Raw genomic sequence first — 54630 nt, forward strand, 5'->3', positions numbered from 1 at the left:
ACCCAGCCGCCCTTTGCCATGACGCAAGCACAGCCAAAGCGGGACCCCGGGTCAAGCCCGGGGTGACGGTGGGCTTTGAATAGCAATCGTCCGTTGCGGCATGGCTACAGTCTTGTCGCAGACCACCCGCCCCACCCCGTCACCCCGGCCCCCGAGCCGGGGTCCCGCTATCTGGCGCGTGCATTGAACAACAGGACCCCAGCCAACCCCCGGCCGACAAGATGACGGCGGGCCATGCGCATCGCGACGATCGGGCCAAGCGCGTCCATTCCTGAACAGATATTCACAAACCCCAGCATTTCCGCGCCTTTCGCGCGGCTCGTCGCGTTTCGGGCTCGATTCACAGGCGGCCATGCAACCCGCACTGCGCTCGCCCTTTGTCCCCGTGTCGCCATCGCCCGTTGAAGGTCCCCGGTGCATCCGCACCCGCTCGCGGGCGATGCCACAACAAGGAGATAATCCATGCTCAAGTCCATTCTGCTGGCGGGCGCGGCCAGCGCGCTCGCCCTATCCACCGCTCCCGCCCTCGCCCAGTCGCCGCAGCCGGTTCCGGCTGACACGCCGACGACCACCATGCCGCCCAGCCAGACCCCTGGCACCGGCCAGCCCGATGGCACGCCGCGCACCGGCACCACCGTCCCTGGCGCACCGACCACGCCGGGCACCAACCCTGATGGCACCACCATGCCCGGCAATCCTCCGTCGCCGGCCGATCCGGCGATGCCCGGCGACAGCACCCTGCCTGCACCGACCACCGGCACCACCGGGGAAGGCGAATCGCCGAGTGACGATGCCACCCCCACCCAGCCCGCCGGCCAGCAGCCGACCGATGCCCAGCCCGGCGTGACCGCCTCGGCGCAGGCTGCCGCTCCGGCGGGGACCATCGCTGCCGCGGTCGGCGCCAATGCCGATCTCTCGACGCTCGGCACCGCGCTCAGCGCCACCGAACTGACCGCGACGCTCGGCCAGCCCGGCCCCTTCACCGTCTTCGCACCGACCAATCAGGCCTTTTCGCTCATCCCGGAGCCGGTGCGCAGCCAGCTGATGCAGCCAGCCTATCGTGAGGCGCTGGCGACGATCCTCAAGTTCCACGTCGTTCCCGGCACCATCACCGCCGCGCAGCTGCGTGAGCAGATCACGGCAGGCGGCGGCACCGCCACCCTCCAGACCGTCGCCGGCCAGACGCTGCGCGCCAGCCTGGAAGGCGAACAGATCGTGCTGATGGGTGAAAACAACAGCAAGGCCTATATCTCGAGCGCCGACAACGCCCAGTCGAACGGCACCGTGCACGTCATCAACGGCATATTGGTGCCGCGCCTCGGCTGACCCCGATCCCGCCTGACGGGTCGCAAGGGAAAGGCGTCCGGAGCAATCCGGGCGCCTTTCTTTGTTGCTCGGGCGCTCGACAGATGCGCTCTATATTGCCACACAAGCAGCAGAATCGGGCCGGGCGTTACTGCGCCCCGTCGCGGCAAGGGGGTTTTTGCATGGATTTCATCTCCATCCTGTCGATTTTCGTGCTGGCCTGTTTCGTCGGCTATTATGTCGTCTGGTCGGTCACGCCCGCGCTGCACACGCCGCTGATGGCGGTGACCAACGCGATTTCCTCGGTGATCATCGTCGGCGCGCTGATCGCCGCTGCCGCACCGGTGATCGGGGCAGGGGGCGAAGTCGCGAAATGGCTCGGCCTTGCCGCCGTGGTGATGGCCAGCGTCAACATCTTCGGCGGCTTCGCGGTCACCGCGCGCATGCTGGCGATGTACAAGAAGAAGGAGCGTTGAGCATGGGCGGCTTGCTTGATCCCAACGCTCGTCACCCCGGCCCCCGAGCCGGGGTCCCGCTTGGTTCTCACGCTGCGCGAAGTGCGACAGCGGGACCCCGGATCAAGTCCGGGGTGACGGCGGCTATTCTGGCCTTGCTACTCGCGACCCCGGCCCACGCCTCCTCTGGTGCAGACACCACGCCAGCCTGGGCAATGCTTGCCTATCTCGTCGCCGGCGTCTTCTTCATCCTCGCGCTGCGCGGGCTGAGTTCGCCTTCGACCTCGCAGGGCGGCAACCGGTTCGGCATCATCGGCATGGCCATCGCCGTGGTGACGACGCTCGCCACCCATGTGCCGACAATCAGCGCAGACGCGTCTACCGCAGCAGTTCAGCCGGACGTCGCGACCATCGGCCTGATCCTCGCCGCCATCGGCATCGGCGCGATCATCGGCATCGTCACCGCCCGCCGCATCGCCATGACGGACATGCCGCAGCTCGTTGCCGCCTTCCACAGCCTCGTCGGCCTCGCCGCCGTGGCCGTCGCTGCAGCCGCTTTTTTGAACCCAGGCGCCTTCGGAATTTTGATCGAGGCAGGGCCGCACATCATCATTGGAAACTTGCCGGGTGCCGAATTTGTTATCGATCCTGCCAGCCGGGTCGAAATGGCGTTGGGCTCAGCCATCGGCGCGATCACCTTCTCCGGCTCGGTCATCGCCTTCCTCAAGCTCGCCGGCAAGATGTCGGGCGCGCCGATCATCCTGCCGCTGCGGCATGTCATCAATCTCGGCACGCTCGCCGCGATCCTCGGCCTCACCGCCTATTTCACCGTCGATCAGAGCCCCTGGGTGTTCTGGACGATCACCGTGCTCGCCTTCGTCATCGGTTTCCTGCTGATCATTCCCATCGGCGGCGCGGACATGCCGGTGGTCGTCTCGATGCTCAACAGCTATTCGGGCTGGGCGGCCGCGGCGATGGGCTTCACGCTGGGCAACAGCGCGATGATCATCACCGGCGCGCTGGTCGGCTCGTCGGGCGCGATCCTGTCCTACATCATGTGCAAGGCGATGAACCGCAGCTTCATCAGCGTCATCGCCGGCGGCTTCGGTGCCGAAGCCGGGGCGGCGGGCGGCGAGGCCAAGGAACAGCGCCCGTGGAAGCGCGGTTCGGCGGAAGACGCCGCCTACATGATGAAGCAGGCGGACAGCGTCATCATCGTCCCCGGCTACGGCATGGCGGTGGCGCAGGCCCAGCACGCGCTGCGCGAGATGGCGGACCTGCTGAAGAAGGAAGGCGTCAGCGTCAAATATGCCATCCACCCGGTCGCGGGGCGCATGCCCGGCCACATGAACGTGCTGCTCGCCGAAGCGAACGTCCCCTATGACGAGGTGTTCGAGCTGGAGGACATCAACAGCGAATTCGCCCAGGCCGATGTCGCCTTCATCATCGGCGCCAACGACGTGGTCAACCCGGCGGCCAAGACCGACAAGAGCTCGCCCATCTACGGCATGCCGGTGTTCGATGTCGACAAGGCCAAGACCGTCTTCTTCATCAAGCGCAGCATGGGCGGCGTCGGTTATGCCGGCGTCGACAACGACGTCTTCTACATGGACCAGACGATGATGCTGCTCGCCGACGCCAAGAAGATGTGCGAGGACATCGTCAAATCGATGGCGCATTGATGCCAATAGGGAATTTTGCATGCGCAAACTGGGCCTGATCGGCGGCATCAGCTGGGCGGCGACCGAAAGCTATTATCGCATGATCAATGCGGAGGTGCAGCGGCGCGGCGGCCCCGCCTGCTCGGCGTCGCTGGTCATCGAAAGCCTCAACTATTGCGACCTGCGCCGTCTCAACGGCGACAATGAATGGGCCAATGCCGCCGGCCTGTTGATAGAGGCGGGCCGGAGGCTGGAAGGCGCGGGCGCCACCGCGCTGCTGATCTGCGCCAACTCGATGTACAAGGTCGGCCCGCAGGTGCAGGCGGGGGTCGGCATCCCGCTGATCGACATCGTCGATCCGGTCGGCCGCGCCATGCAGGCCGCCGGCGTCACCACCGCCGCGCTGCTCGGCACGCGCAATGTCATGAGCGAACGCTGGTACCGCCAGCGCCTCGTCGGCCACGGCGTCTCGCTGATCCCGGCCGAGGAAGAAACCATCGCGATGGTCGACCGCATCATCTACGACGAGCTGATGCAAGGCGTGGTCGACAAGGCCAGCGAACGCGAACTGCGTACCCTCATCACCAAATGGGACCAGCGCGGCGTCGACGCCGTCGCGCTCGCCAGCACCGAACTTTCGATGCTGGTCGATACCGAGGCAAATGTCCTGCCCATCTACGATTCGACAAGATTGCACGCCATGGAAGGCGTGGGCTGGATATTGGGCGACACGCCATAGCTGACAGCCGTCGCCCCGGACTTGATCCGGGGCCGCTTTCGGCGTCGCGCCGCGTTGCCAGCGGCCCCGGGTCGAGCCCGGGGCGACGATTTCCTATGTGGCCCGCGTCCAAACCACCGTGCGGCAGAATACCGCCACGCAGCCGCGCACGTTCAGCCGGCCATTCTCCACCCGCACTGTCGCGTTGAAATGGCGGCCTTCCTCCGGGCTGTAGCCGCGGCCGGTCCAGCGCTGTCCCTCGCGTGAGAGGTTGGACAGCACCTGCACCCCCATCAGCGGGCGGCTGCGCAGCGATCGGTCGGGATTGTTGGTGTCGCGCGCGCCCCCGGCCGGTTCGGCGACCAGAAAGCGGGTGATGCGCCCGCACAATGTCGCGCCGCCGCTGCTGCAGGGTGCGATGGTGATCACTGCGCGCCCGTCATCGGTGCGCCAGCGCCCGCCGATGTCTCCGCCCGATTGCTGCGCCGACGCGGGCAGGGCGAGGGCGACGAGGGCAGTGGCGAGCAGGGCGGGGGCGGTAATCGGCGATTTCATGGGTGCGATTCCTCGAAAAACTGCCCTCGCATAACCCCTAGTCCTGAGCTTGTCGAAGGGCGCTTGCGCTTGGCGACAGACGTGCGTCGACAGGCTGGGGACTGCGCATTGCTTGCGGGCGATGGTTCTGCCCGGCGATACGGAATCTCTTGGCAATCCTGCCACCCCTGGGCACTATGCGCCGGGGAGAAGAAAGCATGAAAAGCATTTGGCTGTTCGCTGCCAGCACGCTGCTGGCGACTGGCGCCCACGCCCGCACCATAGAAATCGCGGCCGGGCCCGACGCGCAGACCCGCATCCAGGAAGCGCTGATCCTCGCCGAGCCGGGCGATGTCGTGCAACTTGGGGCAGGGGTGTTCACCCTTACCGACGGGCTCAGCCTCGATGTCGATCGCGTCACCGTGCGCGGCGCGGGGATGGAGCAGACCATCCTCGATTTCGCCGGGCAGCAGGGCGCGGGCGAAGGGCTGATGGTCACCAGCGACGATGTCGTGCTGCGCGACTTCGGCGTGCGCGACAGCAAGGGCGACGGCATCAAGTCCAAGAATGCCGACCGCATCGTCTATCTCAACATCAAGGTCGAATGGACCGGGGAGCCGCGTGCCACCAACGGCGCCTATGGCATCTATCCGGTCGAGAGCGAGCATGTGCTGATCGATGGCGCGATGGTGCGCGGCGCGTCGGATGCCGGCATCTATGTCGGCCAGTCGCGCAACATCGTCGTGCGCGATTCGATCGCGGTCCAGAATGTCGCGGGCATCGAGATAGAGAATAGCTACAACGCCGACGTGCATGATAATATCGCCACCGCCAACACCGGCGGCATATTGGTGTTCGATCTGCCCGGGCTGCCGCAGCAGGGCGGGCACAGCGTGCGCGTGTTCGACAATATCGTCGTCAACAACATGACCCCCAATTTCGCCCCCGCCGGCAATATCGTCGCCAGCGTGCCATCCGGCAGCGGGGTGATCGTCATGGCCAACCGCGATGTCGAGATTTTCGACAATGTCTTCGAAGGCAATGGCACTTCGAACATCATGATCACCGGCTATCGCTATGGCGAGATCGCGCCCGGCTATCAGCCGCTGCCGATGCGCATCCGCGCCATGGACAATCTGCACGGCCGCACCGGCTTTGCGCCGGGCCTGCCCGGCGGGGCAGAGATGGCGGCGGCGTTCGGCGGATCGCTGCCGCCGGTGCTGTGGGACGGCGCCGGCGAGCAGATCAGCATCGGCGATCCGGTTGCAGCGCTCTCGCTCAACCTGCCTGACCTCACGCAACCCCGCGAAGCCGCGCGCCCCGCCCCGGTCGATCTCTCCGCCCCCGCCACCTGGCCGCGCGTCCCCGCCGTGGTCCTGCCCGCCAGCATGGAGGCTGCGGCAGCAGAGGAATGAAGGGGTGGGTGCACCAGGTCCTCCCCGGAACGGGGAGGGGGACCATCCGAAGGATGGTGGAGGGGTTGCGAGCGCAGCGAGCCCCTTCCGTGTCCGATACCGCAGACGCTCGCTGCGCTCGCCACCCCTCCACCGCTTCGCGGTCCCCCTCCCCGTTCCGGGGAGGACCTGTTGCCCGCATCCTCGCCGCCCTCTCGCTCCTCCTCGCGCTCCCCGCCGTCACCACCGGCACCCGCGTGGCTGATTCCGCCATCGCCGAAGGGTTGCCGCCCACCCTCTCCGCCTACGGCTTCTTTGACGGCTCCCCCGACCGTCCCAGCCCGTTGCTCATCCCCTACACGCTCGGCACCCCGCTTTTCTCGGACTATGCCGACAAGCGCCGCTTCATCTATCTCCCCCCCGGCACGCGGATGACGGCCAATGGCGACGGTCTGGTCAGCTTTCCGGTCGGTGCCGCGATCATCAAGAGTTTCGGCTACCCCCAGGCCGATGGCAGCTACCGCACCATCGAAACCCGCCTGCTGCTGCACCGCGCCGAAGGCTGGGTGGCGCTGCCCTATATCTGGCGCGCCGATGGCAGCGACGCCGACCTGCGCCTTGCCGGCGGGCGGCAGCAGGTCAGCTTCACCACCCCATCGGGCCAGCAGCGGACGATCAGCTATGCGGTGCCCAATCGCAACCAGTGCAAGACCTGCCACGAGCTGTCGCAAGTCGTCACCCCCATCGGCCCCAAGCTGCGCAATCTGGAATTGAGCGCCAGCCATCGCCCGCTGGTCGAGGGGGCCGATTGGGCCGCGCCGCGCCTGCCGCGCTGGGACGATGCCGCCCAGCCGCTGGCCTCTCGCGCCCGCGCCTATCTCGACGTCAATTGCGCGCATTGCCACAATCCGCGTGGCTCGGCCTCCAACAGCGGCCTGTTCCTCGAATATGAGCGGGCCGAGGGCATGGTCACCGGCATCCGCAAGCGCCCGGTCGCCGCCGGGCGCGGCAGCGGCGGGCTGGACTATGCCATCGACCCCGGCCACCCCGACCGCTCCTACCTCCTCTACCGCCTGCGCAGCCTCGATCCCGGCATCGCCATGCCCGAACTGGGCAGGGCGAGCGTGCATGACGAGGGCGTGCGCCTGCTGGAGCAGTGGATAGCGGGGATGCCGTCGCAACCAAACCCGTAGCCCTGAGCCTGTCGAAGGGCGATTTGCCGCAAAGCGCCCTTCGGCAGGCTCAGGGCTACGGTTTTTTCGCACGAGCCCACGCGTGACGCCCGTCACTTGCGCCCACCAGCAAACCGTCCCACCTTGCCGCGCATGACCGACCCCATCCTCCACGATTATTTCCGCTCCTCCGCGAGCTACCGCGTGCGCATCGCGCTCAACCTCAAGGGCGTCGATTACCGCGCGGTGCCGACTAGCCTGCTCGCCGGGGAACAGCGCAGCGATGCCTATCTGGCACTCAACCCGCAGGGCTTCGTCCCCGCGCTGGAGGTCGACGGCCTCGTTTTCACCCAGAGTTTCGCGATCATCGACTGGCTCGACCGCACCTATTCCGATGTGCCGCTGATCCCTGACGAGCCCGTCGCCCGCGCCGGTGCGCTGGCCATGACCATGGCGATTGCCTGCGACATCCATCCGCTCAACAATCTGCGCATCCTCAAATATCTCTCGCACGACCTCGGCCTGCGCGACGACATCCGCGACCGCTGGTATCGCCACTGGGTGACCGAAGGCTTCATCGCGCTCGAGGCGATGGCTGCCGGCGCCGGCCCCTTCCTCGGCGGCGACGCGCCCAATATCGCCGACGTCTTCCTCGTGCCGCAGATGGCCAACGCCCGCCGCTACGAAGTCCCGCTCGCCGAGTTTCCGACGCTGGTCGCCTGCGATGCCAACTGCACCGCGCTGGAGGCCTTCGCAGCGGCCGCCCCCGACCGGGTCAAGCCGGTGGAGTGAGAAGGCACCTCTCCCGCAAGGGGAGAGGTGCTGCTAAGGGTCGGTCGATGACCACCAAATTCGATCTCGCCGGCTTCCTGCCCTACCAGCTATCGGTCGCCTCCAACGCGGTGTCGGATCGGATCGCGCGGCAATATCAGGCCCGCTTCGGGCTCAAGATTCCCGAATGGCGGCTGATGGCGGTGCTGGGGCAGGGCAAGCCGCAGACCCAGCGCGATCTCGTCGGCGCGACGCTGATGGACAAGGTCACGGTCAGCCGCGCCACTGCCGCGCTGGTCGATCGCCGGCTGGTGTGCCGCGCCCCCAGTGAAAGCGACGGCCGCTCGCACCTGCTGGCGCTGACCGACGCCGGCCGCTCGCTCTATGCGGAGATCGCCCCCGTCGCGCTGGCAATGGAGCGGGAGATATTGAAGGGGCTGAGCAAGGACGAGCGCCGCCTGCTGACCGACCTGTTGGCACGCTTGCGCGCAGCGGCCGAAGCGGGTATGTAGTTGCAAGTGTAACTAAATATGCCTGTGCCTGCCCTCCCTCTCTGTCATTCCCGCGAAAGCGGGAATCTAGGAGCGGCAAAGCACCGAGTTAGCAGCCCCTGGATTCCCGCTTTCGCGGGAATGACAGAGAGGTGAACATGAGGAGCGATTCATGGCCAACCTGTTCGACAATCCGCTGGGCCTCGACGGCTTCGATTTCGTCGAATTCACCGCCCCGCAAAAGGGCGTGCTGGAACCGGTGTTCACCGCCATGGGCTTCAGCCTGGTCGCGCGCCATCGCTCGAAGGATGTGCAACTGTGGCGGCAGGGGGAAATCAACCTCATCGCCAATTACGAGCCGCGCAGCCCCGCCGCCTATTTCGCCGCCGAACATGGCCCCTCGGCCTGCGGCATGGGCTTCCGCGTGAAGGACGCCGCCAAGGCTTATGCGGAAGCGATCGAGCGCGGGGCGGAGCCGGTCGAAAGCCGCACCGGCGTGATGGAATTGCGCATCCCCGCGATCAAGGGCATCGGCGGCGCCTTCATTTATCTGGTCGATCGCTACGCGACGCTCGACAACCCCGACGCGCTGTCGATCTACGACATCGATTTCGTCTACGAACCCGGCGTGCCCCGCAATCCGGTCGGTGCCGGCTTCAAGACGATCGATCACCTGACCCACAATGTCTATGCCGGCCGCATGGCGCATTGGGCAGCCTTCTACGAGCGCATCTTCAACTTCCGCGAGATCCGCTATTTCGACATCAAGGGCGAATATACCGGCCTGACATCGAAGGCGATGACCGCGCCCGACGGCAAGATCCGCATTCCGCTCAATGAGGAAGGCAAAGCCGGCGGCGGGCAGATCGAGGAATATCTGCGCGATTATAACGGCGAGGGCATCCAGCATATCGCCCTGATCTGCGACGATCTCGTTGCCTGTCTCGACCGGCTCAAGGCCAATGGCGTGCCGCTGATGAAGGCCCCGCCCGCGACCTATTACGAGATGCTGGAGGAACGCCTGCCGGGCCATGGCGAGCCGACCGCTGAACTGCAGGCGCGCGGCATCCTGCTCGATGGCTCGACCGAGGACGGCGACCCGCGCCTGCTGCTGCAGATTTTCGCCCAGCCGCAGATCGGCCCGGTGTTCTTCGAATTCATCCAGCGCAAGAAGGATGAAGGCTTCGGCGAAGGCAATTTCACCGCGCTGTTCAAGAGCATGGAGCGCGACCAGATGCAGCGGGCGGCGCTGGAGACGGCGGAATCGGCCGAGTAGAACCGCAGCCCTGAGCTTGTCGAAGGGCGCCTTGCAATATCGACAGACGCCCTTCGACAGGCTCAGGGCTACGGATTGGGACTATAGAACATGGCTGATGCATTGATGGTTGATGCCGCGCTGGCGCAGGTAAAGCCCCCCTTCACCGTCACCCGCATCCACCACGTCGCCTACCGCTGCCGCGACGCGAAGGAGACGGTGGACTGGTACGCGCGCACGCTCGGCTTCCGCTACACCAACGCCTTTGCCGAGGATCATGTGCCCTCCACCGGCGCCTATGATCCTTACATGCACGTCTTCCTCGATTGCGGCGGCGGCAATGTCATCGCCTTCTTCGAGCTGCCCAACCAGCCGGAGATGGGCAGGGACCCCAACACCCCCGCCTGGGTGCAGCATCTCGCCTTCGAAGTGCCCGACATGGCGGCGCTGACCGCGGCCAAGGCGCATCTCGAGGCGCTCGGCATCGACGTGCTCGGCCCCACTTATCACGGCATCTTCCGCTCGATCTATTTCTTCGATCCCAACGGCCATCGCCTCGAACTCGCCTGCAACATCGGCACACCGGAGCAATATGCCGAGCTCGAACGGGTCGCCGGGCCGATGCTGGACGAATGGAGCCAGACCAAGCAGGCCCCCACCCACGCGCAATGGCTGCACGTCGACCCAGGCTCGCTGGTCGAATAGCCTTCCAGTTCGCTGATCCCGCAGCCCTGAGCCTGTCGAAGGGCGTCTTGCGACGCTGCGAAACGCCCTTCGACAAGCTCAGGGCTGCGGTTTAGGGTGGCACCGTAAACGCATATCGGGAGAAAACATAATGAAGCTCGCCAGCCTCAAATCGGGCCGCGACGGCCGCCTCGTCGTCGTGTCGGACGATCTCGCCTGGTATGCCGATGCCGGGCATATCGCCCCCACGCTGCAGGCCGCGCTCGATGACTGGGCGATGGCCGAACCGCGGCTGCGCGCGCTGGCGACCGATCTCAACCATGAAGCGATCCCGATGATGCGCTTCCACGAACGGCTCGCCGCCGCGCCGTTGCCGCGCGCCTACCAGTGGGCGGACGGCTCGGCCTATGTGAACCATGTCGCGCTGGTGCGGCAGGCGCGCGGGGCGGAGATGCCCGACAGCTTCTGGCACGATCCGCTGATGTACCAGGGCGGCAGCGACGGCTTCCTCGGCCCCCGCGATCCCATCCCGCTCGCCGACGAAAGCTGGGGTTGCGACATGGAGGCGGAGGTCGTGGTCGTCACCGGCGACGTGCCGATGGGCGCCAGCGCCGAGCAGGCACGCGGGGCCATCCTGCTGGTCGGCCTGACCAACGACGTGTCCCTGCGCAACCTCATCCCGGGGGAACTCGCCAAGGGCTTCGGCTTCTTCCAGTCGAAGCCGGCCAGCGCCATGTCCCCGGTCTTCGTCACCCCCGATGCACTCGGCGCACGCTGGGATGGCGGCAAGCTGCACGGTACGCTCAACGTCGATCTCAACGGAAAAGCCCTCGGCCGCGCCGATGCCGGCGTCGACATGACCTTCGATTTCGGCCAGCTCATCGCGCACGCCGCCAGAACCCGCAGCCTGTGCGCGGGCACCATCATCGGCTCGGGCACCGTCTCCAACCGCGATGCCGACGGCGGTCCGGGCCGCCCGGTCGCCGATGGCGGCCTCGGCTACAGCTGCCTTGCCGAAGTGCGCACCATCGAAACGATCCGCACCGGCGCACCGGTCACACCGTTCCTGAAAGCCGGCGACAGCGTCCGCATCTGGATGGACGATGACCGCCATCACCCGATTTTCGGCGTTATCGAGCAGGTGGTGGAATAAGGTCCTCCCCGGCACGGGGAGGGGGACCATCCGAAGGATGGTCAAGGGGCACGCGGGTGTTACGTGACTTCACATAACACCCGCGTGCCCCTCCACCATTTCGTGGTCGCGCTCCCCCAAGGGGGAGGAAGCTTTACTTCACCAGCGCTTCCTTGATGTCGCAGGCCGCCGGGCCGAGGATGACGATGAACAGCACCGGCAGGATGAACAGAATCAGCGGAACGGTCATGATCGCGGGGAGGCGCGCGGCCTTCTCCTCGGCGCGCATCATGCGCTCGTTGCGGAATTCGGCGGAGAGCACGCGCAGCGCGGAGGCGAGCGGCGTACCATATTTCTCGGTCTGGATCAGCGTCGTCACCACGCCCTTCACCGCGTCGAGATCGACACGGTAGGCGAAATTCTCCAGCGCCTGGCGGCGCTCGGTCAGGAAGCTCAGCTCGATCGAGGTCAGCGCGAATTCCTCGCCCAGTTCGGGATAGGCCTTGCCCAGCTCGCGGCTGACGCGGGCAAAGGCGGCGTCGACGGTCAGGCCTGCCTCGGCGCAGATCACCAGCAGGTCGAGCGCGTCGGGAATGCCCTTGCGGATCGCGTTGGTGCGCTTCGAGCGCTTGTTGTTGATGAACAGGTCGGGCGCCTTGTAGGCGACCAGCAGCGGCACGGCAAAGCCGCCGAACTTCTTCAGCGCCGACCAGTCGGGGAACAGGTCGACGCCATAGATGGCAAGCGCCGCCAGCCCGCCGACCAGGATCGGCAGCACCATGCGCGCGAAGATGATGGTGACGGCAATGTCCTTGGAGCGGATACCCGCCTGCGCCAGGCGCTGCTGGATGTCCTTGAGCTGCTCGTCCTGCAGCACCTTCATCGACTGCAGCATGCCGCGCATGCGGTTGGCGGTGACGTTCTTCTTGACCAGCTTGGCGCGCCGCTTGGCGGTCGATGCGGTGATGCCGGCCTTGAGCTGCTCGCGCCGCTCGTTGAGCGATTTGACGCGCTTGAGCATCGGGTCGCGCACCGTCGCGACATTGTAGACCGCGACCATCACCGCTGTCGCGCAGACTGCGGCGAGCAGCGTCGCCGCCCAGACGACGTCGATGCCGAGCAGGTAATAGGTGGGGGTTTCGGCTGCGGGAAGGCTCATGGTCGGACGCGTCCCATCAGATTTCGAAGTTGATCATTTGGGCCATGATGAACACGCCGATGCCCATCCAGCCCAGGCCGCCCAGTCCCGTCACGATCAATGTCTCGTCGGTGAAGAAGCCCGAGATGTAATCCGGGTTCATGAAATAGATCAGCGTGAACACCACGAACGGCAGCGCGCCGATGATGTAGGCCGATGCCTTGGCTTCGGACGACATTGCCGCGATCTTCAGCTTCATCTGCGCGCGCTTGCGCAGCACTTCAGACAGGTTGGCCAGCGTTTCCGCCAGGTTGCCGCCGGTCTCGCGCTGGATGGCGATGGTGATGCAGAAGAACTGGAATTCCGGCGTGTTGAGCGTGTCGGCGCTGTCCTGCAGCGCCGATTCCATGCTCTTGCCGATGCGCACGCGCTCGATCACCTGCTTGAACTCGACCCCCACCGGGCCGGGGATTTCGGTGCTCACCGCCTGCAGCGTCTCGGCGACCGGCAGACCGGAGCGCAGACCGCGCACCAACAGGTCGATGGCGTCGGGAAAGCGCGCGTTGAACAGCTTGACCCGCTTCTTGATCAGCGATCCCACGACCATGTGGGGAATGCCGAAACCCAGCGCGATCCCGCCCAGCAGGCCGAGCAGCACCGGCGCGCCCTGCAGCAGGGCAAGCCCGGCGACCACCACGGCGATGCCGCCGTTGGCCAGCATGTAGTTGCTCAGCGTCCACTTCTTTCCGGTCCGGCGCAGGCGCAGGGCGAGCTGCTCGGGGTTCGGCAGCAGCTTGGTGATGCCGAACTCCTGGCTCGGCAGCCGTGCGGCGATGGTCTTGCGCATCTGCGCCGCCAGCACCGCCTCGTTGGACGGCATCAGCCGGTCGTGCAGTGCGGTCAGCCGCTTTTTCGCCACCTTTTCCGGATTGGGCCCGGCAAAGGCAAAGAACAGCAGCAGCAGCACCGTGAGTATCGCTATCGCAATCAAGATGATGCTGATGTCCATGCAGCGCTATCGTCCGTTACTAAGGGGTCGGGGCACGACGTCCGGCGCGCCCGTCACCCGGATCAGGCCTTTTCTTTCTTCTTCGGCAGCAGCGATCCGATGTCGCTCAGCTTGCCGAGCAGCGAACCGCCGGACTTGGCCGCCGGCTTGCTCGCAGGGCTGGCGCCCTCCTCGTCATCCTCTTCGGCGACGTTGATCACCATTTGCGCCAGCTTGCCGAGCGCCGCACCGGGCTTGGTGCCCCGCGCCGTTTCGCCGAACGACTTGCCGAGCTTGGCTGATTTGATCGCCAGCTTGGTGTCGAGCGGCACGACGAAGTCGACCGCGCGCTCGATCGACGTCTCGAAATCCTTGCGGGAAATCTCGGCGCCGGTCGGGGGGACCTTGTTGGCCACCAGTATGACCCGCGCACCGGGGCACAGGCTCTTCAGAGAGGCCAGCAGGCGGATGGTGTCGCGCGCCGCTGCCAGCGTCAGCTCGGTCACCAGAACGACTGAGTCGACCTCGTTGACCATGTGCGGATAGGCGATCAGCATGTGCCGCGGCAGGTCGATGACGGTCGCCTCGAACGCCACGGCAATCTCTTCGCGCAGCAGGAAGAAGGTGCCGCCATCGCTGAGCAGCGCCTGGTTGAGCGGCGCCTCGGACGACAGGATCGCGAGCCGGTCGTTGGCGCGGACCATCGCGCGTTCGATGAACAGCCCGTCGATACGCGCCGGATTGTCGATGGCGTCGATAAGCCCGCGACCCGGCTCGAGATCGAGCGCAAGCGCGCCGGTGCCGAAATGCACGTCGAGGTCGAGCAGCGCCGCATCGCGCTTTTCCTGCTGGCCCAGCAGCCAGGCCAGCGAGGTGGCGACGGTCGATGCGCCGGCGCCGCCACGCGTGCCGACCACGGCCGTCACCGTCTTGCGGGTCTTGACCACCTGCTCGGCATGGCGCGGCGCATTCAGCATGGCCTGCGCCTGCATCAGGCTGTCGCGGATCTGCTCGGGGAACACCGGCTTCAGCAGATAGTCATGGATCCCGCTCGACATCAGGTCGCGGAACAGGCGGACGTCGTTGACCTGGCCCATGGCGATCACCACCGTGCCCGGCTCGCAGACTTCGGCAAGGCCGTTGATGTCGTTGATCGGATCGCTCGATTCGGACAGGTCGACCAGCAGGATGGTCGGGCTGGCGCTGATCGACAGGGACTGGACCGCGTTGCGCAGGCCGCCCTTGTAGACCTTTTCGATGTTCCAGCCCATGTCGGCCGCGGCCGGGCGGACCATTTCCACGCTGTCGTCGTCGCACAGATAGGCGGCAAAAGGCTCGCGCGTCTGCTGGCTGGGGCGGAAGGGCGCGTTCATCGGCCGCCTCCGTTGCCGCCTTGCGAGCCTGACTCATCGAGGCCTTCGGCGCCGGTCGGCGGCGCGGTGCGATAAGCCTCGATCGCCTTCGATGCGGTCAGCGGGTCGTTGCTGGCGCGGGTCTGGCCGCGCACCAGGTCGGTCGCGTCGGCCACCATGGCGGCAAGATTGGCGTTGGTCGCGCAGCCATAGTTGGATGTCGTGTGCGACGCGGTGCCGATCGCCGAGTTGGAGCTCCAGTTGGGGCAGCCATCGACCCGCGCCGAAGAGCGGGTGATGACGATGCGCACGCGGCCGGGCGCAATCGCGCCGGACGTGATCGGCGCATAATCGGCCAGGATCATGCCGCGCCGCGCCACCAGCGCAGCCACCGCGTCGGTGGCGGCACGGTTGCGATAGCCTTCGGACCCATGGTCGATGGCGATGCGGTCGCCATAGCGCACGCCCAGCGCGTCGAACCAGTCGGATACCCGGCGCAGTTCCATCGGGGCGATGCCGTTCGATGTCGTCTCGGCATCGAACACATAGGATTGGATGCTGACCACCGGCTGGTGCTGCGAATCCAGGCTGCGGTTACCCTCGCCGTTCGTTCCGCCCATGCAGCCGGCAAGCGCCAGTCCGAGGGCCGCCATCGGGATGATTGATAGGTTACGCATGCTCGTTACGCTCCTCGATGCGCGTGATTACAGGCCGGAACTGAAACCGGGGGCAGCGTCGCCGCTGGTGTCGCGATTGCGACCGGACCGGTTGCTCGACACCGGCGACGGAGCGGGCAGGGCCGCGCTCGGTGCGCCGCCGCCCACGCCCGGCGCGGTGGCCGGATCGCCCTGTTCGATGGTCGGCATCGGCCGGCCCTGGCCGCTGGTGCCATCGTTGGTGCGGTTGAACAGGAAGCGCTGCAGGTCGGTCGGGTTCTGATAACCGTCGGTCGGCAGCACGATCTGGTCGGGATTGACCGGGCGCACCAGATAGGGAGTGATGACGATTACCAGCTCGGTATCGCCCCGACGGAAGCTGTCGGATTTGAACAGCGATCCCAGCACCGGCACGTCGCCCAGGCCCGGGGTACGGTCGATGGCGCCGACCGTGCGGTTGCTCATCAGGCCAGCGATCATGAAGCTTTCGCCCGATCCCAGCTCGACGGTGGTCTCGGCGCGGCGGACCGACAGCGCCGGAATGTCGATGCCCTGCAGGCGGATCGCGCCTTCGGACGACAGTTCGGACACTTCCGGGCGCACCCGCATCGAAATGCGGCCATTCGACAGCACCGTCGGCGTGTAGGCCAGGCTGACGCCGAACCGGCGATACTGGATGGTGATCGATCCGGTCAGCGGATCGGGCACGGGAATGGGATATTCGCCGCCGGCCAGGAAGTCGGCGGTCTCGCCGGAAATGGTGGTCAGGTTCGGTTGCGCCAGCGTCGCCACCAGGCCGGTACGCTCGGCCAGGTCGAGCGTGCCGAGCAGATCGAGCCCGAACAGACGACCACCCAGAGCCAGCGTCGCGGCGTCACGCAGCGGGCGGATCAGATATTCCTGAGGCACCCGGGTAGCACTGAAGGAACCATCTGCATTCTGTCGCACGAACGGCTGACCGGTCCGGGGATCATACTGGATCGGATTGTTGCTGATGTCTGGAAAGTCGCCAGTCTCGACAGGAATATCGCTGATGGTTCCTGTATCGCGGCCCCGGTAGGCACCGAAAATTATGCCCGAGCCATTGTCGCGACTCATCAAATTCCCGCCGATCTGGCGGATGATCGACTTGTTCACCTCGGCGATGCGCACCTGCAGGTTGACCTGCAGCGGCGTCGCGGTCTGGAGCCGGGAAAGGACCCGCGTGCCGTCGCCGACGAAGGCGGTGACCAGCCGGTCGGCCTCGGCCGCATCTTCGGGCGCGGCGACCGTGCCGGTCAGCAGCACGAAGCCGTTCATGGTGTTCACGTTGATGTTCGCATCCGGCATCGCCAGCGCCAGCATCTGGTCGATGGTCTCGATGTTGTTGCCGACACGGGCAACGACCGAATAGACCACCCGGCCGGCGGCATCGGTGGCATAGATGCTGGTCTCGCCCGGACCCTTGCCGAAGATGTAGAGCTGGGTCGAGCTGCGCACCTGCACATCGGCCACCGACTGGTTGGCGACGAACACGTCGGTCATCGGCGTAGGCAGGGTCACCAGCCGGCCACGGCCGACCGAGAGCAGCAGGTCCGCCGCCGTCGTGCCGCTGGCGCGGTTGGCCTGCGCCTGCGCCTGCCCGGGCAGGGATGCCGTTCCGGTGACAGCGAGGCCCAGAGCCACTGCACCGAGCATCAGCGTGTGACGCAGGCCGGCCTTGCGGCGGGCAGCGGGATTAAAGGTCATGCTCATCTCAATTGCCCCCTACGGGAACGACGGTCACGGCATCGCCGCGCACAACGCGCACCGATGGGCCGACGGGAACGGGTACATTCTGCACGGTCGGGCCGCTGCCCTGCGCCGGGCCTGCGCCGCCATTGCTGGCCTGCGTCTGGCTGCGCGGCGGCATGCCACGGCGCAGATAGCGGGACACATCGCCGCCGGTGGTCGCGCCGGTGCTGCCGGCCTGCGGACGGCTGCCGGCACCGCCCAGCAGGCGGCGTTCGGCGTTGCGGTCGCCATCGCGGCCGACCGAAACGGCGCCCGATGCAATCGCTTCCTCCAGCTCGCCCGCCGTGTCGGCGATCGACCGCAGCGCCAGGCTGACGGTACCGGTGGTCCGTGCCACCGCGATGCGCTCGGCGATCTGCGGCGTGGCTTCCAGCGTCACGGTTGCGAACACGGTCGGTGTCGCCGCGCCATTCTCGTCGGTCGGCGTCGTGCGCTGGTCGACTGCGAGCACCCGCAGGTTCCGCACCACCGTTTCGGCGGTGTAGAGCTTGAGGTTGCTATTCTCTTCATTCTCGAGGGTCAGCGTCAGCAGCAGGTCGACCCGGTCGCCGGGGAAGACGAAGCCGCCCACGCCCTGGTCGGGCGACAGCGGCACCGTCACCGCGCGCATGCCCGGCCCCAGTGCCGCGGCCAGGAAGCCACGGTCGCCGGGATTGACCAGCGCGCCCTTGGTCACCGGTGCGCCCGAGGTGATCGGGTTGCGCACCACCGAACCGACCAGATTGGCAACGTCGGCCGATCCTTCGATATAATATTGGTCCGGCTTCACCAGCCCTTCGGGCCAGGCCTGGAAGCGCAGCGCATCGGCGGTCAGGATCGTGCCGACCGGCAGGGCGCGGGTGGCGACCATGACCTTGGGGCCGTTCACGACCGGTGCGGCCGCTGCGGCGGCTGCCGGGGTCGTCGACCCGCGCATCATCTGGTTGACACCAAAGGCGGCGCCGATGGCGACCACCAGTGCCACTACGATCAGGATGACTTTCTTCACGTCCATGACGGTTCAGGCTCCTCGCCCGGCAATGGCCGGCCGTTTGACTTTCAGATGATGGGGGGTAGGGCGAAATGGTTAATATACTGTTGGTGAAGCGCCCACAGGCCGGCGGCGGCGATGGCGACGCCGTAGGGCAGTTCAGGGTTTTGTTCGGCCTTGCTCAATCGCTTGCGCGCCACCATGCCCGCGGCGATGACTCCGCCGATGATGGACATGACCAGCAGAAGCGGAAGCAGCAGGCTGGCATCGATCCACAGCGCCAAGGCGCCGAGCAGCTTGACGTCGCCGCCGCCCATGGCACCAACGGCAAACAGTGCCGCGAAGAAGGCGAAGATGGCCAGCGCCGCGCCGATCTGCAGCGCAATGTCCGGCCACGGCGACAGGCCGGCCCCCCACCACGCCAGCGGCGCGGTCAGGGCGATGGCCAGGTTGAGCCAGTTGGGGATGATGCGATGGCGCAGGTCGCTGACCGCAGCGATCAGCAGCATGGTGCCCAGCAGGGCTACCGACAGATAGGTGAAGAAACCCCCGGACATGCAGACAGGGCTAGACGAAATGCCTTGCCAAACCGTAACCATGGCGAATGAGCCCGATTGCGCCGACCGACCGACCCGCCACCACAGCCGCAGCCGCTGGTTTCGACCGGCGCAGCATCCCTGCGGCGGCCACGGTCGATCGCTGGATGCTGCCCGATGGCTGGCCGCTGCGCCGGATCGTCTGGGGCCAGCCTGACGCAGGCGCGGGCGCATCGCGCGGCTCGATCCTGTTCCTCGGCGGACGCGGCGATCATTTCGAGAAATATCTCGAGACCTTCGAAGATTGGCGGCAGCGTGGCTGGCAGGTCGAAAGCCTCGACTGGCGGGGGCAGGGCGGATCGGGGCGCAACGCGCCCAACGCCAATGTCGGCCATGTCGAGGATTTCGCCATCTGGATCGACGATCTCGCGGCCGTCTTTGCCGATTGGCGCGCGCGCACCGCGCCGCCGCATGTCGTCGTCGGCCATTCGATGGGCGGGCATCTGGTGCTGCGTGCCCTTGCCGAGGGCCGCATCGCCCCTGACGCTGCGGTGCTGATCGCCCCGATGCTCGGTTTCACCGCCCCCTATCCCGACTGGCTGGGGCAGAAGGTCGGCAGCGCCATGTGCAGCATCGGCGATCCGATGCGCGCTGCGTGGAAGGTCAGCGAAAAACCCGGCAGCCCGATGAAGCTCAGGCAGTTGCTGCTGACCCATGACGAGCAACGCTATGATGACGAGCAATGGTGGCATGAGGCCGTGCCCGAAACATTGCTCGGCCCGGCAAGCTGGCGCTGGGTCGAGCGCGCCTATGCCTCGTTTCGCAAGATGGCGACGCCCGGCACCCTCGAGGCGGTGAAGACGCCGCTGCTGATCCTCGCCGCCAGCGCCGACAAGCTGGTCGCGACCAGGGCTACTGTCCGCGACGCTGCGCGGTTGCCCGCAGCCACCCTGCATGTCTATGGGCCTGAGGCAGCGCACGAGCTGCTGCGCGAAGCCGATCCGGTGCGCAACGATGCGCTGGCGCGGATCGACGCCTTTCTCGATGGAGCGGTCAGCCGGTCATGAAGCGGTACGATGTCATCATTGCCGGGGCAGGGATAGCCGGCGCCAGCCTCGCTGCCGAAGTGGCTCCGCACGCCTCCGTACTGCTGCTCGAGATGGAATCGCAGGCCGGGTATCATTCCACCGGCCGCTCGGCAGCCTTCTGGAGCGAGACCTATGGCGGCCCGGCAATCCAGCCGCTGACCACCGCCTCGGGAGAGGATCTTGCCGATTTCCTGCAGCCGCTCGGCGCGCTGCAGATCGGCCGCGACAGCGACAGGCCCCGCCTCGATGCCTTCCTTGCCGCCTTCCGGGACAGCGGCATCGCGCTCGACATTGTCGATCCGGCCGAATTCATTCCCGGCCTGCGCCCTGAATGGACGCTCGGCGTGCGTGAGCCGACCTGCGCCTACATCGACGTCGCCGGCCTCCACGCCCGCTGCCTCGCCACCGCGAAGCGTGCTGGCGCGGAACTGGCCCTGCGTTCGGCGCTGCAATCGGCGCGCCGCGACGGGGCGGACTGGGTGGTGGAGACGTCCACCGGCACATTCGGCTGCGGCATAGTGGTCGATGCGGCTGGCGCCTGGGCCGATCCGGTGGCCCGGGCCTGCGGCGTCGCGCCGATGGGCATCACCCCCTATCAGCGCACGCTCGTCCAGTTGCGCACCGATCCCGGCGCGCCGGAGGATGCGCCGCATGTCGCCAGTCTCGACGCCAGCTTCTACTTCAAGCCCGAGCCCGGCGGCCGGGTGTGGCTGTCGCCGCACGACGAAACCCCGGTCGAGCCAGGCGATGTCGCGCCGGAGGAGCTCGACGTCGCCATCGCCATCGACCGGTTCGAGCATGTCGTCGATTGGCGCGTCGCGGCGGTCGAACGCAAATGGGCAGGGCTGCGCAGCTTCGCGCCGGATCGCAAGCCCGTCTACGGCTTTGCTCCCGATGCACCGGGCTTCTTCTGGTGTGCAGGGCAGGGCGGCTTCGGCATCCAGACCGCGCCGGCCGCAGCCAGGCTCGCTGCCGCACTGCTGCTAGGCCGCACGCCGGATGCCGCCGTCGCCCACATCGACCCGGCGATGTACCGGCCGGAACGCTTCGGGCAATAAATTGCGCCGTCACTGCGAGCGTAGCGAAGCAATCCGGGGCGATTGGCGGCCAACCCACTGGCGATTTCGTTCCGCCCTGCTATCCTGTCGCCGCAACCGCCTGAGGAGGGCCAGATGGCGCATTATTTCGAGATCAAGCAGAACAAGGCAGGCGAGTATGTCGCCTACTTCAAGTACAACAGCGAAACCATGTTCTGGACCGAGGGCTATTCCTCGCGGGCCAGCGCGGTGAACGCCATCGAATCGATCAAGAAGAACGGCCCCGGCGCGCCGACCAAGGACGCCGAATAAACGGCGTGCGCGCGCCTGTTGCCTCGGTTGCGGGTGCGCGCACCGTCCGTCTGTTCGCCACGCTGGCGGGGCTGCTGCTCGCCGCCTGCTCGGCGGTCGGCCAGCCCCAACCGGGCGTCCCTGCCACGACGGGCGCGCAGTCTGCGCCCCGGTCGCAGACCGCCACGGTGCTCGTGCCGCGCATCGTCGCGCGCACCCCGCACGATCCCAATGCCTTCACGCAAGGGCTGATCGTCGATGGCGACACGTTCATCGAAAGCACCGGCCAATATGGCCAGTCGGAGGTCAGGCGCGTGCGCCGCAGCGACGGCGCAGTGCTCGATCGGCGCGCCATTCCCTTCGATCATTTCGGTGAAGGTCTCGCCCGCCACGGCGACGAGCTGGTCAGCCTGACCTGGCGCAACCGCATCGCCCATCGCTGGGATGCCGCTACGCTCGCCCCGCGCGGCACCTTCACTTACCCCTGGCAGGGCTGGGGCCTTGCCAGCGATGGCCGCAGCTATTTCCTCTCGGACGGCAGCGACCGGCTGCATGTGCTGGATCCCGCGACCTTCGCGCCGCTCCGCGAAATCCGCGTCACCCGTGACGGTGCCCCGGTGGCGCGGCTCAACGAACTCGAATGGGTCGATGGCCGGCTGTTCGCCAATGTCTGGATGGAGCCCGAGATCATGGTCATCGATCCCGCGACCGGCATCGTCACCCATGTCATCGATTGCCGCGCCATCGTCGCCGAATCCGGCCAGACCGGCAATATCGACGCGGTGCTCAACGGCATCGCCTGGGATGCACGCCACCGCCGTCTCTACGTCACCGGCAAGCTGTGGCCGACGCTGTTCGAAATAGAGGTTCCCGGCTTCACCGACTGAGCGGTCGCCGCTTCACCCGCGCCCCGCGGCGACCGCCGCGTCGCTGGCCAGCCGGTCGGCGCGCTCGTTGTCCGGGTCTCCGGCATGACCCTTCACCCAGCGCCATTCGATCTGGTGCCGCGCCGCCGCCTGGTCGAGCCGCTGCCACAGCTCGGCATTGGCCACCGGCTTCTTGGCCGCGGTGCGCCAGCCGTTGCGCTTCCAGCCATGGATCCATTTGGTGATGCCATCGCGCACATAGACGCTGTCGGTGGACAGGATCACCCGGCACGGGCGCTTCAGCGTCTCCAGTGCCATGATCGCCGCCATCATCTCCATGCGGTTGTTGGTGGTCGGGGTTTCGCCGCCCGACAATTCCTTCTCGACCGCGCCGAACCGCAGCACAGCGCCCCAGCCGCCCGGGCCGGGGTTGCCCTTGCACGCGCCATCGGTGGCGATCTCGACGGTCGGCAGCGCCCCGCTCACGCGCCGAACATGGTCTCTACCGTCGCCTCGCGATAGAAGCGCAGGCGCCGATGGTAGGCGAGCGGGTCCTTGCGCACCACCAGCGCATCCGCCGGCGTCTCCAGCCAGTCGAGCGCGCGCGTCAGCAGGAAGCGCAGCGCTGCTCCGCGCGCCAGCACCGGCATCGCTGCGCGCTCGGCATCGCTGAGCGGTCGGCTGCGCGCATAGCCCTTGCCCAGCGCCTCGCCCAGCGCGGGCAGGTAATGCGATCCATCGGCGCTGAAGCACCAGGCCCCATGCGTCACCGCCAGATCGTACGCGGTTATGTCGCGGCAGGCGAAATAGAAGTCGATGATCCCGCCGACCTCGTCGCCGCGCATCAGCACATTGTCCGGAAACAGATCGGCATGGATCACAGATCGCGGCAGGTCGTCCGGCCAGTTGGCTTCGAGAAAGGCCAGTTCGGCGCCCACGTCTCCGGCGAGCCCGGGCAGGATCGAATCGAGCCGGCTGCCGATGCGGTTGGCGAGCGCGCGCCATCCCCCGATCGACAGCGGGTTGTCCGGGCCGTCGGCAAAGTCGGCGACCGCATTGTGGAGCTGCGCCAGCGCCTCTCCTGCGGCAAAGGCTTGCCGCCCGGTCGGCCGGCTCACCGAAATGCCGGGCAGGAATTCGATCAGGCAGGCCGGGCGGCCCGCCAGGCTCTGCACATGGGTGCCGCTCGCGTCGGCCAGGATGCGCGGCACCGGGCAGCCGCGCTCGGCCAGATGGTCGATCAGCGCGACGAAGAAGGGCAGGTCGGACACGTCGACGCGCTTCTCGTACAGCGTCAGGATGAACCGCCCGCCGCGGGCATCGACCAGATAATTGCTGTTCTCGACCCCCTCGGCGATGCCCTTGGCGCTGATCAGCGGCCCGACACCGTAAAGGTCAAGGAAGGTGGCGATGTCCTCCGCACCCACATGCGTATAAACTGCCATGACCAGCCCCACCCGAACCTTATGGTATATGCCAGGCCACTACGCCGCCTGCGCCTCCAGCCCCCGCGGCAGCTTGAACACCATGTCCTCGGTCGCGGTGACCACCGGCTGCTCGTCGACGCTGTAGCGGGTCGCGATCATGTCGACCACCTCGCGCACCAGCAGTTCGGGCGCCGATGCCCCGGCGGTCAGCCCGACCGTGGTCACCCCGTCGAACCATGCCCAGTCGATCTCATGCGCGCGCTGGATCAGGTGCGAGCGCGCGCCCATGCGCTGCGCCACTTCGGCCAGCCGCAGCGAATTGCTGCTGTTCGGCGCACCGATCACCAGCACCAGCTGGCATTCCTGAGCAATCGCCTTGACCGCGCTCTGCCGGTTGGACGTGGCATAGCAGATGTCCTCGCCCTTCGGCGCGACGATGCTCGGGAAGCGCTGTTGCAGCGCCTGCACGATGTCCGCCGTGTCGTCGACCGACAGCGTCGTCTGGGTCAGGAAGGCCAGGCTGTCCGGGTCGGCCGGGTTCAGCCCCGCGACATCCTCGACCGTCTCGACCAGCGTCATCGCACCATCGGGCAGCTGGCCGAAGGTGCCGATCACCTCGGGATGGCCGCGGTGGCCGACGAAGATGATGTGCCGGCCGCTTTCGTGCGCGCGCTCTGCCTGGCGGTGCACCTTGCTGACCAGCGGGCAGGTCGCATCGAGATAGTCCAGCCCGCGCTCGGCCGCCTTGGCCGGGACGGCCTTGGGCACGCCATGCGCGCTGAACACCACCGGCACGCCATCGGGCACCTCGTCCAGCTCCTCGACGAACACCGCGCCCTGCGCGCGCAGGCTGTCGACGACGAACTTGTTGTGGACGATCTCGTGCCGGACATAGACCGGCGCGCCATATTTCTCGATGGCCAGCTCGACGATGCGGATGGCGCGATCGACCCCGGCGCAAAAGCCACGGGGAGCAGCGACCAGCAGGCGCAGCGGGGGCAGGGGGGCAGCGGGGGTATCCATGCGCGCTACCTATGGGCGATGGGCCGCCGCGGCAAGTGTCTACGGCCGCAGTTGCGCGCATGGCAGGGCGCGGATAAGAGGCTGCCAAGCGCCGCACGGCCCGCTCACCTGCGCGAAAGGATTGCCCCGATCATGTCATCACCCCGCCACCAGACCCCCCGCCTTGCCGTGCTCGGCCTCGTCGGCGCGTCGCTCGCGCTGGGTGCCTGTGCCCGGGATAACGAGATCGACGTGACCGCCGGTGTCGGCATCACCGCCTCGCGCACCCTTTGCCCGGCGGTCGGCGTGCCCACCCATACCGGCGACGTCACCCTGTTCGATCCGGCAACCAGCCGCGATGCTGCCGCCATCGATGTGGTGGCGACGATCACCAATTTGCGCACCACCTGCAATGACGCCGATGCCCGCGTCTATGTCGGCTCGACCTTCGATGTCATCGCCACCCGCCGCGATGCCGGCCCGGCGCGCACCGTCACCCTGCCTTATTATTCGGCCGTGGTGCAGGGCGGCACCGCGGTCGTCGCCAAGGACCAGAACCAGGTGACCATCAGCTTCCCCGCCGGCTCCACCCGCGGTTCGGCCAGCGGCACCGCCGGCGCCTATGTCGACCGCGCCGCCGTGACCCTGCCGGACGATATCCGCGAACGCATCACCCGACGACGCCGCGCGGGCCAGGAAGATGCGGCCATCGATCCGCTGTCCGAACCGGATGTCCGCGCCGCCGTCGCCCGCGCCACCTTCGAACTGCTCGTCGGCTTCCAGCTGACCCAGGAGCAATTGCAGTACAACGTCACGCGCTGAGGCGCGGAACCAGACGAACAATCCGTAGCCCTGAGCCTGTCGAAGGGCGCTTTACTGCTAGGCGCCCTTCGACAGGCTCAGGGCTACGGATGCTCGGCTGAATCTTGTTAGGTGAAATCATGACCATCTACACCCGCATTGCCGCGCATCTCGATGCCGCGCTCGACGCGCTGGAATCCGCCGGAACATTGCCAGCGGGGCTCAACCGCGCCCCGATCACGCTCGAGCCGCCGCGCGACGCCAGCCATGGGGACATGGCCACCAATGCCGCGATGGTGCTCGCCAAGCCTGCCGGCACCAATCCGCGCGCGCTGGCAGAGGCCCTGCTGCCGCACCTCGCCGCGCATGCCGAGGTAACGGCGGCCAGCATCGCCGGCCCCGGCTTCATCAATCTTACCCTCAGCGATGCGGCATGGCGCAGCGAACTTGCCGATATCGTCGCGATCGGCGCCGATTATGGCCGCTCGGCGCTCGGCGGCGGCAGCACCGTCAACGTCGAATATGTTTCGGCCAACCCCACCGGCCCGATGCACATGGGTCACTGCCGTGGCGCGGTCGTCGGCGATGCGCTCGCCGCCTTGCTCGAATTTTCCGGCCACAAGGTGGTGCGCGAATATTATGTCAACGATGCCGGCGGGCAGGTCGACGTGCTCGCCCGCTCGGCGCACCTGCGCTATCGCGAGGCGCTGGGCGAGGATGTCGGGGACATTCCCGAGGGGCTTTATCCGGGCGACTATCTGGTCCCGGTGGGGCGGGCGCTCGCCGCCGAATTCGGCGATCGCTTCGTGGCGGCACCCGAAAGCGACTGGCTCCCCCTGTTCCGCAGCTTCGCGGTTGCCGAGATGCTCAAGCTGATCAAGGCGGACCTTGCCCTGCTCGGCATCCACCATGACCTGTTCAGTTCGGAGGCCGAATTGCAGGCCGCCGGCATGCCCGAAAAGGCCGAAGCCTGGCTGCGCGAGCAGGACCTGGTCTATGACGGCATGCTCGAAGCCCCCAAGGGCGAGACGCCCGAGGATTGGGAGCCGGTGGTGCTGCCGCTGTTCCGCTCGACCCGCTTCGGCGATGACAGTGACCGGCCGATCAAGAAGAGCGACGGCAGCTGGACCTATTTCGGTGCAGACCTCGCCTATCATCATGAAAAGGCCAAGCGTGCCGATGCCCTCATCGACATCTGGGGCGCGGATCATGCCGGCACGGTCAAGCGCATCGTTGCCGCGGTTGCCGCGCTGACCGGCGGCAAGACCCGCTTCGACGTCAAGCTGGTGCAGATGGTGCGGCTGCTGCGCGATGGCGAGCCGGTGAAGATGTCCAAGCGCGCCGGCAATTTCGTCACGCTCGCCGATGTCGTGCGCGAAGTCGGCAAGGATGTCGTGCGCTTCACCATGCTGACCCGCAAGGCCGACGCGCAGATGGATTTCGACTTTGCCAAGGTGGTGGAGGCGTCGAAGGACAATCCGGTCTTCTACGTCCAATATGCCAACGCGCGAATCAATTCGATCGCGCGCAAGCCGGCGGAACTGGGCATGGCCCTGCCCGAAGGCCAGACCGACCTGTCCCGGCTCGATACAGTCGATCTCGCTCTCGCCAAGCTCGCCGCGACCTTCCCGCGGGTGGTGGAGGCCGCCGCCAATGCCCGTGAACCGCACCGCATCGCCTTTTATCTCGGCGATCTCGCGGCCGCGTTCCACGGCTGGTACAATCTTGGCAACGATGATCCGTCGCGCCGCGCCGTGCTCGCCGACGATCCGTTAACCACGGCTGACAGGCTTTTCTTAATCCGCGCAATCGGGCAGATCATCCGCAATGGGCTGGCGATCATGGGGGTCGAGCCGGTCGAGGAGATGCGTTGATGTCCGGAATGGACGGTTCGCCATTGCGTTTCGATGAAGAAGACCGGCTGCCCTGGCTGGAGCCGGTCGAGGATGCTGCGCTCGAGCGCAGCGACGTCTGGCGTCTTGTCGGCCTCGTTGTGGTCGGTCTCGTCCTGATCGGTGCCGTCGTTGGCGGCATGTGGTGGTGGCAGACCGGCGGTCGTCCGCGCGGCGAACTGATCGCGGCGCCGGAAGGCGCTTACAAGGTCACGCCCAAGGCCGAGCCGGGCCGCTTCGAAGGCGAAGGCGCGATAGCCGTCGCCGCAGCCGAGGGCGTCCAGCCGACCGCGCAGATCGACCCCAACCGTCTGCCCGAAACCCCGATCGCGCCACCGGTCGCCGGTGGCCGTCCGCCGGCGGCAACCGCCGGGGCCCAGCCGAAGTCCGCGCCCGGCACCGCCGCGACGCCGGCTGCGGCAACGCCAGCACCTGCGCCGGCGACCGGCGGCAGCGGCATGGTCCAGCTCGGCTCCTTCTCCAGCAACGCCAGCGCCCAGCGCGCCTGGACCAGCCTCAAGAGCCGCTTCGCCTATCTCGAGCCGGTCAACAGCAGTATCGTCACCGCAGAGGTCAATGGCCGCACCGTCCACCGGCTGCAGGCCGCCGCCGGATCGGCCAGTGCCGCGCAGACGCTGTGCAACCGCCTGCGCGTGGCGGGGGAGAACTGCATCCCGGTCCGCTAGGGGTTTGAGGGGCAATGACGGTCAGGATTGAGCCATGACCCCCGCGTTCTTCGGCCTGTCCGGCACCGCGCTCGGTGACGATGAACGCGCCCTGTTCCGCGCGTGCGATCCGGCAGGCTACATCCTGTTCGCCCGCAACATCCGCAATCGCGCCCAGGTGCGCGCGCTTACCGACGACTTGCGCAGCCTCTCGGGGCGGGACGCGCTGCCCATCCTCATCGATCAGGAGGGCGGGCGCGTTGCCCGGCTCAGCCAGCCCGAATGGCCCGCCTTTCCCGCAGCCGCCCGGTTCGACGCGTTGTACAGCCTCGCCCCTGCCTCGGCGATTGCCGCCGCCCGCGCCAATGCCACCGCCATCGCGCTGACCCTGGCGGAGGTCGGCGTGAGCGTGAACTGTCTGCCTTTGCTCGACGTCCGCCAGCCGCACGCCCACGCCATCATCGGCGATCGTGCGCTGGGCAGCGATCCGCTGCGCGTCGCCGCACTGGGTCGCGCCGTGCTGAAGGGGCTGAGCGACGGCGGTGTCTGCGGCGTCGTCAAGCATATGCCGGGGCACGGCCGCGCCGTGGCGGACAGCCATGCCGAACTGCCGGTCGTCGATGCGAGCGCCGAGGCGCTGGAGCTGGACATTGCGCCCTTCGCCGCGCTCAACGACGCCGCGATGGGCATGACCGCGCATGTCGTCTATCCTGCCTGGGATGCCGACCATCCCGCAACGCTTTCGCGCACCGTCGTTACCGAGGTCATTCGCGGCCGGATCGGTTTCGCCGGCGTGCTGATGAGCGACGATATCGAAATGGGCGCGCTCAGCGGCCCGGTCGGGGATCGCAGCGCCGCCGCGCTCGCCGCCGGTTGCGACATCGTGCTGCACTGTTCGGGCGATCTCGCCAGCATGCGCGCCGTTGCCGATCGCATCGGCGGGGCAATGAGCGAAAGCAGCCGGATCCGGCTCGATCGCGCCATGGAGCGCATCGGCCATGCCACGGCGCGTGAGAGCATCGAACAACTCGTCGCCCGCCGCGACGCCTATCTGGCGCTGGCCTGATGGCCGATACCGAGTTCGACCAAGGCCCGTTGCTGGCGCCTGTTTCGGCCGAGGAACGGCTGAGGCTCGACCTCGACGGCTGGGAAGGACCGCTCGACCTGCTCCTGTCGCTCGCGCGCAGCCAGAAGGTCGATCTCAAGGCGATCTCGATCCTGCAACTGGTCGATCAATATATCGCCTATATCGAGGCTGCTCGCGAACTTAGCGTCGAGCTTGCTGCCGATTATCTGGTTATGGCGGCGTGGCTGGCGTTGCTCAAATCGGCGATGCTCCTGCCCAAGGAAGCCCAGCCCGATCCCAGCCCCGAAGAGCTGGCGCTGCGCCTGAATCTGCGGCTGCAGCGGCTCGCGGCGATGCGCGATGCCGGGGCGCGCCTGTTCGCGCGGGACCGGCTGGGGCGGGACGTGTTCCTGCGTGGCGCGCCGGAAGGGCTGCGCACCATCCGCAAGCGCAACTGGGATGCCAGCCTGTTCGAGCTGATGCAGGCCTATGGCGTGGTGCAGGCCCGCACCCGCCCGGTCGTCCACATGGTGGCGAGGCGCGAGGTGATGACGCTCGATGAGGCGCTGGTGCGGCTCGAACGGCTGGTCGGCGTCGCGCTCGACTGGAGCGATCTCGCCGCTTTCCTGCCGCCGGAGGCGCAGGGGCCGTTGCGCAAATCGGCGCTCGCTTCCAGCTTCGTCGCCGCGCTGGAACTGGCGCGGACAGGCAAGGTCGATCTCAGACAGGAAGAGGTGTTCGCGCCGCTGATGATCAGGCGGGCGGGATGAAAGGACACCGAATCAAGCCGATGTCATTCCCGCGAAATCGGGAATCCAGGAGCCGGGCAGCGCTGCGCTCTCGGTCGCTCGTGGATTTCCGCTTTCGCGGGAATGACGTAAGTGGGAGGAGTAAGCCATGACTGCCCACCCCATCCCCGATTTCGAACGTGGCGTCGAAGCCGCCCTGTTCGCCGCCACCGAGCCGCTGGCCGTGGCGGATATCGCTGCCTATGTCGGGGACGGCGATGTGAAATCCGCGCTCGCTGCCATTGCCGCGCGCCACGCCGGCACCGGTATCGAACTGGTCGAGCGCGGTGGCCGCTGGCATTTCCAGACACCGGGCGATCTCGCCCACCTGCTCCGGCGCGAACGCGAGGAGCCGCGCCGCCTCTCGCGTGCCGCGCTGGAGGTGATGGCGATCATCGCCTACCACGAACCGGTCAGCCGCGCCGAGATCGAGGCGATCCGCGGCGTACAGACCGCCAAGGGCACGCTCGACGTGCTGATGGAGGCGGGCTGGATTCGCCCCGCCGGGCGCCGCGATGTCCCCGGCCGTCCGCTCATCTACAAGACGACGCCGGAATTCCTCACGCACTTCGGCCTCTCCAGCCGGCGCGACCTGCCGGGAATCGAGGATTTGCGCGCCGCCGGCCTGCTCGACCCGGTCGATACCGCCGCGCTGGCAGCGATGCATGATGAAGATGCGGCTATCGACGCTCCGGAACTGGCGGAAGCGGAAGAGAGCGACTAGATAGGCGGCAACAAGGCGCGGTTCCCCGTGCCTGCATGGAGATTGCGATGGGTGGTTTCAGCATCTGGCACTGGCTCGTGGTCGGGATCATCATCCTGCTGCTGTTCGGCAAGGGCCGTTTTTCGGACATGATGGGCGATGTCGCCAAGGGCCTGAAGAGCTTCAAGAAGGGTCTGGCCGAGGAAGAGGCCGCGACTCCGCCGCAGGCACCGCCCTCGCGTATCGAAGGCCGCCCCGCCGCACCGACTATCGATGGCGAACCGATGTCGACACCCGATCGGCAGGCTTGACTGATGGTCCGTAGCCCTGAGCCTGTCGAAGGGCGTCTATCGTTACTGCGAAACGCCCTTCGACCGGCTCGGGACTGCGGGCTTGCCCTGTGGGAAGTCCGGTAGCCCATGTTCGACATAGCCCCAACCGAACTTCTCGTCTGCGCCGTGATCGCGCTGGTCGTCATCGGACCCAAGGACCTGCCCAAGGCTATGCGTTTCGTCGGCCATTGGGTCGGCAAGGCGCGCGGCATGGCCAAGCATTTCCGCGCCGGCATCGATACGATGATGCGCGAAGCGGAAATGGAGGAAATGGAAAAGAAGTGGCGCGAGCATAACGAGGCGATCATGCGCGCTTACCCGCAGATCGACACCGCTCTGCCGCCGCCCGCCGCAGCGCCGTCCGCCACGCCCGCCGATGGCGCGGAAGCCACGCCGCAGATGCAGCCGCTTGCCGATGCAGCCGCGCCGACGCTGCCCGCCACCGCAAAGCCAGCGGGCAGCGGCGAATGAGCGAGCAGGTCACCATGGAACAGGCCGCGCCCACCGAGGAAGCGCTCGATCCCGATCGGGCTGCGATCGAATCGACGCGCGCTCCGCTGCTCGAGCATCTGGTCGAGCTGCGCCGCCGCCTGCTCTGGTCGCTGGCGGCGCTGGTTCTCGCCTTCTTCGTCTGCTTCTACTACGCCAAGACGATATTCGCCTTCCTCGTCCAGCCGCTGCTGGCGGCGGGGCAGGGCCGGCTGATCTACACCCAGTTGTTCGAAGCCTTTTTCGTCGATGTGAAAGTGGCGCTGTTTGCGGCCTTCATGGTCGCCTTCCCGGTCATCGCCACCCAGGTCTGGCGCTTCGTCGCGCCGGGCCTCTATCGCAACGAGAAGCGGGCAATGCTGCCGTTCCTGTTCGCGACACCGCTCCTGTTCACGCTCGGCGCGGCCTCGGCCTATTATGGCGCAATTCCCGTGGCGCTGCGGTTTCTGCTGAGCTTCCAGGGCACGGTCGGCGGGGTCGAGCAGGAAGCGATGCCCGCCATCGGCAACTATCTCGACTTCATCATCCACTTCATCCTCGCCTTCGGCGTCGCCTTCCTGCTGCCGATCCTGATCATGCTGCTCGAACGTGCCGGCATCGTCACGCTCGCCCAGTTGCGCAGCGCGCGCCGCTACATGATCGTCGGCGCCTTCCTGATCGCCGCCGTCTTCACGCCGCCCGACGTGGTCAGCCAGCTGCTGCTCGCTGTCCCCTTATGCCTGCTCTACGAAGCGGCGCTGCTCGCCATCTGGCTGACCAACAGGAAAAGCGCGCCTCAGCCGGACTGAGACGCGCTTTTCTTGTCTGCATGGCGGGCAAGCCGCCTTGCTCTGAAATCAGTTGGCGGCGTCTTCGACCGCGTCACCTGCCGATTGCAGATCGCGGCCGGCACCTTCGACGGTGTTGCAGGCAGAGAGCAGCAGGGCGGTGCCAAGGGCAAGGGCGGCAAGGGATGCACGGATCATCAAAAGTCTCCTCAAGGCGAGCGGACCGGGGCGCTGGTCGACGCTGAGGAGTGAATGTCCGATGCGGAACTTGGTTCCGCGCTGCCGAAACGGCGCAGCAAACGGGCCGAGACGCAAAAAAATTTGGCCCGGCGTGCAAGTTCCTGGAGGGGAGTTGCAGCACCGGGCCATTGTAGGTGGACAGCGAGAGCGGGGGGCAAATTGTCGCTGTCCGACCGTAGAAACACGCCACCGCGTCCCGGGTTCCCGCATCTCGCCAATCTGCTAAGATTTTTTTTCGAAGACGGGTCCGTCCGGGTAGCAGTCCCGGCATATCGAGGCGCAGGCATGACCGGAACAGGCGATTGGCAGGGCGGTGTCGGAGATGTCTGGGCACAGCTGTGGCCTGAGACCGATCGGTCGCTGGCGCCGCTGGCCGCGCGACTCCTTGCCGAGGCACAGACCGTCGCCCCCGCCGCCAAGGCGATTCTCGACATCGGCTGCGGCGCCGGCACGACCACGCTCGGCCTCGCCGATCATTTCCCGGCCGCGCGCCTGCTCGGCATCGATATCTCGCCGAGCCTGATCGCTGTCGCAGACAGCCGGCGCAAAGCGCGCCCGCACGTCGCCTTCACCGTCGCCGACGCCGCGCGCTTCGACGATCCCGCCTTTCGGCCCGACCTGCTGGTGTCGCGCCACGGCGTCATGTTCTTCGATGATCCTGTCGCCGCCTTCGCGGCGCTGCGGGCCGCCGCCGCGCCCGATGCGCGGCTCATCTTCACCTGTTTTCGCGGCGTTGCCGACAATGACTGGGCGCGCAGCATCGCCGCCATCATGCCGCCGGGTGCGGCTGCCCCGTCCGCCGGCACGCCTTTCGCCCCAGGTTCCTTTGCCCCCGGTCCCTTTGCCTTTTCCGATGCCGGGCTCGTCGCCTCCATGCTTGCAGCCGCCGGCTGGGCCGCCGATCCGGCGACACCGGTCGATTTCACCTACCGGGTGGGCGATGGCGACGATCCGGTCGGGCAGGCGATGCGCTTCCTGCGCCGCATCGGACCGGCGGCGCGGGCCATGGCCGCCTTGCCGCCCGACGCTGCGGCAGCGATGGCCGACCGCCTCGAAGCGCTGTTGCGTGCGCGCCTGTCAGGCGGCACAGTCGGATTCGGCGCGGCCGCCTGGCTCTTCACCGCGCGCGCCGGGGAGAGAACAGCATGACCATCATCGTCCACCACCTCAACAACAGCCGCTCGCAGCGCATCCTCTGGCTGCTCGAGGAGCTGGGGGTGGAGTATGAGGTAAAGCTGCACCTGCGCGACGCCGTCACCAATCTCGCCCCGCCGGAGCTGCTGGCCATCCACCCGCTCGGCAAGTCCCCGCTGATCGAGGATGGCGGGCGCGTCGTCATGGAATCGGGCGCGATCGTCGAATATCTGTGCGATCGCCACGGCGGCGAAGCGCTCGTCCCGCCGCGCGGCAGCGACGATCATGTCCGCCACCTCGAACTGATGCATTTTGCCGAAGGATCGGCGATGACCCCGGTGCTGCTCTCGCTCTACACCGGGCGGCTGGGGGAGGCCGCAGCACCGCTGCAGCCACGCATCGAACAGCAGCTGGAATCGCACTTTGCCTTCATGGAAGGCGCGCTCAACGATCACGGCCATTTCATCGGCGCGCAGCTCAGCGCGGCCGACATCATGCTCAGCTTCCCCGCGGAAATCGCGGTGATGCAGGGCAGGGCGGCAGACAAGCCCAAGCTTGCCGCCTTCGTCGCCGCCATGCACGCCCGTCCGGCGTGGCAGGCCGCGGCCAGGCGTGGCGAGGCGAGTTACTACGGGTTCGCTTGACGGAGACTTGTCCCGTCCGCACCCCTCGCCTAAGTGCCGGACATGACCTCGACCAACGATCTCCGCCGCTCTTTCCTCGATTATTTCGGGTCCAACGGCCACGCCATCGTGCCGTCGGCGCCGCTGGTGCCGTACAATGATCCGACACTGATGTTCGTCAACGCCGGGATGGTGCCGTTCAAGAACGTCTTCACCGGCCTGGAGACACGCCCCTACAGCCAGGCGACGTCGAGCCAGAAGTGCGTGCGCGCCGGCGGCAAGCACAATGATCTCGACAATGTGGGCTACACTGCGCGGCATCACACTTTCTTCGAGATGCTCGGCAATTTCAGCTTCGGCGATTATTTCAAGGACCAGGCGATCACGCATGCCTGGACACTGCTGACCCGGGAGTGGGGTCTGGACCCCAACCGGCTGACCGTCACCGTCTATCACACCGATGACGAGGCGCATGGCCTTTGGAAAAAGATCGCCGGCCTGCCCGACGATCGCATCATCCGCATCGCCACCAAGGACAATTTCTGGGCGATGGGCGCGGACGGGCCGTGCGGGCCGTGCAGCGAGATTTTCTACGATCATGGCGACCATATTTTCGGCGGCCCGCCGGGATCGCCGGACGAGGATGGCGACCGCTTCGTCGAAGTGTGGAACCTCGTCTTCATGCAGCATGTGCAGGAAGCCGACCAGATTGTCGGCGATCTGCCCAAGCCGTCGATCGACACCGGCATGGGTCTGGAGCGCATCGCCGCGGTCGCGCAGGGTGTGCATGACAATTATGATACCGACACGTTCAAGGCGCTGATTGCAGCGTCCGAGGACCTGACCGGCACCCGCGCGGAGGGCGAGCAGAAGGCGAGCCACCGCGTCATTGCCGACCATCTGCGCTCCTGCGGTTTCCTGATGGCCGATGGCGTGCTGCCGGCCAATGAAGGGCGCGGCTATGTGCTCCGCCGCATCATGCGCCGCGCCATGCGTCACGCGCATCTGCTCGGCGCCAAGGACCCGCTGATGCACCGTCTCGTGCCCAGCCTTATCGCCGAGATGGGCGTGGCCTATCCCGAACTGCTCCGCGCGCAGCCGCTGCTGGTCGAGACGTTCGAGCGCGAGGAAACCCGTTTCCGTCAGACGCTCGACAAGGGGTTGAAGCTGCTCGACGAACAAGTTTCGCTTCAGAAGCAGACAGCACTACAGGACTTAATGGCGAGCCAAGAAGGCATGTCGTCAGGTTTGATGTCACTTGTTACGACACAGAAACCTATGATTCTGCCGGGGGAAGTAGCGTTCAAGCTCTATGACACCTATGGCTTCCCCTATGACCTGACCGAGGATGCGCTGCGTCCGCAGGGGATCGCGGTCGATCGCGACGGCTTCGATGCGGCGATGGCCGCGCAGAAGGCCGCCGCCCGCGCCGCATGGAAGGGCTCGGGGGCCAAGGCCAGCGACGACATCTGGTTCGACATCGCCGAACGCGTCGGCGCGACCGAGTTCACCGGCTACACCAGCGACGAGGGCGAGGGCGCGGTTGTCGCCATCCTCAAGGACGGGGCAGAGGTAGACAGCGCCTCAGCCGGCGACAGCGTCACCATCCTTACCAACCAGACGCCCTTCTATGGCGAAAGCGGCGGGCAGATGGGCGATGCCGGGACGATGAGCGGTGGCGCAGGCTTTGCCGCTACGGTCAGCGATACCGCCAAGCCGCTCGGCAAGCTGCACGCGCATGTCGCAGTCGTCGATGCCGGCACCGTCAAGGTCGGTGACGCGGTCAGGCTGGTCGTCGACAGCGCCCGGCGCGACCGGCTGCGCGCCAACCATAGCGCCACCCACCTGCTGCATGCCGCGCTGCGCCATCGCCTGGGCGCGCACGTCACGCAGAAGGGCAGCCTCGTTGCCGAAGACCGGCTGCGCTTCGATTTCTCGCAGCCGGTGCCGTTGACTGCGGACGACATCGCTGCGGTCGAGGCCGAGGTCAACGCGCAGATCCGCGGCAATGCCGAGGTCTCGACGCGGCTGATGACCCCCGATGACGCGATTGCCGCTGGTGCACTGGCACTGTTCGGGGAGAAATATGGCGAGGAAGTGCGCGTGCTGTCGATGGGCACGCGCGACGAGGCGCATTATTCGGTCGAGCTGTGCGGCGGCACCCACGTCAACGCGCTGGGTGACATCGCGCTGCTGGCGGTCACCAGCGAAAGCGCCGTCTCCAGCGGCGTGCGCCGCATCGAGGCGCTGACCGGCGAAGCCGCGCGCCAATATCTCAAGGGCCGCGAAGACACGCTCAAGGCCGCCGCCGCGACGCTCAAGACCACGCCCGATGACGTCCCCGCGCGTGTCGCGGCAATGGCTGAAGCGCTGCGCAAGGCGGAGCGCGAACTTGCCGAAGCGAAGAAGGCCTTGGCGCTGGGCGGCGGTAGTGGCGCAGCGGGCGGCCCGGCCATCGAGCAGGTCGGTGGCCTCGGCTTCCTCGCGCAGGTGGTCGACGGGCTCGATCCCAAGGGTCTGCGCGGCGCGGTCGACGACATGAAGAAGGCTGTCGGCAGCGGGGTTGCCATGCTGGTTGCGGTCAATGACGGGCGCGCCTCGGTTGCCATCGGCGTCACCGATGACGCGGCGGGTCAGGCGAGCGCGGTCGATCTGGTCAAGCTCGCTGTCGCCGCGCTCGGCGGGCAGGGCGGCGGCGGTCGGCCGGACATGGCACAGGGCGGCGGCCCGGACGGCGGCAAGGCTGCGGAGGCGGTTGCGGCGGTCAAGGCGGCGCTGGCGGGATGAAGCGGGCAGCGTGGGTCTGCGTCGGGCCGCTGCTTCTGCTTGCGGCGTGCGGCCAGACAGCCGAGGAACGCCGTGCCGAGACGCTCGCGCAGGATCGGACCATCGCCCCGGGAATTTACGGCAATGTCGCGATCAACGAAGAGAGCGGTGATCCGGGCGGCTTTGAGATCGCGCTACCCCAAGGCAGCGATACCCGCAGCGCCGAATTTGCCATGTGCATCGGCGACTGCTTTTCGTTCACCGTCAGCCCGCGACGCGGCCTTGGCGGCATCAGCTTCGCGCTCCAGCCTTTTCCCAATTCCAGTGAGCAGCTTTATGCGTTGCGACCCGATGCAGAGGGAATCAAGCTGCTGATCAGCGGCGGCGGTCTCCAGGACGAGGAAATCCGTCTGGAACGTATCGATGCCGCATTCGGCATTGCCATTGCAAAAGGGCAAGCCGACGGCAGCTGAATCCGGCTTTCGTCATTGCGAGCGCAGCGAAGCAATCCAGAGCGGTTAACGCCGACGCTGGATTGCTTCGCTGCGCTCGCAATGACGAATTAGGGAATTGAATGGCGCAAACCGCCTCCCGCGCTGCCGCTTGGGCGTTTCGCGCAGAAATCGTCCCCCACGATCCTGCCTGCTTCCGGAAAAACTGGTCGGGACGACAGGATTCGAACCTGCGACCCCCACACCCCCAGTGTGATGCGCTACCAGGCTGCGCTACGTCCCGACCGAAGCGCGGCCCTAGCGGCGGGCGACGCGCGATGCAAGCGGTGCGGCGCTGCTATTTCGGCATCGGCCCCTCGGTAGCATAGCGCTCGAAGGTGATTTCCAGCGGCGCCGCTGCGGCAATCGCCTTGCCGAAGGCGCGCATATGGTCCGACTTGCCATGCGCGGCCAGCGCTTCTGCCGTCTCCCAGCGCTCGGTGATATGCATCACGTCCGGGTCCACGGCATCGAACGCAAACGCATAGAGCAGGCAGCCTTCTTCTGCCCTTGTCGCCTCGACCATCGTCCGCAGCGCATCGAGATGGTTGGCGGCCGTCCCTGGCGCGAAGCGGGCATGGCCCTGGATGATGATCATATGCTGCTCCCTTCCCGTGATGCGGCGAATCGCCGCGCGCCGCCATGGTTGCACGCTTGGATACGAAGTGATAGGCGCGCCCCACTCTTGGCAAAGCGGCACGATACCCCATTTGGGCGTCATTGACCGCGCCATTCCGGCCCAGTTTTCGCAAGGTCCAGACATGATCTCCAGTCCGATTTTTTCCGCTGCTGCATCCGCAGGCGGTAGCGGCATGACCGCATTCCTCCTTCAGTTTGCGCCGCTGCTGCTGATTTTCGTGGTCTTCTACGTGCTGCTGATCCGCCCGCAGCAGACCCGGATGAAAAATCATGCCGCCAAGATCGCGGCTGCCAAGCGCGGTGACATGGTCGTCACCGGTGGCGGCCTCATCGGCAAGGTCACCAAGGTCGACGACAATGAGGTCGAGGTGGAGATCGCCACCGGCGTCAAGGTCAAGGCGGTCAAGTCGACCCTGTCGGACGTGCTGACCCCGTCGGTCAAGCCGGCCAACGATTGATCCGTCCGGCATCACGGGACCTTTGATACCATGCTCGATTTTCCCCGCTGGAAGACGATCGCCGTCACGTTGACGCTGATCATCGGCGTCCTCCTGACCATTCCGACCTTCATCCCGGAGCGTCTGTTCCAGCAGGAAACCGCCGATCAGCAGGCCGGGCCGCTCGCCTTCGTGCCCGAATGGGCGCGCCCGCGCGTCAACCTCGGGCTCGATCTCGCCGGCGGATCGCACATTTTGCTCGAAGCCGACGTCAGCGACGTGCGCAAGCAGCGACTCGACAGCATGGAGCGGCAGGTCCGCGTCGCGATGCGCGGCGAAAGCGGCACGGCCGACGATATCGCCATCGGCGAGCTCAGCCGCAGCGGCAACAGCCTGTCCTTCTTGGTCCGCGACGGATCGAAGGTCGACGAGGTGCGCGAACGGCTCAACAATCTGACCGCGGGCGCGCAGCTCACCGGCCAGCGCGATTGGGACATTTCGGTGCGCGACACCACCCGCGTCGTGCTGACCCTGACCAACGCCGGGCTGCAGAAGTTCATCGAAGAAGCGATGACGGGCGCACGCGACATCGTCGAGCGGCGCGTCAACGCACTCGGCACGCGTGAGCCGACCATCGTGCTGCAGGGCAGCGACCGCATTGTCGTGCAGGTGCCGGGTCTGCAGGATCCCAACGCGCTCAAGGCGCTGCTCGGCCAGACGGCACGACTCGAGTTTCGCGAGGTGCTGGAAAGCGGCCAGTATGATGCCGCCGAGGCCGCGCAGGGCCGTGCACCCATCGGCTATGAGGTCGCACCCTACGCCGACCCGGCCTCGGCACCCCCGCCGGGCTATGTCGTGGTCAGCCGCCAGGTGATGATCGACGGCGACCAGCTCGAAAAGGCGCAGGGCGGGTTTGACCAGTACAGCCGCCCGGTCGTCGACATCGGCTTCGACGGCCCCGGCTCGGCGGTGTTCGCGCGCGTCACCACCGAACAGACCGGCCAGCAATTCGCCATGCTGCTCGACGGCAAGGTGCTGTCGGCACCCAGCATCAATGAGCCGATCCTCAGCGGTCAGGCCCAGATTTCTGGCAACTTCACGACCGAAAGCGCCAATCAGCTCGCTATCGCGCTCAAATCGGGTGCGCTGCCGATCAAGCTGGCGGTGGTCGAGGAACGCACCGTCGGCCCTGACCTCGGCAAGGAATCGATCCAGAAGGGTGCGATCGCCGCCGGCATCGCCACCCTGCTGACCCTGCTGTTCATGCTTACCGTCTATGGCCGCTTCGGCGTCTACGCGGATATCGCGCTGATCCTCAACATCCTCCTCATCATCGGCATCATGGCGGTGATGGGCGCGACCCTGACGCTACCCGGCATCGCGGGATTCGTGCTGACCATCGGCGCTGCGGTCGACGCCAACGTGCTGATCAACGAGCGCATCCGCGAGGAGTTGAGACGTGGCCGCAAGATCGTCTCCGCGGTGGAGACGGGCTACAAGGAAGCCAGCCGCGCCATTTTCGACGCCAACATCACCAACGTCATCGCGGCGGTGCTGATGTTCGTCTTCGGCTCCGGTCCGATCCGCGGATTTGCGGTGGTTTTGACCATCGGTATCGTCACATCGGTGTTCACCGCCGTGACCGTCAGCCGCATGTTCGCATCCAACTGGCTGCGCAAGGCGCGGCCGCAGTCGATCACCATTTAAGGAAGGGCTGGACCGATGAAGCTGCTCAAGCTCGTTCCCGACAATACCAACATCCATTTCCTCAAGTGGCGCAACATCGCCATGGGGATCAGCTTTGCGATGATCATCGGCTCGATCATCCTGGTGGCGGTGCGCGGCCTCAACTTCGGGGTCGACTTTGCCGGCGGCCAGATGGTCCGCGTCGAATTTGCGCAGCAGCCCGATCTCGATCTGCTGCGCGAGCGGATCGGCGCGCTGCAGGAAGGGGACATCAGCGTCCAGGAATTCGGCAGCCCGCGCGACATCGGCATCCGCACGCCCTTGCCCGATTCGACCGGCATGAGCGCGACCGAGGCCAAGGCGTCCGCCGATCGCGCGGCGCAGCGGCTGCAGTCGACCATCCGTCAGGCCTATCCCGATGCCACCGTCAGCTCGGTCGACACCGTCTCGGGCAAGGTCTCCAACGAGCTGTTGACCACCGGCGCGCTCAGCCTCGCGCTGGCGATGATCGGCATATCGATCTACATCTGGTTCCGCTTCGAATGGCAGTTCGGCATCGGCGCGCTGTTCGCGCTGTTCCATGACGTGACGCTGACCTTCGGTTTCTTCGCGCTCACCCAGCTCGAATTCAACCTCAACATCGTCGCTGCGCTGCTCACGATCATCGGCTATTCACTCAACGACACCATCGTCGTGTTCGACCGTATCCGTGAGAATCTGCGCAAGTTCCGGCGCATGGAGATCATCCCGCTGCTCGATCTCAGCGTCAACGAAACGCTCGCCCGCACGGTCATGACCAGCCTGTCGATGCTGCTGGCGCTAGCCGCGCTGGTGCTGCTCGGGCCGGAAGTCATCTTCGGTTTCTCGATTGCCATGTTCCTCGGCATCTTCATCGGCACCTATTCGTCGGTGTACATGTCGGCGCCGATCCTGGTGTGGCTGAAAGTCGGACCGGACAGCTTCGTTCCCCTCGATGAGGAGGGCAAGGCCAGGAAGGTCGAAGACAAGAACGCCGGCGCGGTGGTCTGATCTCGGACTAGGGTCCTGACCCTAGTGTGTGCCCCTGCGAAGGCAGGGGTCCATCACCCGATGTTGCTTTCCGCGTCGAGGGTTGCTGACGGACTTTGTCGGCGCGTGGACCCCAGCTTTGGCAGGAGAAGCGCTGCCGGGCAGCGTTAGGCGACCTTCCGGCCGCCTTTCCACACCGCCATGACCCGCCCCTGCACCGGCAGCCCGTCGAACGGCGTATTGCCGGCACGCGCCGACATTTTCTTGGCGTCGACCTGCCATGGCCGGTCGGGGTCGATCAGGATCAGATCGGCTTCCGCACCCGGGTTCAGGGTTCCGGCATCGACGCCGAGCAGGCGCGCCGGAGTCGCCGCCAGCAACTGGAACAGCCGGGGCAGGGTGATGATGCCATCGCGCACTAGCCCGAGGCCCAACGTCAAAAGCGTTTCCGCGCCGGCCATGCCCGGTGCCGCGTCGGCAAAGGGCAGCCGCTTGTCCTCAGGCCCGCGCGGATCGTGCGCCGAGCACAGCACATCGATGGTGCCATCGCGAAGCGCAGCCAGCGCAGCCTGGCGATCCTCTTCGCAGCGCAAGGGCGGCGACAGGCGGGCAAAGGTGCGCCACGCACCCAGCGCGACATCGCTGAGCAACAGGTGCGCCGGGCTGATACCGCAGGTGATGGGCAGGCGTTTTGCTTTGGCGGCGCGGACCAGATCGAAGGCGGCGGCGGTGGTCAATTGGCGGAAGTGGAGCGGGGCTCCGGTCGCCTCGACCAGCGCGATGTCGCGCGCCACCGCAATCGCCTCGGCCGCGGCCGGAGCAGAGGGCAGGCCCAGGCGAAAGGCCATGTCGCCGGTGGTGGCGACCGCGCCTTTCGTCAGCCCCTCGTCCTCGGCGTGCACGATGGTGACGAGGCCGAGGCCGTCGGCATAGGCCAGCGCCCGCATCATCACCCCGCTGTCGGCAATGCGCGCGCGCCCGGTGGCAACGGCGCGCGCCCCGGCGGCCTGCATCAGCCCCATTTCGGCGAGTTCGCTGCCCGCGAGCCCCTTGGTTGCGGCGGCCAGCGGGTGCAGCCACAGATCGGGTTTGCCCGCCTTGGCGGCGCGCTCGATCAGCCCCGGCTGATCGAGCGGCGAAGTGCCATCGGGCATCAGCGCGGCGCGGGTGATGCCGCCGAAATGGAAGGCCTTCTTGTCGGCAGCGAAAACGCCGAAGTCGACGATCCCCGGCGCCAGCAGATAGCCCAGCGCGTCGACCCAGTTCGCGGTCGATGGCGCCTCGACCGGATCGATTTCGGCAATGCGGCCGTCGGCGATCAGCAGACTGCCCTTGCGCGGCTCCGCGGCATTCGGATCGACCAGCAGCGCATTGTGGATGAGGAGCGGCGCGTAGCTCATGCCCAGCCCTCCACGCCACGCGCCCGCCGGGTCAGCACGTCGAGGCAGGCCATGCGGACGGCAACGCCCATCTCCACCTGCTCGGTAATCGCCGACCGGGTCGGATGATCGGCAACCGCGCTGTCGATCTCGACCCCTCGGTTCATCGGGCCGGGGTGCATGATCAGGGCATCGTCCTTGGCCAGCGCCAGCCGTTCTGCGGTGAGGCCGTAGAGTGCGTGGAATTCGCGCGCGGAAGGGATGAACGCACCATCCATCCGCTCATTCTGCAACCGCAGCATCATCACCACGTCCGCCCCTTCGAGCGCCGGCTCGATACGGTCGCAGCGTGTGACGCCATAGCTTTCCACCTCGGCCGGAACCAGCGTCGGCGGCCCGGCTACCCGCACCTCGGCCCCCAGCGTGGCGAGGCCGATCATGTTGGACCGCGCCACGCGGCTGTGGCGGATGTCGCCGCAGATGGCGACGGTCAGCCCGTCGATCCGCCCCTTGCGGCGGCGGATGGTCAGCGCGTCGAGCAGCCCCTGCGTCGGGTGCTCGTGCCAACCGTCACCGGCGTTGAGCACCGGGCAATCGACCTTGTCGGCGATCAGCGCCACCGCGCCCGAGCTGCCGTGGCGGATGACGATGGCATCGGCGCGCATCGCATTCAGCGTCATCGCCGTGTCGATCAGCGTCTCGCCCTTCTTAACGCTCGACTGCGCCACATGCATGTTGACCACATCCGCGCCCAGTCGCTTGCCGGCGATTTCGAACGAGAGGAGGGTGCGCGTGCTGTTCTCGAAAAAGGCGTTGATGACCGTGAGGCCGGAGAGCACGTCGGCATGCTTGACCGCGCCGGACCGGCCGAGATCGACCCAGCGTTCCGCCTCGTCGAGCAGGAAGCTCATCTCCCACGGCTGCAGGCCGCCAAGCCCCAGCAGATGCCTGTGCGGAAAAGCCGCGTGCCCTGCGGGGGTGCGCGGATCGATGGGGTGGGGTGCCGATGTCATTAAAGCCGAGCCTTTAGGAGCAAGCTGAACAAAGCTCAAGCGCGGCGGTCATGGCGCATTCATCGGCCGCACCCTAGCCTCCGCTGGTCTCGGTCGTAAGGGAAGGGGAGAGGTCCGATGCGGACGATAGCCACATTGCCACTGGTTGCGCTGGTCCTGACCGGAAGCGTGCCGCCGCCCATCGCAACGCCCGCGCGCGCAGGACTCCAAACGCGATTCCCGTATCGATGCCGAGCAACTTTGCGCGCGCTACACCAGCGAGGCCTCACGGGAGGAGTCGAGGCGCTATCGCGCGCCGTCGCGCACCGGCGCGGTCCAGGCCCCACCGTCGCCCGGTGCCTATTCCGCCTTGCCTGCGCCGCCGCCCCCTCCTCCTCCGCCTCCTCCGCCACCGCCTCCCCCTCCCCCTTCTGCCTCAAATTCATCGGGGATAGTCGTGACGGGGCAGCGGGTGGCGAGCGGCTATGTCGTCGCCCCGGCCGCACCGGTTGCCGACCGAGATCGCTATGCCGGAGAAGCTGTCTCCGGCGTGTTCGCCGTGTCGCAGACTCCGGTTTCGACTTTCTCGGTCGATGTCGACACCGGCAGCTATTCCAACGTCCGGCGGATGCTGACGCAGGACAACCGCCTGCCGCCGCAGGATGCGGTGCGCACCGAGGAGCTGCTCAACTATTTCCGCTACGATTATCCGGCGCCGGACGATCGCCGCACACCCTTCAGCGTCACCACCGATTTCGCGGCGACGCCCTGGAATCCCGAGACCCGCCTGATGCGTGTCGGTCTGCGGGGGTATGACGTTTCCGCGCGCGAACGCCCAGCGGCCAATCTCGTGTTTCTGGTCGATGTTTCGGGATCGATGCAGGGTACCGACCGGCTCGGCCTCGTGCAATGCTCGCTGGCGCTGATGGCCGAACAGCTTACCCCGCGCGACAAGGTTTCGATCGTCGTTTACGCTGGCGCGGCCGGGCGGGTGCTCGATCCGACCAGCGATCCGCAGGCGGTGATCGCCGCGCTCGACCGGCTGGTCGCCGGCGGCTCGACCGCGGGCGGAGCCGGCCTCGAACTCGCTTACCGCACCGCGCGCGACAATTTCGTCGATGGCGCCATCAACCGCGTCATCCTCGCCACCGACGGCGACTTCAACGTCGGCGTCAGCGACAATGGCGCGCTGATCGACTTGATCGAGCGGCAGCGCGCCAGCGGCATCCAGTTGACCACGCTCGGCTTCGGGCGCGGCAACTATAATGAAGCGCTGATGGAACAGGCGGCGGACAGCGGTAACGGCAACTATGCCTATATCGACCGCATCACAGAGGCGCGCCGGGTCCTCACCCAGCAATTGTCTTCGACGCTGTTCACCATTGCGCACGATGTGAAAATCCAGGTCGAATTCAACCCGGCCCATGTCAGCGAATATCGCCTGATCGGCTACGAGAATCGCGCGCTTGCCGAAGAGGATTTCGCCAATGACGCGGTCGACGCCGGGGAGATCGGCGCCGGGCATCAGGTGACCGCGATCTACGAGATCGTCCCGGCCGGCGGGCGCGGCTGGCTGCCCGATCGCGCCTTTGCCGCCAACCGGCGCAGCGGTGGCGGTGACAGCAGCGCCGACGCCGTGTCGCTGCGGCTGCGCTACAAGCTGCCCGGCGAGAGTGAATCGCGGCTGATCGAGCGCCGCGTACCGGCGGCCCGGCTGCGCGCCCCCGGCGCGCCGCGCGGGGACATGGGCTTTGCCGTGGCGGTGGCCGCCTATGGCCAGTTGCTGCGCGGCGACACGCGGCTCGGTCGCTTCGGTTACGCCGATGCCCGCGCTCTGGCGGAGCGCAACGCCGGTAACGACCGCTGGCGGCGCGAATTCGTGACGCTGGCCGGACGCGCCGGAGAGTTACAGGCCGGACGGTAGGATCGTGGCAAGGACGGGGTCGAGCCAGCCGGCATACCAGGCCCCGGCCAGCCCCGCCTGCACCAGCGGTATGCCGCGCAGCAGCGATGCGATCGGTTGCTTGCGGGTCTTGTGGCGGACGATCTGCGCGGCCGCGAGCGTGCCGAGCGATCCGCCGATCAGGCTCCACAGGATCAGCGTCTGCTCGGCCACGCGCCGCCGGCCGGCTTCGGCACAGCTCTTGTCCCACACCATCAGGGTGAAGCCGATCAGATTGGCGGCAATCAGCCAGTAGAGCAGCATGTCCATGAACGGGGTGCTAGCGCCAAATCGCCCACCGATCGTTAATGGCCGTCAGCCCCGCGTCAGTGCGTCGATCGCGCCTTGCAGGATGTAGCTCGCTGCCGCGTTGTCGATACGCTCTGCGCGCTTGGACCGGCTGACATCGGCGGCGATCATCGCGCGCTCGACCGCAGCCGTCGACCATCGCTCGTCCCACAAAAGGATGGGGAGGCCGGTATCCGCCATGTTGCGGGCAAAGGCCCGGGTCGATTGCGTGCGCGGGCTGTCGGTGCCGTCGAGATTGAGCGGCAGGCCGATGACCAGCCCGGCTATCCGTTCCCTGCCGATGATCGCGGTCAGTGCGGCCTTGTCTGCGGTAAACTTGCTGCGGCGGACAAGATCGGCCGGCGAAGCGAACGACCAGCCTGCATCGCACAGCGCGGTGCCGATGGTTTTCGTGCCGACGTCGAGGCCGAGCAGGCGACCGGCGTGGGGCAGGGCGGATGCAAACTGGGCGGGGTCGGTGGTGATCATGTTCGCCACCTAGACCGTAGCCCGGAGCTTGTCGAAGGGCGCTGCGCAATAGTGCAAGACACCCTTCGACAAGCGCAGGGCTACGGGCATGCTGGCAAGTCTATCGCGCCTCGAACGCCGCCAGCCGCCGGATCGCATCGGCACGCACATTGGGCCAGAACAGCGGATAATCGAAAACATGGTAATTGTTGCCGGGCAGCAGATAGCCGCCAAGGTCCGGTCCTTCGCCGATCAGCAGCAGGCCGCGGCCGCCGCGCGCCGGGTCGTCGCAGCGCGCACCGACCGCGCCCGGGTATAGCGTGCCGTCGGCGAAATCGCTGTCGGCCTTGACCGTGCCGAGATTGGCCGACTTTAGCGCCGCGCCATTGCGCACGCCGGTGATGGGGTTGACGCACAGCATGCGGGTGCCCCGGCGGCTCTCGCCGTCGAAGCCGATGGTGGCGTCATAAACGCTCAGGATCATCTCCGGCTCGGCCGGCTCGGCAAAGCTCTGCCAGGCGAGGATGCAGTTGCTGCTGTCGGCTTCCTCACAGGCGGGCAGGCCCATCAGCGGCAGGTCGCGCTCTTCCGAAATCGGCCAGCCGACCACATAGGCCGCGACGATACGCTGGGCGATCGGGCGTCCGGCGATGCGCTCGCGCAAAAGCCGCGCGAGATGCAGCGAGCCCTGGCTGTGCCCGGCAAGGATGATCGGCCGGTCGGGTCCGGCCTCGATCAGGAACTGGTCGAACGCCGCGAGCACGTCGCGATAGGCGGCGTTGAGCGCGCGGTTGGCGGTGTCGACGTCCTCGGTCAGGAAGGCGCCCATTGCGGCTTGATGATAACGCGGCACCCATAGCTCGCCGGCACCTGCGAGACTGCTGGCCATGCCACGCACGAACAGCTCCGCGCGCCAATTGGCCTCGGCATCGTCGAGCGGGGCGTTCCAGTGGTCGCGCTTCAGATAGCTGGTGGGATGGACGAAAAAGATCGCGGCCTTGCCCCGTTCGGCTTCTGGCGCGACGCGCGTCGCCGCCTCCTTGGCCGCCTTGTCCATATCCTCCTGAGCGACGCCCTCCTGCGGCAGGCGCGGCATCCACAGGGTGGGGTCCACGCCCTGCTTGCCGGGCCGGGCGATCCACAGCGCGTCGCGGCTGTAGTCATGGGCATCGTCGGCGGGCTCGCTGAATTCGACTGTCGGCACCAGCGCCATGCGCATGAAGCTCGCCGGGAACAGCCGATAGGCAAAGGCCCCGACGATGACGAGGACGATCAGCAGCGCGAAGACGTAGAGAAATTTGCGGGCCAAGACGGTCTCGCTGGAGAGAGAGGAAAGCTGAGCGCAGATAGGGGCTGCGCCGTGCAAGGGCAATCGGCTGCATCGTTTCTGCATGGCGGGTGCACGGGATGGTGACTGGACAGGGGAGCGCGGCCGGGGCCATGCTCCCCCCGTCAACAGATGCCGTCATTGCGAGCGAAGCGAAGCAATCCAGAGTCGGCGCAAACCGCGCTGGATTGTTTCGCTACGCGCGCAATGACGAATGGAGTGCAAGATCATGACCACCAGCACCCGCGCCAACAGCAATGACGAGCCCTGGCCGCTGCGTCCATGGATCATGGCGGCGATCTGCGCCGCTGCCGGTCTCGCCTTCTGGCTGCTGGTCGAACATGTCGATGCGACCCGCGCCACCAGCTGGCGCGTCGTCGGCGCGAGCTTCGTCGCGGTGGCCAGCCTGTCGTTCGTGCTCACGGTGGAAAAGCGCCGCTGGCTGTGGGCGCTTGCCTTTGCGCTGGGCTGGGGGCTGATCGTCGGCCTCGTCGGCTGGAACACGCATGGCTACAATCGCGGCGGGGAGGTGGTGGAGTTTCCCTTCCTCGCGGCGATCTTCGCAGTGCTGCTCGCCTGCCCTCTGTTCCAGAATGCGCGGGACGAGGGCGGCTGGCGCTTTTCCTCGGGCAATGTCCATACGCATGTGTGGACCGATGCGGTGATCGGCGCGGCGAGCATCGCCTTTGTCGCCATCACCTTTGCGCTCGCCTGGCTCATCGCCGGATTGTTCGACGTGATCGGCATCGATGCGCTGAAGGAGGTGCTGGAGGAGCCGGAATTCGGCTGGCCGCTGGCGGGTTTCGCCTTTGGGGCGGCGGTCGGCATTTTGCGCGAGCGCGATGCGCTGGTCGGCACGATGCAACGGCTGGTGATGGTGGTGCTGGCCGTGCTTTCGCCGGTGCTGGCCGTGGCGCTGGTGTTGTTTCTGCTGTCCTTGCCCGTCTCCGGCCTGTCGGGGTTGTGGGAAAGCTGGGCATCGGCGGCGGCGCTGACGATGGCGGCTGCGGCGGGCGCGTGGGTGTTGCTCAACGCCGCCATCGGCATGGGGGACGAGGATCAGCAGAGCAACCGGGTGCTGCGCTGGTCGGCAATGGCGCTGGCGCTGGTCGTGCTGCCGCTGGCGGGTCTGGCGATGACGGCGCTGGGCTTGCGCGTCGGCCAATATGGCTGGACGCCGGACCGGCTGTGGGCGGTGGTGTGTGCGGGCGTTGCCATCGCCTTCGGCCTTGCCGGCTGGTGGTCGGTCTGGCGCGGGCGAGGCGGCTTTGCGCCGGTGGTGCGCACCGTGCAGACCCGCCTCGCGCTCGGCGTGTGCGGCGTGGCGCTGTTTCTCGCGCTGCCGATCGTCGACTTCGGGGCGATCTCGGCGCGCGATCAGGTGGCGCGGCTGAGGAGCGGGGCGACAGCGCCAGGTGAGTTTGACTGGGCGGCGATGGCGTTCGATTTTGGGCCAGAGGGAAGGGCGGCGTTGGAGCGGATGGTGCAGGAAGGGCCGGAGTACAACCGGCGGGCGGCACAATTTGCGCTGGCGGCGCGGCATCGGTGGAACATCGATGGCCTCGACTACGACAATCGCAGCGAGGCGGAAAATGCCTATGTTCTTAAGCCTATCGCCCAGAAAGTGCGGGTGTTTCCAGCCGGTCGACCACTTCCGGATGCTTTACTGGCCGAGATGGATGACGGCAGCCGTTGTCGCACAGGTCCATGTTTGGCGGTGTGGCTGAACGAAGACCGCGTCGTCGTAGTTCATCAGGGTAATCGCTATACCAGCGAATTCGAGCGGCAGGCCGATGGACATTGGTTAGATCGGGACAATGTTGCGCGTTCCACACCGGGCAACACCGTCACCATCGACATGATCGAGAATGGCGAGGTCAGCTTCCGCGAAGTCCGGCGGCGGCAGATTTTGATCAACGGGCAGGTGGTGAGCGGGGATCTGGAGTGAGGCTGGCTTCCTCCCCCTTGGGGGAGGTGGCAGTCCGCAGGACTGACGGAGGGGCACGGGGTTGTTACGTAACGGTGGTTGGCCGGCAGCGTCACGGAACGACGGGCCGGCCCCTCCGACCCCTTCGGGGCCACCTCCCCTGAAGGGGAGGACGCATCGGGCGACGTCCCCGCCTTGCCCCCCCGCACCCGCAATGCTAGCGCACGGCGCACAGTCTCCCACCCCATGCGAGGACGTTTCCGCCCGCCATGTCCGTCGATTCCGCTACCGTCACGAAAATTGCCAAGCTCGCCCGCATCGCCGTCAGCGATGCCGAGGTGGAGGCGCTGGTGCCAGAGCTCAACAATATCCTCGGCTGGGTCGAGCAATTGGGTGAGGTCGACGTGACCGGGGTCGAGCCGATGACCGCGGTGATCCCCAACAGCTTGCGCCTGCGCGACGATGTGGTCGATGCCGATCCGCTGACCGGCGGCGGGGTGAGGGACAAGGTGCTGGCCAATGCGCCCGCCGCGCAGCATGGCTTTTTCGGCGTGCCCAAGGTGATTGAGTGATCCGACCCGGCTGCCCAACAGCCGCAAGTCCTGAGCCTGTCGAAGGACGGCTCTCCTACCGAGAAACGCCCTTCGATACGCTCAGGGCTACGGAGAAATTTCAGTGTCCGATTTAACCGACCTTGGCATTGCCGCGATCCGCGACGGCGTGCGCGATGGCAGCTTCTCCGCCGTCGAGGTGGCAGAGGCGTTCAACGCGGCGGTCGATAGCGCCGACGCGCTCAATGCCTTCATCGTCAAGACCCCGGAAAAGGCGCTCGACGCCGCGCGCGCAGTCGATACGGCGCGCGCTGCCGGCCAGACGCTCGGCAGCATGGCGGGGGTGCCGATTGGCATGAAGGACCTGTTCTGCACCGCCGGTGTGCAGACCACTGCCGCCAGCCACATGCTCGAAGGCTTCGTGCCCACCTATGAGTCGACCGTTTCCGCCAAACTCTGGTCGGCGGGCGCGGGCATGCTGGGCAAGCTCAATCTCGACCAGTTCGCCATGGGCTCGTCCAACGAGACCAGCTATTTCGGCAATGTCATCTCGCCCTGGCGGCGCAATGACGGTGGCAATGCCGCACTCGCCCCGGGCGGGTCCTCGGGCGGTTCCTCCTCCGCCATCGCCGCGCGCCTCTGCCCGGCGGCGACCGGCACGGACACCGGCGGTTCGATCCGCCAGCCCGCCGCCTTCACCGGCATCAGCGGCATCAAGCCGACCTATGGCCGCTGCTCGCGCTGGGGCATCGTCGCCTTCGCCTCCAGCCTCGACCAGGCCGGGCCGATGGCGCGCGACGTGCGCGATTGCGCGATCATGCTGGAGGCGATGGCGGGCTTCGATCCCAAGGATGCGACCAGCCTCGACCTGCCGGTGCCCGCGTGGGAAGCCGGGCTGAACGCGGACATGAAGGGCAAGCGCGTCGGCGTGCCGCGCGAATATCGCGTCGACGGCATCGATGCCGATATCGCCCGCGTGTGGGACAATGGCATCGCCTGGATGCGCGATGCGGGGGCGGAGATCGTCGACATCTCGCTGCCGCACACCAAATATGCGCTGCCGGCCTATTACATCATCGCCCCCGCAGAGGCCTCGTCCAACCTCGCCCGCTATGACGGCGTGCGCTACGGCCTGCGCGACCTGCCGGAAGGCGTCGGCCTGCAGGAGATGTATGCCGCGACCCGCGCTGCGGGCTTCGGGCCGGAGGTCAAGCGCCGCATCATGATCGGCACCTATGTGCTCTCGGCCGGCTTCTACGACGCCTATTATACGCAGGCGCAGAAGGTGCGTGCCCTGATCGCCCGCGACGTCGAACAGGCCTTCCAGCAGTGCGACGTCATCCTGACCCCGACCGCGCCGTCCTCCGCCTTCGCGCTGGGCGACAAGAGCGCCGATCCGCTGGCGATGTATCTCAACGACGTGTTCGCCGTGCCCGCAAGCCTGGCGGGCCTCCCCGCCATGTCGGTTCCCGGTGGGCAGGACGCGGCCGGTTTGCCGCTGGGCTTGCAGATCATCGGACGCGCGTTCGACGAACAGGGCGTGCTCAACGCAAGCCTGGCAATCGAACAGCGCAGCGCGTTTGTGGCGCGGCCGGATCGGTGGTGGTGATTGACGGTATTACCGCCAAAGAGTAATGTCTGCGCATGAGTTACCAGTCCAAACTCACGTCCAAATCGCAGGTCACGGTGCCGAAAGACATCCGCGAAGCGCTGGGGATCGGCCCGGGGAGCAAGGTGCGTTTTCAGATCGACGCAGCCGGAACCGTTTCGATAATCGCCGCGGATGACGAACGCGCGAGGCAGGACAGGAAGGCCGATTATCTCGCGCGCGCGGCGAAGGTGAGCGAGGATTTTGCCAAGTTTGACCCTTTCCCGGCAATGGATGGCCTTGCCTATCAGCGGCTAATGCGGGGCGATGGCCCGGAGGTATGATTGTCGACACCAATGTCCTCATCATTGCGTTTGATGCCGCGCATCCACGGCACTCGGCCTATGTCGAGCTTCTCTTCGCACTTGCTGATGAACAGGCTGTGTTCATCAACGAAGTCATTTTTGCCGAGATTGCCGGTCGGTTTCCGTCAGCCGAGGCGGTGCGCGCCGCACTTTCGGCCCTGTCGATCAGGGTTCAGCGGCTCAGTCTTGATGACTGCTATGATGCCGGCCAAGCCTATCGGGAATATCGGCGGCGCAAGGGCGTTCGCGAAACTATCTTGCCCGACTTCTTGATTGGCGCTCAAGCGTACCGAAAAGGCTGGCCATTGATTACCAGTGATCGCAAGGGGTTTGCCAGCTATTTCCCCGATGTCGAACTTATCGATCCAGAGCAGAGAATGCATGACTGACACCCCCTACCGCATCACAGGCGAAACCGGCGAATGGGAGGTCGTGATCGGCCTTGAGGTCCATGCGCAGATCACCACCCAGGCCAAGCTGTTCTCCGGCGCGGCGACTGCGTTCGGCGCCGAGCCGAACACGCAGGTCAGCCTGGTCGACGCGGCGATGCCCGGCATGCTGCCGGTGCCCAACCGCGAATGTATCCGCCAGGCGGTGCGCACCGGGCTTGCCATCGAAGCCCAGATCAACCGCTGGAGCCGGTTCGACCGCAAGAATTATTTCTATGCGGACCTGCCGCAGGGCTACCAGATCAGCCAGCTCTACCACCCGCTGGTGGGGGAGGGCGCGCTGACCATCGAGGCGGACGAGAAGGCGGGGCTGCCCGAGGCCAAGCGCATCGGCATCGAGCGCATCCATGTCGAGCAGGATGCGGGCAAGCTGATGCACGATCAGCACCCGACCATGTCCTATGTCGATCTCAACCGCTCGGGCGTGGCGCTGATGGAGATCGTCAGCCGCCCCGACATGCGTTCGCCCGCGGAGGCCGGTGCCTATGTCCGCAAGCTGCGTTCGATCTTGCGCTACGTCGGCTCGTGCGACGGCAACATGGACGAAGGCTCGATGCGCGCCGACGTCAACGTCTCCGTGCGCAAGCCGGGCGCGGACTTCGGCACGCGCACCGAGACCAAGAATGTCAATTCGGTCCGCTTCATCGAAGCGGTGGTCGAACAGGAAGCGCGTCGCCAGATCGCGCTGATCGAGAGCGGCGGCACTGTGGTGCAGGAAACGCGGCTCTACGACCCCGATCGCAACACCACCCGCTCGATGCGCTCCAAGGAGGATGCGCACGATTACCGCTATTTCCCCGATCCGGACCTGCTGCCGCTCGAACTGGACGAAGCGTTCGTCGAGGAATGCCGCGCGAGCCTGCCCGAGCTGCCCGACGCCAAGCGCCAGCGCTACCTCGGCCTCGGCATCAGCGCCTACAACACTGGCGTGCTGACCGCGGAAGTGGAGGCGGCACGCTGGTTCGATGCGCTGCTGGAAACCGGCGCCAAGCCGGTCGCGGCGGCCAACTGGACCACGTCCGAACTGTTCGGCGCGTTGAACCGCCTCGGCACGGACATCGCCAACTCCCCCATCTCGCCCGCCCAGGCCGGCGAATTGCTGGCGCTGGTCGATGACGGCACCCTCTCCGGCAGCCTCGCCAAGCAGGTCTTCGAAAAGATGCTGGAAAGCGGCGATTCCGCCGGCGTCATCGTCGAACGCGACGGCCTCAAGCAGACCAGCGACACCGGCGCCATCGAAGCCGCCGTCGACGCCGTCCTCGCCGCCAACGCCGACAAGGTCGATCAGTATAAGGCGGGCAAGGAAGCGCTGTTCGGCTTCTTCGTCGGCCAGACGATGAAGGCGATGGGCGGCAAGGCCAACCCCAAGCTGGTCAACGAGGTGGTGAAGGCGCGGCTGGGGTAACCCCTGCGCCGCGCCGCACCCTTATTCCGTCACCGTCTGTACCGCGACGAAGGCTGCCAGACCCTGGTCGCCGTCGCGCGCCCAGAACACGGGTCCGGCTTCGTCCTGAAACAGCACCGGGCCATGATAGCCGACAGCGATCACCCGGTCGGTGCGGCGGCGGTCGGTAGCATGGCGGTAAGCGGCCTGGTCGAGGTCCATGATGCGCGGAATGGTCTGCCCGGCACGGGCAAAAGCCATTTCGAGGGCCCGCCGTGCAGGCGCACCACCGTTAGCGCTCCAGCGTGCGACATTCTCCTCTGGCACGAATGACGGCCGGTCGAGCTTGACGATGCTGATCAGCTGTTGGCGATAGCGGGGGACCAGACGTGCGCGATCAACGATCTCGACAGAGGCAATCACTTGCACCTGCGAAAAATCCGGCGACATCTGGTAACGCCAGCTAATCAGGCCGAGCTGGTTCGCCTGCGGATGATCGAGCGCGAACAGGCGCTGCGGCGGCGGCGCATTCTCGGCCTGCGAGGCGTTGACGCGCAATTCGGTGGCGCCCGCATTGAACCAGGACAGGCCCGACAGCGCCGTGCTTGTTGCCTGCTGCGCCAGCGCATTGCCGTCAAACCCGGTCAGTGCCGTGCGCAGCGGAGCGATGTGGGCCTCAGCACGCGCATTGGCTGCCGCAGTCAGTCGCTCGGTAGTCCGATCCATAGCGACAATGATGATTGCGCC

General features: G+C 66.7%; 57 protein-coding genes and 1 tRNA gene (1 of these 58 only partly in view). 38 read left to right on the forward strand and 20 right to left on the reverse strand.

All coding sequences use genetic code 11. The annotated features are described in order from the left end of the window. The first annotated feature begins 462 nt into the window (after nucleotides 1–462). The 4 genes from AC0QC4_RS14850 to AC0QC4_RS14865 all read left to right on the forward strand — a co-directional run bounded on the left by AC0QC4_RS14850 (nucleotide 463) and on the right by AC0QC4_RS14865 (nucleotide 4160). The gene (locus AC0QC4_RS14850) at nucleotides 463–1326 is read left to right on the forward strand and encodes a fasciclin domain-containing protein (RefSeq protein WP_483660694.1); all 864 of its coding nucleotides are present in this window, start codon (nucleotides 463–465) and stop codon (nucleotides 1324–1326) included. A gap of 161 nt (nucleotides 1327–1487) precedes the next feature. Next, nucleotides 1488–1781, forward strand: coding sequence for a proton-translocating transhydrogenase family protein (locus tag AC0QC4_RS14855; RefSeq protein ID WP_483660695.1), 294 nt, complete (start codon nucleotides 1488–1490; stop codon nucleotides 1779–1781). A 194-nt stretch (nucleotides 1782–1975) separates the two neighbouring features. Further along, the gene (locus AC0QC4_RS14860) at nucleotides 1976–3442 is read left to right on the forward strand and encodes an NAD(P)(+) transhydrogenase (Re/Si-specific) subunit beta (protein WP_483660840.1); all 1467 of its coding nucleotides are present in this window, start codon (nucleotides 1976–1978) and stop codon (nucleotides 3440–3442) included. Nucleotides 3443–3461: 19 nt separating this feature from the next. Beyond that, nucleotides 3462–4160: an aspartate/glutamate racemase family protein gene (locus AC0QC4_RS14865; RefSeq protein WP_483660696.1), complete on the forward strand. Its 699-nt coding sequence runs from the start codon at nucleotides 3462–3464 to the stop codon at nucleotides 4158–4160. A gap of 93 nt (nucleotides 4161–4253) precedes the next feature. Here the strand turns inward: AC0QC4_RS14865 and AC0QC4_RS14870 are convergent, their stop codons facing one another. Beyond that, a complete protein-coding gene (locus tag AC0QC4_RS14870) occupies nucleotides 4254–4694 on the reverse strand; it encodes a DUF2147 domain-containing protein (protein WP_483660697.1) in 441 nt (146 codons plus the stop codon). Nucleotides 4695–4891: 197 nt separating this feature from the next. On the opposite strand from AC0QC4_RS14870, the gene AC0QC4_RS14875 reads away from it, so the two are divergent. The 7 genes from AC0QC4_RS14875 to AC0QC4_RS14905 all read left to right on the forward strand — a co-directional run bounded on the left by AC0QC4_RS14875 (nucleotide 4892) and on the right by AC0QC4_RS14905 (nucleotide 11593). Further along, on the forward strand, nucleotides 4892–6088 hold the full coding sequence (locus AC0QC4_RS14875; RefSeq protein WP_483660698.1) for a parallel beta-helix domain-containing protein: 1197 nt from the start codon (nucleotides 4892–4894) through the stop codon (nucleotides 6086–6088). Next, nucleotides 6085–7260: an SO2930 family diheme c-type cytochrome gene (locus AC0QC4_RS14880; RefSeq protein ID WP_483660699.1), complete on the forward strand. Its 1176-nt coding sequence runs from the start codon at nucleotides 6085–6087 to the stop codon at nucleotides 7258–7260. The genes AC0QC4_RS14875 and AC0QC4_RS14880 overlap by 4 nt, the downstream gene beginning before the upstream one ends. 132 nt (nucleotides 7261–7392) lie before the next feature. Further along, nucleotides 7393–8031 carry a maleylacetoacetate isomerase gene (gene maiA / locus AC0QC4_RS14885; RefSeq protein WP_483660700.1) on the forward strand — a complete coding sequence of 213 codons (639 nt, stop codon included), beginning with the start codon at nucleotides 7393–7395 and terminating at the stop codon, nucleotides 8029–8031. 47 nt (nucleotides 8032–8078) lie between these two features. Continuing rightward, nucleotides 8079–8522 (forward strand): MarR family winged helix-turn-helix transcriptional regulator, encoded by a 444-nt coding sequence (locus tag AC0QC4_RS14890; RefSeq protein WP_483660701.1) that lies wholly within the window; start codon nucleotides 8079–8081, stop codon nucleotides 8520–8522. A 151-nt stretch (nucleotides 8523–8673) separates the two neighbouring features. Continuing rightward, on the forward strand, nucleotides 8674–9777 hold the full coding sequence (hppD, locus tag AC0QC4_RS14895) for a 4-hydroxyphenylpyruvate dioxygenase (protein WP_483660702.1): 1104 nt from the start codon (nucleotides 8674–8676) through the stop codon (nucleotides 9775–9777). Nucleotides 9778–9882: 105 nt separating this feature from the next. Beyond that, nucleotides 9883–10461 (forward strand): VOC family protein, encoded by a 579-nt coding sequence (locus tag AC0QC4_RS14900; RefSeq protein WP_483660842.1) that lies wholly within the window; start codon nucleotides 9883–9885, stop codon nucleotides 10459–10461. 130 nt (nucleotides 10462–10591) lie between these two features. Beyond that, complete coding sequence (locus AC0QC4_RS14905) at nucleotides 10592–11593, forward strand: fumarylacetoacetate hydrolase family protein (RefSeq protein WP_483660703.1); 1002 nt, start codon at nucleotides 10592–10594, stop codon at nucleotides 11591–11593. Nucleotides 11594–11726: 133 nt separating this feature from the next. On the opposite strand, the gene AC0QC4_RS14910 is transcribed toward AC0QC4_RS14905, so the two are convergent. The 7 genes from AC0QC4_RS14910 to AC0QC4_RS14940 form a co-directional block, all read right to left on the reverse strand. After that, complete coding sequence (locus AC0QC4_RS14910) at nucleotides 11727–12731, reverse strand: type II secretion system F family protein (protein WP_483660704.1); 1005 nt, start codon at nucleotides 12729–12731, stop codon at nucleotides 11727–11729. Nucleotides 12732–12747: 16 nt separating this feature from the next. Beyond that, entirely contained in the window at nucleotides 12748–13719 is a 972-nt protein-coding gene (locus AC0QC4_RS14915) for a type II secretion system F family protein (protein WP_483660705.1), read from the reverse strand. A 62-nt stretch (nucleotides 13720–13781) separates the two neighbouring features. After that, nucleotides 13782–15071 carry a CpaE/TadZ family protein gene (locus AC0QC4_RS14920; protein ID WP_483660706.1) on the reverse strand — a complete coding sequence of 430 codons (1290 nt, stop codon included), beginning with the start codon at nucleotides 15069–15071 and terminating at the stop codon, nucleotides 13782–13784. Continuing rightward, complete coding sequence (locus tag AC0QC4_RS14925; RefSeq protein WP_483660707.1) at nucleotides 15068–15727, reverse strand: CpaD family pilus assembly protein; 660 nt, start codon at nucleotides 15725–15727, stop codon at nucleotides 15068–15070. Before AC0QC4_RS14925 ends, AC0QC4_RS14920 begins: the two co-directional genes overlap by 4 nt. A 27-nt stretch (nucleotides 15728–15754) precedes the next feature. After that, nucleotides 15755–17440 carry a type II and III secretion system protein family protein gene (locus AC0QC4_RS14930; RefSeq protein WP_483660708.1) on the reverse strand — a complete coding sequence of 562 codons (1686 nt, stop codon included), beginning with the start codon at nucleotides 17438–17440 and terminating at the stop codon, nucleotides 15755–15757. A 1-nt stretch (nucleotide 17441) separates the two neighbouring features. Continuing rightward, complete coding sequence (cpaB, locus tag AC0QC4_RS14935) at nucleotides 17442–18473, reverse strand: Flp pilus assembly protein CpaB (protein WP_483660709.1); 1032 nt, start codon at nucleotides 18471–18473, stop codon at nucleotides 17442–17444. A 44-nt stretch (nucleotides 18474–18517) separates the two neighbouring features. Next, complete coding sequence (locus AC0QC4_RS14940) at nucleotides 18518–18958, reverse strand: A24 family peptidase (protein WP_483660710.1); 441 nt, start codon at nucleotides 18956–18958, stop codon at nucleotides 18518–18520. A gap of 95 nt (nucleotides 18959–19053) precedes the next feature. Between AC0QC4_RS14940 and AC0QC4_RS14945 the strand changes: the two genes are divergently transcribed. The 4 genes from AC0QC4_RS14945 to AC0QC4_RS14960 all read left to right on the forward strand — a co-directional run bounded on the left by AC0QC4_RS14945 (nucleotide 19054) and on the right by AC0QC4_RS14960 (nucleotide 22288). Then, on the forward strand, nucleotides 19054–20052 hold the full coding sequence (locus AC0QC4_RS14945) for an alpha/beta fold hydrolase (protein ID WP_483660711.1): 999 nt from the start codon (nucleotides 19054–19056) through the stop codon (nucleotides 20050–20052). Beyond that, entirely contained in the window at nucleotides 20049–21131 is a 1083-nt protein-coding gene (locus AC0QC4_RS14950; protein WP_483660712.1) for an NAD(P)/FAD-dependent oxidoreductase, read from the forward strand. The genes AC0QC4_RS14945 and AC0QC4_RS14950 overlap by 4 nt, the downstream gene beginning before the upstream one ends. Nucleotides 21132–21245: 114 nt before the next feature. Then, nucleotides 21246–21422, forward strand: coding sequence for a YegP family protein (locus tag AC0QC4_RS14955; RefSeq protein ID WP_483660713.1), 177 nt, complete (start codon nucleotides 21246–21248; stop codon nucleotides 21420–21422). A 5-nt stretch (nucleotides 21423–21427) separates the two neighbouring features. Beyond that, the gene (locus AC0QC4_RS14960) at nucleotides 21428–22288 is read left to right on the forward strand and encodes a glutaminyl-peptide cyclotransferase (protein WP_483660714.1); all 861 of its coding nucleotides are present in this window, start codon (nucleotides 21428–21430) and stop codon (nucleotides 22286–22288) included. Between the two features lie 12 nt (nucleotides 22289–22300). On the opposite strand, the gene rnhA is transcribed toward AC0QC4_RS14960, so the two are convergent. From rnhA to ispH, 3 genes are read right to left on the reverse strand one after another with little or no spacing between them, the layout of a single operon-like run. Then, nucleotides 22301–22753, reverse strand: a complete 453-nt coding sequence (rnhA, locus tag AC0QC4_RS14965) for a ribonuclease HI (protein WP_483660715.1) — start codon at nucleotides 22751–22753, stop codon at nucleotides 22301–22303. Beyond that, entirely contained in the window at nucleotides 22750–23712 is a 963-nt protein-coding gene (gene thrB / locus AC0QC4_RS14970; protein WP_483660716.1) for a homoserine kinase, read from the reverse strand. The genes rnhA and thrB overlap by 4 nt, the downstream gene beginning before the upstream one ends. Nucleotides 23713–23751: 39 nt before the next feature. Continuing rightward, nucleotides 23752–24717: a 4-hydroxy-3-methylbut-2-enyl diphosphate reductase gene (gene ispH, locus AC0QC4_RS14975; RefSeq protein WP_483660717.1), complete on the reverse strand. Its 966-nt coding sequence runs from the start codon at nucleotides 24715–24717 to the stop codon at nucleotides 23752–23754. Between the two features lie 132 nt (nucleotides 24718–24849). Here ispH and AC0QC4_RS14980 point away from each other — a divergent pair, with 132 nt between their 5' ends. From AC0QC4_RS14980 to tatC, 9 genes are all read left to right on the forward strand, one after another. Then, nucleotides 24850–25518: a hypothetical protein gene (locus AC0QC4_RS14980; RefSeq protein WP_483660718.1), complete on the forward strand. Its 669-nt coding sequence runs from the start codon at nucleotides 24850–24852 to the stop codon at nucleotides 25516–25518. A gap of 119 nt (nucleotides 25519–25637) precedes the next feature. Further along, on the forward strand, nucleotides 25638–27371 hold the full coding sequence (gene argS / locus AC0QC4_RS14985; RefSeq protein ID WP_483660719.1) for an arginine--tRNA ligase: 1734 nt from the start codon (nucleotides 25638–25640) through the stop codon (nucleotides 27369–27371). Then, nucleotides 27371–28075: an SPOR domain-containing protein gene (locus tag AC0QC4_RS14990; RefSeq protein WP_483660720.1), complete on the forward strand. Its 705-nt coding sequence runs from the start codon at nucleotides 27371–27373 to the stop codon at nucleotides 28073–28075. The genes argS and AC0QC4_RS14990 overlap by 1 nt, the downstream gene beginning before the upstream one ends. A 34-nt stretch (nucleotides 28076–28109) precedes the next feature. Then, on the forward strand, nucleotides 28110–29120 hold the full coding sequence (gene nagZ / locus AC0QC4_RS14995) for a beta-N-acetylhexosaminidase (RefSeq protein WP_483660721.1): 1011 nt from the start codon (nucleotides 28110–28112) through the stop codon (nucleotides 29118–29120). Next, nucleotides 29120–29890: a segregation and condensation protein A gene (locus tag AC0QC4_RS15000; protein WP_483660722.1), complete on the forward strand. Its 771-nt coding sequence runs from the start codon at nucleotides 29120–29122 to the stop codon at nucleotides 29888–29890. The genes nagZ and AC0QC4_RS15000 overlap by 1 nt, the downstream gene beginning before the upstream one ends. A 127-nt stretch (nucleotides 29891–30017) precedes the next feature. Then, entirely contained in the window at nucleotides 30018–30632 is a 615-nt protein-coding gene (gene scpB, locus AC0QC4_RS15005; RefSeq protein ID WP_483660723.1) for an SMC-Scp complex subunit ScpB, read from the forward strand. 47 nt (nucleotides 30633–30679) lie between these two features. Then, nucleotides 30680–30922, forward strand: a complete 243-nt coding sequence (locus AC0QC4_RS15010) for a twin-arginine translocase TatA/TatE family subunit (protein ID WP_483660724.1) — start codon at nucleotides 30680–30682, stop codon at nucleotides 30920–30922. A gap of 108 nt (nucleotides 30923–31030) precedes the next feature. Next, complete coding sequence (gene tatB, locus AC0QC4_RS15015; RefSeq protein ID WP_483660725.1) at nucleotides 31031–31414, forward strand: Sec-independent protein translocase protein TatB; 384 nt, start codon at nucleotides 31031–31033, stop codon at nucleotides 31412–31414. Nucleotides 31415–31428: 14 nt separating this feature from the next. Next, on the forward strand, nucleotides 31429–32220 hold the full coding sequence (tatC, locus tag AC0QC4_RS15020; RefSeq protein ID WP_483660843.1) for a twin-arginine translocase subunit TatC: 792 nt from the start codon (nucleotides 31429–31431) through the stop codon (nucleotides 32218–32220). A 48-nt stretch (nucleotides 32221–32268) separates the two neighbouring features. Here tatC and AC0QC4_RS15025 read toward each other — a convergent pair whose 3' ends face one another. Beyond that, nucleotides 32269–32397: an entericidin A/B family lipoprotein gene (locus tag AC0QC4_RS15025; RefSeq protein ID WP_483660726.1), complete on the reverse strand. Its 129-nt coding sequence runs from the start codon at nucleotides 32395–32397 to the stop codon at nucleotides 32269–32271. Between the two features lie 327 nt (nucleotides 32398–32724). Here AC0QC4_RS15025 and AC0QC4_RS15030 point away from each other — a divergent pair, with 327 nt between their 5' ends. Genes AC0QC4_RS15030 through AC0QC4_RS15045 form a run of 4 tightly spaced genes read left to right on the forward strand, consistent with a single transcriptional unit; the run spans nucleotide 32725 to nucleotide 37435 of the window. Further along, nucleotides 32725–33588, forward strand: a complete 864-nt coding sequence (locus AC0QC4_RS15030; RefSeq protein ID WP_483660727.1) for a class I SAM-dependent methyltransferase — start codon at nucleotides 32725–32727, stop codon at nucleotides 33586–33588. Further along, nucleotides 33585–34217 (forward strand): glutathione S-transferase family protein, encoded by a 633-nt coding sequence (locus AC0QC4_RS15035; protein WP_483660728.1) that lies wholly within the window; start codon nucleotides 33585–33587, stop codon nucleotides 34215–34217. Before AC0QC4_RS15030 ends, AC0QC4_RS15035 begins: the two co-directional genes overlap by 4 nt. 42 nt (nucleotides 34218–34259) lie before the next feature. Then, nucleotides 34260–36983 carry an alanine--tRNA ligase gene (alaS, locus tag AC0QC4_RS15040; protein WP_483660729.1) on the forward strand — a complete coding sequence of 908 codons (2724 nt, stop codon included), beginning with the start codon at nucleotides 34260–34262 and terminating at the stop codon, nucleotides 36981–36983. Further along, nucleotides 36980–37435, forward strand: coding sequence for a hypothetical protein (locus tag AC0QC4_RS15045; protein ID WP_483660730.1), 456 nt, complete (start codon nucleotides 36980–36982; stop codon nucleotides 37433–37435). Before alaS ends, AC0QC4_RS15045 begins: the two co-directional genes overlap by 4 nt. A 185-nt stretch (nucleotides 37436–37620) precedes the next feature. Here AC0QC4_RS15045 and AC0QC4_RS15050 read toward each other — a convergent pair. After that, nucleotides 37621–37697: transfer RNA gene (locus tag AC0QC4_RS15050), tRNA-Pro, on the reverse strand. A 54-nt stretch (nucleotides 37698–37751) separates the two neighbouring features. Continuing rightward, entirely contained in the window at nucleotides 37752–38051 is a 300-nt protein-coding gene (locus AC0QC4_RS15055; protein ID WP_483660732.1) for a putative quinol monooxygenase, read from the reverse strand. A gap of 163 nt (nucleotides 38052–38214) precedes the next feature. Here AC0QC4_RS15055 and yajC point away from each other — a divergent pair, with 163 nt between their 5' ends. Genes yajC through secF form a run of 3 tightly spaced genes read left to right on the forward strand, consistent with a single transcriptional unit; the run spans nucleotide 38215 to nucleotide 41244 of the window. Next, nucleotides 38215–38550 carry a preprotein translocase subunit YajC gene (gene yajC / locus AC0QC4_RS15060; RefSeq protein WP_483660846.1) on the forward strand — a complete coding sequence of 112 codons (336 nt, stop codon included), beginning with the start codon at nucleotides 38215–38217 and terminating at the stop codon, nucleotides 38548–38550. Nucleotides 38551–38580: 30 nt separating this feature from the next. Then, nucleotides 38581–40236 carry a protein translocase subunit SecD gene (gene secD, locus AC0QC4_RS15065; protein WP_483660733.1) on the forward strand — a complete coding sequence of 552 codons (1656 nt, stop codon included), beginning with the start codon at nucleotides 38581–38583 and terminating at the stop codon, nucleotides 40234–40236. A 15-nt stretch (nucleotides 40237–40251) separates the two neighbouring features. Continuing rightward, nucleotides 40252–41244 (forward strand): protein translocase subunit SecF, encoded by a 993-nt coding sequence (secF, locus tag AC0QC4_RS15070; protein ID WP_483660734.1) that lies wholly within the window; start codon nucleotides 40252–40254, stop codon nucleotides 41242–41244. 146 nt (nucleotides 41245–41390) lie between these two features. Here the strand turns inward: secF and AC0QC4_RS15075 are convergent, their stop codons facing one another. Continuing rightward, on the reverse strand, nucleotides 41391–42623 hold the full coding sequence (locus AC0QC4_RS15075) for a dihydroorotase (protein ID WP_483660736.1): 1233 nt from the start codon (nucleotides 42621–42623) through the stop codon (nucleotides 41391–41393). Next, nucleotides 42620–43615 (reverse strand): aspartate carbamoyltransferase catalytic subunit, encoded by a 996-nt coding sequence (locus AC0QC4_RS15080; protein ID WP_483660738.1) that lies wholly within the window; start codon nucleotides 43613–43615, stop codon nucleotides 42620–42622. Before AC0QC4_RS15080 ends, AC0QC4_RS15075 begins: the two co-directional genes overlap by 4 nt. A 436-nt stretch (nucleotides 43616–44051) precedes the next feature. On the opposite strand from AC0QC4_RS15080, the gene AC0QC4_RS15085 reads away from it, so the two are divergent. Further along, entirely contained in the window at nucleotides 44052–45518 is a 1467-nt protein-coding gene (locus AC0QC4_RS15085; RefSeq protein WP_483660739.1) for a vWA domain-containing protein, read from the forward strand. Here AC0QC4_RS15085 and AC0QC4_RS15090 read toward each other — a convergent pair. The 3 genes from AC0QC4_RS15090 to AC0QC4_RS15100 all read right to left on the reverse strand — a co-directional run bounded on the left by AC0QC4_RS15090 (nucleotide 45501) and on the right by AC0QC4_RS15100 (nucleotide 47601). Beyond that, nucleotides 45501–45806 (reverse strand): DUF1294 domain-containing protein, encoded by a 306-nt coding sequence (locus AC0QC4_RS15090; protein ID WP_483660740.1) that lies wholly within the window; start codon nucleotides 45804–45806, stop codon nucleotides 45501–45503. The genes AC0QC4_RS15085 and AC0QC4_RS15090 overlap by 18 nt on opposite strands. 45 nt (nucleotides 45807–45851) lie before the next feature. Continuing rightward, a complete protein-coding gene (ruvX, locus tag AC0QC4_RS15095) occupies nucleotides 45852–46313 on the reverse strand; it encodes a Holliday junction resolvase RuvX (protein ID WP_483660741.1) in 462 nt (153 codons plus the stop codon). Between the two features lie 100 nt (nucleotides 46314–46413). After that, the gene (locus AC0QC4_RS15100) at nucleotides 46414–47601 is read right to left on the reverse strand and encodes a DUF3089 domain-containing protein (protein ID WP_483660742.1); all 1188 of its coding nucleotides are present in this window, start codon (nucleotides 47599–47601) and stop codon (nucleotides 46414–46416) included. A gap of 247 nt (nucleotides 47602–47848) precedes the next feature. Here AC0QC4_RS15100 and AC0QC4_RS15105 point away from each other — a divergent pair, with 247 nt between their 5' ends. The 6 genes from AC0QC4_RS15105 (at nucleotide 47849) to gatB (ending at nucleotide 53904) form a co-directional block, all read left to right on the forward strand. After that, on the forward strand, nucleotides 47849–49567 hold the full coding sequence (locus AC0QC4_RS15105; RefSeq protein ID WP_483660743.1) for a DUF4153 domain-containing protein: 1719 nt from the start codon (nucleotides 47849–47851) through the stop codon (nucleotides 49565–49567). A gap of 248 nt (nucleotides 49568–49815) precedes the next feature. Next, nucleotides 49816–50118 (forward strand): Asp-tRNA(Asn)/Glu-tRNA(Gln) amidotransferase subunit GatC, encoded by a 303-nt coding sequence (gene gatC, locus AC0QC4_RS15110; RefSeq protein WP_483660745.1) that lies wholly within the window; start codon nucleotides 49816–49818, stop codon nucleotides 50116–50118. A 103-nt stretch (nucleotides 50119–50221) separates the two neighbouring features. After that, entirely contained in the window at nucleotides 50222–51706 is a 1485-nt protein-coding gene (gatA, locus tag AC0QC4_RS15115; RefSeq protein WP_483660746.1) for an Asp-tRNA(Asn)/Glu-tRNA(Gln) amidotransferase subunit GatA, read from the forward strand. 35 nt (nucleotides 51707–51741) lie between these two features. Next, nucleotides 51742–52029, forward strand: coding sequence for a type II toxin-antitoxin system PrlF family antitoxin (locus AC0QC4_RS15120; protein WP_483660747.1), 288 nt, complete (start codon nucleotides 51742–51744; stop codon nucleotides 52027–52029). Next, on the forward strand, nucleotides 52026–52439 hold the full coding sequence (locus AC0QC4_RS15125) for a type II toxin-antitoxin system VapC family toxin (protein WP_483660748.1): 414 nt from the start codon (nucleotides 52026–52028) through the stop codon (nucleotides 52437–52439). The genes AC0QC4_RS15120 and AC0QC4_RS15125 overlap by 4 nt, the downstream gene beginning before the upstream one ends. Next, nucleotides 52432–53904 (forward strand): Asp-tRNA(Asn)/Glu-tRNA(Gln) amidotransferase subunit GatB, encoded by a 1473-nt coding sequence (gatB, locus tag AC0QC4_RS15130; protein ID WP_483660750.1) that lies wholly within the window; start codon nucleotides 52432–52434, stop codon nucleotides 53902–53904. Before AC0QC4_RS15125 ends, gatB begins: the two co-directional genes overlap by 8 nt. Nucleotides 53905–53925: 21 nt before the next feature. Here the strand turns inward: gatB and AC0QC4_RS15135 are convergent, their stop codons facing one another. Next, nucleotides 53926–54630: the 3' portion of a hypothetical protein gene (locus AC0QC4_RS15135; protein WP_483660752.1), read on the reverse strand. 249 nt of this gene lie beyond the right edge of the window; only the last 705 of its 954 coding nucleotides appear in the window; its start codon lies off the right edge, out of view; the stop codon is at nucleotides 53926–53928.

The sequence above is a fragment of the Sphingomonas sp. jy18 genome, assembly GCF_056931895.1.

Excerpts from the sequence above, each read along its gene's own strand:
- AC0QC4_RS14860 (WP_483660840.1), top strand. The coding sequence starts at position 1,976 with ATGCTTGCCTATCTCGTCGCCGGCGTCTTCTTCATCCTCGCGCTGCGC.
- AC0QC4_RS14945 (WP_483660711.1), top strand. The coding sequence starts at position 19,054 with ATGAGCCCGATTGCGCCGACCGACCGACCCGCCACCACAGCCGCAGCC.
- AC0QC4_RS14925 (WP_483660707.1), bottom strand. The coding sequence starts at position 15,727 with ATGCGTAACCTATCAATCATCCCGATGGCGGCCCTCGGACTGGCGCTT.
- cpaB (WP_483660709.1), bottom strand. The coding sequence starts at position 18,473 with ATGGACGTGAAGAAAGTCATCCTGATCGTAGTGGCACTGGTGGTCGCC.
- hppD (WP_483660702.1), top strand. The coding sequence starts at position 8,674 with ATGGCCAACCTGTTCGACAATCCGCTGGGCCTCGACGGCTTCGATTTC.
- AC0QC4_RS15075 (WP_483660736.1), bottom strand. The coding sequence starts at position 42,623 with ATGAGCTACGCGCCGCTCCTCATCCACAATGCGCTGCTGGTCGATCCG.
- AC0QC4_RS15045 (WP_483660730.1), top strand. The coding sequence starts at position 36,980 with ATGAAGCGGGCAGCGTGGGTCTGCGTCGGGCCGCTGCTTCTGCTTGCG.
- secF (WP_483660734.1), top strand. The coding sequence starts at position 40,252 with ATGAAGCTGCTCAAGCTCGTTCCCGACAATACCAACATCCATTTCCTC.
- AC0QC4_RS14875 (WP_483660698.1), top strand. The coding sequence starts at position 4,892 with ATGAAAAGCATTTGGCTGTTCGCTGCCAGCACGCTGCTGGCGACTGGC.
- AC0QC4_RS15035 (WP_483660728.1), top strand. The coding sequence starts at position 33,585 with ATGACCATCATCGTCCACCACCTCAACAACAGCCGCTCGCAGCGCATC.
- ispH (WP_483660717.1), bottom strand. The coding sequence starts at position 24,717 with ATGGATACCCCCGCTGCCCCCCTGCCCCCGCTGCGCCTGCTGGTCGCT.
- AC0QC4_RS14990 (WP_483660720.1), top strand. The coding sequence starts at position 27,371 with ATGTCCGGAATGGACGGTTCGCCATTGCGTTTCGATGAAGAAGACCGG.
- AC0QC4_RS14950 (WP_483660712.1), top strand. The coding sequence starts at position 20,049 with ATGAAGCGGTACGATGTCATCATTGCCGGGGCAGGGATAGCCGGCGCC.
- gatC (WP_483660745.1), top strand. The coding sequence starts at position 49,816 with ATGTCCGTCGATTCCGCTACCGTCACGAAAATTGCCAAGCTCGCCCGC.
- AC0QC4_RS14915 (WP_483660705.1), bottom strand. The coding sequence starts at position 13,719 with ATGGACATCAGCATCATCTTGATTGCGATAGCGATACTCACGGTGCTG.
- AC0QC4_RS15025 (WP_483660726.1), bottom strand. The coding sequence starts at position 32,397 with ATGATCCGTGCATCCCTTGCCGCCCTTGCCCTTGGCACCGCCCTGCTG.
- ruvX (WP_483660741.1), bottom strand. The coding sequence starts at position 46,313 with ATGATCACCACCGACCCCGCCCAGTTTGCATCCGCCCTGCCCCACGCC.
- gatB (WP_483660750.1), top strand. The coding sequence starts at position 52,432 with ATGACTGACACCCCCTACCGCATCACAGGCGAAACCGGCGAATGGGAG.
- AC0QC4_RS14865 (WP_483660696.1), top strand. The coding sequence starts at position 3,462 with ATGCGCAAACTGGGCCTGATCGGCGGCATCAGCTGGGCGGCGACCGAA.
- AC0QC4_RS15125 (WP_483660748.1), top strand. The coding sequence starts at position 52,026 with ATGATTGTCGACACCAATGTCCTCATCATTGCGTTTGATGCCGCGCAT.
- AC0QC4_RS14940 (WP_483660710.1), bottom strand. The coding sequence starts at position 18,958 with ATGCTGCTGATCGCTGCGGTCAGCGACCTGCGCCATCGCATCATCCCC.
- AC0QC4_RS14930 (WP_483660708.1), bottom strand. The coding sequence starts at position 17,440 with ATGAGCATGACCTTTAATCCCGCTGCCCGCCGCAAGGCCGGCCTGCGT.
- scpB (WP_483660723.1), top strand. The coding sequence starts at position 30,018 with ATGACTGCCCACCCCATCCCCGATTTCGAACGTGGCGTCGAAGCCGCC.
- AC0QC4_RS14890 (WP_483660701.1), top strand. The coding sequence starts at position 8,079 with ATGACCACCAAATTCGATCTCGCCGGCTTCCTGCCCTACCAGCTATCG.
- thrB (WP_483660716.1), bottom strand. The coding sequence starts at position 23,712 with ATGGCAGTTTATACGCATGTGGGTGCGGAGGACATCGCCACCTTCCTT.
- AC0QC4_RS14980 (WP_483660718.1), top strand. The coding sequence starts at position 24,850 with ATGTCATCACCCCGCCACCAGACCCCCCGCCTTGCCGTGCTCGGCCTC.
- argS (WP_483660719.1), top strand. The coding sequence starts at position 25,638 with ATGACCATCTACACCCGCATTGCCGCGCATCTCGATGCCGCGCTCGAC.
- AC0QC4_RS14920 (WP_483660706.1), bottom strand. The coding sequence starts at position 15,071 with ATGAACGCGCCCTTCCGCCCCAGCCAGCAGACGCGCGAGCCTTTTGCC.
- AC0QC4_RS14880 (WP_483660699.1), top strand. The coding sequence starts at position 6,085 with ATGAAGGGGTGGGTGCACCAGGTCCTCCCCGGAACGGGGAGGGGGACC.
- tatC (WP_483660843.1), top strand. The coding sequence starts at position 31,429 with ATGGAACAGGCCGCGCCCACCGAGGAAGCGCTCGATCCCGATCGGGCT.
- AC0QC4_RS14955 (WP_483660713.1), top strand. The coding sequence starts at position 21,246 with ATGGCGCATTATTTCGAGATCAAGCAGAACAAGGCAGGCGAGTATGTC.
- AC0QC4_RS15105 (WP_483660743.1), top strand. The coding sequence starts at position 47,849 with ATGACCACCAGCACCCGCGCCAACAGCAATGACGAGCCCTGGCCGCTG.
- yajC (WP_483660846.1), top strand. The coding sequence starts at position 38,215 with ATGATCTCCAGTCCGATTTTTTCCGCTGCTGCATCCGCAGGCGGTAGC.
- AC0QC4_RS14910 (WP_483660704.1), bottom strand. The coding sequence starts at position 12,731 with ATGAGCCTTCCCGCAGCCGAAACCCCCACCTATTACCTGCTCGGCATC.
- AC0QC4_RS15055 (WP_483660732.1), bottom strand. The coding sequence starts at position 38,051 with ATGATCATCATCCAGGGCCATGCCCGCTTCGCGCCAGGGACGGCCGCC.
- tatB (WP_483660725.1), top strand. The coding sequence starts at position 31,031 with ATGTTCGACATAGCCCCAACCGAACTTCTCGTCTGCGCCGTGATCGCG.
- alaS (WP_483660729.1), top strand. The coding sequence starts at position 34,260 with ATGACCTCGACCAACGATCTCCGCCGCTCTTTCCTCGATTATTTCGGG.
- AC0QC4_RS14855 (WP_483660695.1), top strand. The coding sequence starts at position 1,488 with ATGGATTTCATCTCCATCCTGTCGATTTTCGTGCTGGCCTGTTTCGTC.
- AC0QC4_RS14905 (WP_483660703.1), top strand. The coding sequence starts at position 10,592 with ATGAAGCTCGCCAGCCTCAAATCGGGCCGCGACGGCCGCCTCGTCGTC.
- AC0QC4_RS15030 (WP_483660727.1), top strand. The coding sequence starts at position 32,725 with ATGACCGGAACAGGCGATTGGCAGGGCGGTGTCGGAGATGTCTGGGCA.
- nagZ (WP_483660721.1), top strand. The coding sequence starts at position 28,110 with ATGACCCCCGCGTTCTTCGGCCTGTCCGGCACCGCGCTCGGTGACGAT.
- AC0QC4_RS15080 (WP_483660738.1), bottom strand. The coding sequence starts at position 43,615 with ATGACATCGGCACCCCACCCCATCGATCCGCGCACCCCCGCAGGGCAC.
- AC0QC4_RS14850 (WP_483660694.1), top strand. The coding sequence starts at position 463 with ATGCTCAAGTCCATTCTGCTGGCGGGCGCGGCCAGCGCGCTCGCCCTA.
- maiA (WP_483660700.1), top strand. The coding sequence starts at position 7,393 with ATGACCGACCCCATCCTCCACGATTATTTCCGCTCCTCCGCGAGCTAC.
- AC0QC4_RS14870 (WP_483660697.1), bottom strand. The coding sequence starts at position 4,694 with ATGAAATCGCCGATTACCGCCCCCGCCCTGCTCGCCACTGCCCTCGTC.
- AC0QC4_RS15090 (WP_483660740.1), bottom strand. The coding sequence starts at position 45,806 with ATGGACATGCTGCTCTACTGGCTGATTGCCGCCAATCTGATCGGCTTC.
- AC0QC4_RS15000 (WP_483660722.1), top strand. The coding sequence starts at position 29,120 with ATGGCCGATACCGAGTTCGACCAAGGCCCGTTGCTGGCGCCTGTTTCG.
- AC0QC4_RS15010 (WP_483660724.1), top strand. The coding sequence starts at position 30,680 with ATGGGTGGTTTCAGCATCTGGCACTGGCTCGTGGTCGGGATCATCATC.
- secD (WP_483660733.1), top strand. The coding sequence starts at position 38,581 with ATGCTCGATTTTCCCCGCTGGAAGACGATCGCCGTCACGTTGACGCTG.
- AC0QC4_RS14900 (WP_483660842.1), top strand. The coding sequence starts at position 9,883 with ATGGTTGATGCCGCGCTGGCGCAGGTAAAGCCCCCCTTCACCGTCACC.
- AC0QC4_RS15120 (WP_483660747.1), top strand. The coding sequence starts at position 51,742 with ATGAGTTACCAGTCCAAACTCACGTCCAAATCGCAGGTCACGGTGCCG.